Annotated in this window: 51 protein-coding genes and 4 pseudogenes (1 of these 55 running past the window's edge); 19 read left to right on the top strand and 36 right to left on the bottom strand. The window is 30.9% G+C overall.

Annotation, left to right across the window (positions count from 1 at the left end; translation table 11 throughout):
- From lipB to N456_RS25525, 4 genes are all read right to left on the bottom strand, one after another.
- On the bottom strand, nt 1-706 hold the 5' portion of the coding sequence (gene lipB / locus N456_RS07575) for a lipoyl(octanoyl) transferase LipB (RefSeq protein ID WP_062055542.1). The gene continues 8 nt to the left of window position 1, outside the view; the window shows 706 of its 714 coding nt (coding positions 1-706); the start codon lies at nt 704-706; its stop codon lies off the left edge, out of view.
- A gap of 39 nt (nt 707-745) precedes the next feature.
- Nucleotides 746-1,519, bottom strand: coding sequence for a hypothetical protein (locus N456_RS07570; RefSeq protein ID WP_148639233.1), 774 nt, complete (start codon nt 1,517-1,519; stop codon nt 746-748).
- A 141-nt stretch (nt 1,520-1,660) separates the two neighbouring features.
- Nucleotides 1,661-3,250: a S41 family peptidase gene (locus N456_RS07565; protein ID WP_062055538.1), complete on the bottom strand. Its 1,590-nt coding sequence runs from the start codon at nt 3,248-3,250 to the stop codon at nt 1,661-1,663.
- 90 nt (nt 3,251-3,340) lie between these two features.
- Nucleotides 3,341-3,496 carry a YqaE/Pmp3 family membrane protein gene (locus tag N456_RS25525; RefSeq protein WP_082422475.1) on the bottom strand — a complete coding sequence of 52 codons (156 nt, stop codon included), beginning with the start codon at nt 3,494-3,496 and terminating at the stop codon, nt 3,341-3,343.
- 113 nt (nt 3,497-3,609) lie between these two features.
- Between N456_RS25525 and N456_RS07560 the strand changes: the two genes are divergently transcribed.
- The 5 genes from N456_RS07560 (at nt 3,610) to N456_RS07540 (ending at nt 9,703) form a co-directional block, all read left to right on the top strand.
- Nucleotides 3,610-4,677 (top strand): response regulator transcription factor, encoded by a 1,068-nt coding sequence (locus tag N456_RS07560; protein WP_062055536.1) that lies wholly within the window; start codon nt 3,610-3,612, stop codon nt 4,675-4,677.
- 103 nt (nt 4,678-4,780) lie between these two features.
- Complete coding sequence (locus N456_RS07555) at nt 4,781-5,260, top strand: DUF1573 domain-containing protein (protein WP_062055534.1); 480 nt, start codon at nt 4,781-4,783, stop codon at nt 5,258-5,260.
- A gap of 80 nt (nt 5,261-5,340) precedes the next feature.
- Complete coding sequence (locus tag N456_RS07550; protein WP_148639232.1) at nt 5,341-6,237, top strand: hypothetical protein; 897 nt, start codon at nt 5,341-5,343, stop codon at nt 6,235-6,237.
- Between the two features lie 71 nt (nt 6,238-6,308).
- On the top strand, nt 6,309-8,000 hold the full coding sequence (gene lysS, locus N456_RS07545) for a lysine--tRNA ligase (RefSeq protein WP_062055530.1): 1,692 nt from the start codon (nt 6,309-6,311) through the stop codon (nt 7,998-8,000).
- Nucleotides 8,001-8,116: 116 nt separating this feature from the next.
- Nucleotides 8,117-9,703 carry a hypothetical protein gene (locus N456_RS07540; protein WP_148639231.1) on the top strand — a complete coding sequence of 529 codons (1,587 nt, stop codon included), beginning with the start codon at nt 8,117-8,119 and terminating at the stop codon, nt 9,701-9,703.
- Between the two features lie 88 nt (nt 9,704-9,791).
- Here N456_RS07540 and N456_RS07535 read toward each other — a convergent pair whose 3' ends face one another.
- Complete coding sequence (locus N456_RS07535; protein WP_062055526.1) at nt 9,792-11,534, bottom strand: alkaline phosphatase D family protein; 1,743 nt, start codon at nt 11,532-11,534, stop codon at nt 9,792-9,794.
- 196 nt (nt 11,535-11,730) lie between these two features.
- Between N456_RS07535 and N456_RS07530 the strand changes: the two genes are divergently transcribed.
- Both N456_RS07530 and N456_RS25380 read left to right on the top strand, forming a co-directional pair.
- Nucleotides 11,731-12,333: an SPOR domain-containing protein gene (locus N456_RS07530; RefSeq protein WP_062055524.1), complete on the top strand. Its 603-nt coding sequence runs from the start codon at nt 11,731-11,733 to the stop codon at nt 12,331-12,333.
- Nucleotides 12,334-12,522: 189 nt separating this feature from the next.
- Nucleotides 12,523-12,636: pseudogene (locus tag N456_RS25380) on the top strand (AraC family transcriptional regulator); the annotation flags it as partial.
- Here N456_RS25380 and N456_RS25520 read toward each other — a convergent pair.
- The 6 genes and pseudogenes from N456_RS25520 to N456_RS07505 all read right to left on the bottom strand — a co-directional run.
- Nucleotides 12,626-12,767 (bottom strand): annotated as a pseudogene (locus N456_RS25520) (transposase); the annotation flags it as partial. The pseudogenes N456_RS25380 and N456_RS25520 sit on opposite strands and share 11 nt — an antisense overlap.
- 15 nt (nt 12,768-12,782) lie before the next feature.
- On the bottom strand, nt 12,783-13,526 hold the full coding sequence (locus tag N456_RS07525; RefSeq protein WP_062055522.1) for a LytR/AlgR family response regulator transcription factor: 744 nt from the start codon (nt 13,524-13,526) through the stop codon (nt 12,783-12,785).
- Nucleotides 13,523-14,551, bottom strand: coding sequence for a sensor histidine kinase (locus N456_RS07520; RefSeq protein ID WP_062055520.1), 1,029 nt, complete (start codon nt 14,549-14,551; stop codon nt 13,523-13,525). The genes N456_RS07525 and N456_RS07520 overlap by 4 nt, the downstream gene beginning before the upstream one ends.
- Nucleotides 14,552-14,645: 94 nt before the next feature.
- Entirely contained in the window at nt 14,646-17,012 is a 2,367-nt protein-coding gene (locus N456_RS07515) for an outer membrane beta-barrel family protein (RefSeq protein ID WP_062055518.1), read from the bottom strand.
- An 870-nt stretch (nt 17,013-17,882) separates the two neighbouring features.
- A complete protein-coding gene (locus tag N456_RS07510; RefSeq protein WP_062055516.1) occupies nt 17,883-18,473 on the bottom strand; it encodes a hypothetical protein in 591 nt (196 codons plus the stop codon).
- Nucleotides 18,466-18,876: a hypothetical protein gene (locus tag N456_RS07505; protein WP_062055514.1), complete on the bottom strand. Its 411-nt coding sequence runs from the start codon at nt 18,874-18,876 to the stop codon at nt 18,466-18,468. The genes N456_RS07510 and N456_RS07505 overlap by 8 nt, the downstream gene beginning before the upstream one ends.
- 145 nt (nt 18,877-19,021) lie before the next feature.
- On the opposite strand from N456_RS07505, the gene N456_RS07500 reads away from it, so the two are divergent.
- The 3 genes from N456_RS07500 to N456_RS07490 all read left to right on the top strand — a co-directional run bounded on the left by N456_RS07500 (nt 19,022) and on the right by N456_RS07490 (nt 22,257).
- The gene (locus N456_RS07500) at nt 19,022-19,891 is read left to right on the top strand and encodes an AraC family transcriptional regulator (RefSeq protein WP_062055512.1); all 870 of its coding nucleotides are present in this window, start codon (nt 19,022-19,024) and stop codon (nt 19,889-19,891) included.
- A gap of 186 nt (nt 19,892-20,077) precedes the next feature.
- On the top strand, nt 20,078-21,154 hold the full coding sequence (locus N456_RS07495; protein WP_062055510.1) for a DUF418 domain-containing protein: 1,077 nt from the start codon (nt 20,078-20,080) through the stop codon (nt 21,152-21,154).
- A gap of 203 nt (nt 21,155-21,357) precedes the next feature.
- A complete protein-coding gene (locus tag N456_RS07490; protein ID WP_062055508.1) occupies nt 21,358-22,257 on the top strand; it encodes a LytTR family DNA-binding domain-containing protein in 900 nt (299 codons plus the stop codon).
- A 46-nt stretch (nt 22,258-22,303) separates the two neighbouring features.
- Here the strand turns inward: N456_RS07490 and N456_RS07485 are convergent, their stop codons facing one another.
- The 5 genes from N456_RS07485 to N456_RS25125 all read right to left on the bottom strand — a co-directional run bounded on the left by N456_RS07485 (nt 22,304) and on the right by N456_RS25125 (nt 26,160).
- Nucleotides 22,304-22,924: a hypothetical protein gene (locus N456_RS07485; protein ID WP_062055507.1), complete on the bottom strand. Its 621-nt coding sequence runs from the start codon at nt 22,922-22,924 to the stop codon at nt 22,304-22,306.
- Between the two features lie 4 nt (nt 22,925-22,928).
- A complete protein-coding gene (locus tag N456_RS07480; RefSeq protein WP_062055505.1) occupies nt 22,929-23,744 on the bottom strand; it encodes an alpha/beta hydrolase in 816 nt (271 codons plus the stop codon).
- A 408-nt stretch (nt 23,745-24,152) separates the two neighbouring features.
- Complete coding sequence (locus N456_RS07475) at nt 24,153-24,995, bottom strand: NgoPII family restriction endonuclease (RefSeq protein ID WP_082422474.1); 843 nt, start codon at nt 24,993-24,995, stop codon at nt 24,153-24,155.
- Entirely contained in the window at nt 24,992-26,038 is a 1,047-nt protein-coding gene (locus N456_RS07470; protein ID WP_062055503.1) for a DNA cytosine methyltransferase, read from the bottom strand. The genes N456_RS07475 and N456_RS07470 overlap by 4 nt, the downstream gene beginning before the upstream one ends.
- Complete coding sequence (locus tag N456_RS25125; RefSeq protein WP_262482814.1) at nt 26,035-26,160, bottom strand: hypothetical protein; 126 nt, start codon at nt 26,158-26,160, stop codon at nt 26,035-26,037. Before N456_RS25125 ends, N456_RS07470 begins: the two co-directional genes overlap by 4 nt.
- 414 nt (nt 26,161-26,574) lie before the next feature.
- On the opposite strand from N456_RS25125, the gene N456_RS07465 reads away from it, so the two are divergent.
- On the top strand, nt 26,575-26,880 hold the full coding sequence (locus tag N456_RS07465) for a transposase (RefSeq protein WP_033566529.1): 306 nt from the start codon (nt 26,575-26,577) through the stop codon (nt 26,878-26,880).
- Nucleotides 26,808-27,743, top strand: coding sequence for an IS3 family transposase (locus tag N456_RS07460; protein WP_148639230.1), 936 nt, complete (start codon nt 26,808-26,810; stop codon nt 27,741-27,743). The genes N456_RS07465 and N456_RS07460 overlap by 73 nt, the downstream gene beginning before the upstream one ends.
- 98 nt (nt 27,744-27,841) lie before the next feature.
- Here the strand turns inward: N456_RS07460 and N456_RS07455 are convergent, their stop codons facing one another.
- From N456_RS07455 to N456_RS07445, 3 genes are all read right to left on the bottom strand, one after another.
- The gene (locus N456_RS07455) at nt 27,842-28,501 is read right to left on the bottom strand and encodes a hypothetical protein (protein ID WP_062055501.1); all 660 of its coding nucleotides are present in this window, start codon (nt 28,499-28,501) and stop codon (nt 27,842-27,844) included.
- A gap of 204 nt (nt 28,502-28,705) precedes the next feature.
- Nucleotides 28,706-31,204 carry a zinc-dependent metalloprotease gene (locus N456_RS07450; protein ID WP_062055499.1) on the bottom strand — a complete coding sequence of 833 codons (2,499 nt, stop codon included), beginning with the start codon at nt 31,202-31,204 and terminating at the stop codon, nt 28,706-28,708.
- Between the two features lie 718 nt (nt 31,205-31,922).
- Complete coding sequence (locus tag N456_RS07445) at nt 31,923-33,410, bottom strand: hypothetical protein (RefSeq protein ID WP_062055497.1); 1,488 nt, start codon at nt 33,408-33,410, stop codon at nt 31,923-31,925.
- Between the two features lie 179 nt (nt 33,411-33,589).
- On the opposite strand from N456_RS07445, the gene yiaA reads away from it, so the two are divergent.
- The 4 genes from yiaA (at nt 33,590) to N456_RS07425 (ending at nt 37,737) form a co-directional block, all read left to right on the top strand.
- Complete coding sequence (gene yiaA, locus N456_RS07440; protein ID WP_062055496.1) at nt 33,590-34,057, top strand: inner membrane protein YiaA; 468 nt, start codon at nt 33,590-33,592, stop codon at nt 34,055-34,057.
- A 162-nt stretch (nt 34,058-34,219) separates the two neighbouring features.
- Nucleotides 34,220-34,960 (top strand): sterol desaturase family protein, encoded by a 741-nt coding sequence (locus N456_RS07435; RefSeq protein ID WP_082422473.1) that lies wholly within the window; start codon nt 34,220-34,222, stop codon nt 34,958-34,960.
- A 4-nt stretch (nt 34,961-34,964) separates the two neighbouring features.
- Nucleotides 34,965-36,815, top strand: coding sequence for a beta-ketoacyl-ACP synthase III (locus tag N456_RS07430; protein WP_062055493.1), 1,851 nt, complete (start codon nt 34,965-34,967; stop codon nt 36,813-36,815).
- A gap of 16 nt (nt 36,816-36,831) precedes the next feature.
- On the top strand, nt 36,832-37,737 hold the full coding sequence (locus N456_RS07425; RefSeq protein ID WP_062055492.1) for a DUF6999 family protein: 906 nt from the start codon (nt 36,832-36,834) through the stop codon (nt 37,735-37,737).
- Between the two features lie 133 nt (nt 37,738-37,870).
- On the opposite strand, the gene N456_RS07420 is transcribed toward N456_RS07425, so the two are convergent.
- From N456_RS07420 to N456_RS07385, 8 genes are all read right to left on the bottom strand, one after another.
- Nucleotides 37,871-38,626, bottom strand: a complete 756-nt coding sequence (locus N456_RS07420) for a DJ-1/PfpI family protein (RefSeq protein ID WP_062055558.1) — start codon at nt 38,624-38,626, stop codon at nt 37,871-37,873.
- Nucleotides 38,623-38,991 (bottom strand): NAD(P)/FAD-dependent oxidoreductase, encoded by a 369-nt coding sequence (locus N456_RS07415; protein WP_062055490.1) that lies wholly within the window; start codon nt 38,989-38,991, stop codon nt 38,623-38,625. The genes N456_RS07420 and N456_RS07415 overlap by 4 nt, the downstream gene beginning before the upstream one ends.
- Nucleotides 38,992-39,070: 79 nt before the next feature.
- The gene (locus N456_RS07410; RefSeq protein WP_062055488.1) at nt 39,071-39,640 is read right to left on the bottom strand and encodes a Crp/Fnr family transcriptional regulator; all 570 of its coding nucleotides are present in this window, start codon (nt 39,638-39,640) and stop codon (nt 39,071-39,073) included.
- A gap of 96 nt (nt 39,641-39,736) precedes the next feature.
- Entirely contained in the window at nt 39,737-40,936 is a 1,200-nt protein-coding gene (locus N456_RS07405) for a serine hydrolase domain-containing protein (RefSeq protein ID WP_062055486.1), read from the bottom strand.
- A 519-nt stretch (nt 40,937-41,455) separates the two neighbouring features.
- Nucleotides 41,456-41,869 carry a hypothetical protein gene (locus N456_RS07400; RefSeq protein ID WP_062055484.1) on the bottom strand — a complete coding sequence of 138 codons (414 nt, stop codon included), beginning with the start codon at nt 41,867-41,869 and terminating at the stop codon, nt 41,456-41,458.
- Nucleotides 41,870-41,919: 50 nt separating this feature from the next.
- Nucleotides 41,920-42,471, bottom strand: coding sequence for a TetR/AcrR family transcriptional regulator (locus N456_RS07395; RefSeq protein WP_205410256.1), 552 nt, complete (start codon nt 42,469-42,471; stop codon nt 41,920-41,922).
- A 300-nt stretch (nt 42,472-42,771) separates the two neighbouring features.
- Nucleotides 42,772-44,127, bottom strand: a complete 1,356-nt coding sequence (locus N456_RS07390; protein ID WP_033566524.1) for an IS110 family RNA-guided transposase — start codon at nt 44,125-44,127, stop codon at nt 42,772-42,774.
- A gap of 546 nt (nt 44,128-44,673) precedes the next feature.
- Nucleotides 44,674-45,450 carry a hypothetical protein gene (locus N456_RS07385; protein WP_062055553.1) on the bottom strand — a complete coding sequence of 259 codons (777 nt, stop codon included), beginning with the start codon at nt 45,448-45,450 and terminating at the stop codon, nt 44,674-44,676.
- A gap of 401 nt (nt 45,451-45,851) precedes the next feature.
- On the opposite strand from N456_RS07385, the pseudogene N456_RS25375 reads away from it, so the two are divergent.
- Nucleotides 45,852-46,080, top strand: a pseudogene (locus N456_RS25375) (IS1182 family transposase); the annotation flags it as partial.
- 88 nt (nt 46,081-46,168) lie between these two features.
- On the opposite strand, the gene N456_RS07375 reads toward N456_RS25375, so the two are convergent.
- Nucleotides 46,169-46,660, bottom strand: a complete 492-nt coding sequence (locus N456_RS07375; RefSeq protein ID WP_062055481.1) for a GNAT family N-acetyltransferase — start codon at nt 46,658-46,660, stop codon at nt 46,169-46,171.
- Nucleotides 46,661-46,816: 156 nt separating this feature from the next.
- The gene (locus N456_RS07370) at nt 46,817-47,845 is read right to left on the bottom strand and encodes an alpha/beta hydrolase (protein WP_062055479.1); all 1,029 of its coding nucleotides are present in this window, start codon (nt 47,843-47,845) and stop codon (nt 46,817-46,819) included.
- Nucleotides 47,846-48,236: 391 nt separating this feature from the next.
- Here N456_RS07370 and N456_RS25370 point away from each other — a divergent pair.
- A pseudogene (locus N456_RS25370) lies at nt 48,237-48,465 on the top strand (IS1182 family transposase); the annotation flags it as partial.
- Nucleotides 48,466-48,553: 88 nt separating this feature from the next.
- Here the strand turns inward: N456_RS25370 and N456_RS07365 are convergent.
- The 6 genes from N456_RS07365 to N456_RS07335 form a co-directional block, all read right to left on the bottom strand.
- Nucleotides 48,554-49,045, bottom strand: a complete 492-nt coding sequence (locus N456_RS07365) for a GNAT family N-acetyltransferase (protein ID WP_062055478.1) — start codon at nt 49,043-49,045, stop codon at nt 48,554-48,556.
- A gap of 125 nt (nt 49,046-49,170) precedes the next feature.
- A complete protein-coding gene (locus tag N456_RS07360) occupies nt 49,171-50,589 on the bottom strand; it encodes a pyridoxal phosphate-dependent decarboxylase family protein (RefSeq protein WP_062055476.1) in 1,419 nt (472 codons plus the stop codon).
- Between the two features lie 12 nt (nt 50,590-50,601).
- Nucleotides 50,602-50,907 (bottom strand): hypothetical protein, encoded by a 306-nt coding sequence (locus N456_RS07355; protein WP_062055474.1) that lies wholly within the window; start codon nt 50,905-50,907, stop codon nt 50,602-50,604.
- Nucleotides 50,908-51,253: 346 nt separating this feature from the next.
- The gene (locus N456_RS07345; RefSeq protein ID WP_148639229.1) at nt 51,254-51,859 is read right to left on the bottom strand and encodes a phage tail tube protein; all 606 of its coding nucleotides are present in this window, start codon (nt 51,857-51,859) and stop codon (nt 51,254-51,256) included.
- A gap of 62 nt (nt 51,860-51,921) precedes the next feature.
- Nucleotides 51,922-53,277 carry an IS110 family RNA-guided transposase gene (locus N456_RS07340; RefSeq protein ID WP_033566524.1) on the bottom strand — a complete coding sequence of 452 codons (1,356 nt, stop codon included), beginning with the start codon at nt 53,275-53,277 and terminating at the stop codon, nt 51,922-51,924.
- 424 nt (nt 53,278-53,701) lie between these two features.
- Nucleotides 53,702-54,115: a hypothetical protein gene (locus N456_RS07335; protein ID WP_062055468.1), complete on the bottom strand. Its 414-nt coding sequence runs from the start codon at nt 54,113-54,115 to the stop codon at nt 53,702-53,704.
- A gap of 965 nt (nt 54,116-55,080) precedes the next feature.
- On the opposite strand from N456_RS07335, the gene N456_RS07325 reads away from it, so the two are divergent.
- Entirely contained in the window at nt 55,081-56,655 is a 1,575-nt protein-coding gene (locus N456_RS07325) for an IS1182 family transposase (protein ID WP_062055463.1), read from the top strand.
- Between the two features lie 89 nt (nt 56,656-56,744).
- Here the strand turns inward: N456_RS07325 and N456_RS07320 are convergent, their stop codons facing one another.
- Complete coding sequence (locus N456_RS07320; protein ID WP_062055461.1) at nt 56,745-57,656, bottom strand: PLP-dependent cysteine synthase family protein; 912 nt, start codon at nt 57,654-57,656, stop codon at nt 56,745-56,747.
- Between the last annotated feature and the right edge of the window lie 15 nt (nt 57,657-57,671).

Raw genomic sequence — 57,671 nt, 5'->3', positions numbered from 1 at the left:
CTATATGTGATATAAACTCTGCTTTAAAAAGAGTAGTGAAGTGTTTTAATAACTTCTCTTTTATCTCTTCTTCATCTACTTTGTCAACTCCTAATTCTACATGTAATGAGGTAACTGTTTTGTCTTTGATTCCACAGGGGACAATATGATCAAAGTATCCTAAATTAGCATTTATATTTAATGCAAAACCATGCATTGTTACCCAACGACTAGCACGAACCCCCATAGCGCATATCTTACGTGCAAATGGAGTTCCTACATCTAACCATACTCCTGTTTCTCCTTCGCTTCTGGTAGCATGAATATTATATTCTGCCAGAGTAAGGATCACCATTTCTTCTAAAAAACGTAGATATTTATGTATGTCAGTAAAAAAATTATCTAAATCTAGAATTGGATAGCCTACAATCTGCCCTGGCCCATGATAGGTAATATCTCCTCCTCTGTTAATCTTATAGAATGTAGCTTCTTTTTCTTTAAGTTGTTCTTCGGATAATAAAAGATTACTAATATCACCACTTTTACCTAATGTATATACGTGTGGATGCTCTACAAAGAGAAAATAATTAGGTGTTTCTAAACCTGCTGCTTCTCTTCGGTTTTTGATTTTTATATCTAATATCCCTTTAAAAAGCTCTTCCTGATACTTCCAAGTTTCATTAAAATCCTTACAACCAATATCCTGAAATTGAATTTTTTTATTCATAGTTTACAAAGATACACTATTAAAAAAATAATTTCTTTTTTACTCCTCTAGCTCTAATTCTATATCTAATATTTTAGGGTTTTGCATATATTCTATTAGCCCTACTTCTAATATAAAACTTTTCATATCTAAACTAAACGTAGCTTTATCAGATGACATTTTTATTATTTTTCTTGGAAAAGTATACTTTAGCTTATACTTAGAACTTGCTAAAAACATTCTGGCTTTTTCTATACTATCTATACTTTTCTTCATTTTCTCCTCATCAACAATCTCTGCAAACCTATTAAATGTATTGTTTCTAAAACTATAATGTACTTTTACCCCATCATCTTCTGATGTTAAGGCTTTATCTATAGGATTTATAGTATTGCTTTTTTCTTCTGTTTTATTACTTACATTACCTCCCATAACCATAGAGGTTTTAAAATCACTAAATAGGTTACCTAATTCTGACACATCTTTAAACTCTTTATACAGATCCATATCTGCCTTACTAGAGTTTTTATTTACTACTACATGCATTTTAAAGTCTCTTAGTCTCTCTAATTTTTCTTGCATCTGTGTAGACAATTTAGAAATACTATCTTTATTTTTTTCTAAAAATTCTCTAAATACTACTGTTGTGTCTATATCTTTTTTTCCTTCTTCAGAGACTTTTTCTCCTCCCATTTTCATCAATTCTGATCCATCAAAACTCATTGTGATTTTACCTGTTCCATCTTCATTAAGGTTTAGGGTTTCTGAAAACTGACATCCTACCAATACTAAAATTGATACTATTGCTAAAAGAGAGAAACAAAATCTTTTCATAGGGGTTCGGTATATATTAAATTTCTTTATTCTTATTTTAATTTTATAAGTTATCATAACATAATCTCAAAGGTACAAGGATAAAAAAAGTAAACAGTTAACTTCTTTCTATTTTTGAATATCTACACTATAATAGTTGTTCTAAAGGTTTTTATTGTGTAACTTATTTACATCTTGTAGTATCCACTCTAACGCTGTATCTTTCTCTGTATTGTTTTTTACATACACATCTGGCATAATCCCATAACCATCTGGCTGTTTTGTGTATGGTGTATTAATCTTCATTAACCCTACTCTCATTTTTACTTTAGAATTAGGGAGTTCTAATTTTGTGAAAATTCCTGCAATAGTACCATTATATGCTCCTCCTGTTTCTTCTCCTACAAAAATAGCTCGTTTGTTTGCTTTTAGATGTGTTGATAAAATACTACTTGCAGAAAAACTCATTCCATTAATCAGCACATAAATTTTGCCTTTATAAAAATTTTCCTTGTTCTTTCGTAGTTTACTATATTTAAACTTATAGTGTGGAGCTCCATTTTCTTTTTTGACTTTAAACATCTGATATGTCATTACTATCGGAGAAAAGAGTGTTGCTACTGTTTTTTCTAACCAAGAATCACTATGAAAAAACGGGTATAAGAAACTTAAACGCTTTGTCATTTTTGCATTTTCTATAAAAACATATTCTTTATCCGTCAAATAAGAATAGAGTTCGTCGATTTCTGATATTCTACCCCCTAGGTTATCTCTTAAATCTATAATAAGATTTTCACAATTTGCAGCGTCTATTTTTGAAAAGCTTTCTTTATAGAATTTTTTAAAATTTCCTTTTGTAAAACTTCGTATATGCATATACGCTACTGTAGAGGCACTATCGGATCGTATAAATCTAAAATTCCTATTATACTCTTTTTTATAAGCATTAAATCCTCGTTTTTTATGTTCCTTACGTGTTATTTTTTCTTGTTGCTTTCTATTCTTTATTTCTAATTTATTTGGTTTTTCTTTTGTAATCCTTACTGTATCTTTTTCTTTTTTACTTTTCTTTTTTTGTTTACTATAGCTAGCACAGAGATAGTGAGTATATATCTTATCTCTTGTTTTTACTGTAATAGATAGACTATCTTTTCTAGGATGTGTTTTTGTATAAAAATAACCAAAACCACGGCTTACATATTCTGGAACAAAAGTGGTATTATATCCATCTCCAGTAGGTAATTCTTTAAAATAATTTAATAAATCACTGACTTTTTCACCTTCTATAGTTAGTAGTTCTGTTCCTGCAATGAGAGTACTATCCTTTCCATAATTTTTTTTAATAAAAAGCCTATCTCCGCTTCTTTGAAAACTTAGTGGTTTAAAAGAAAAACTTCTCTTTCCTTTTTCTCTTTTTTCTTTTTTTGTTTGCTTTTTATAGGGTGGATAAATAGCGGTATGTCCTTGTCGTATACTTGCTATTACAGGAGATAATTGTTTGTAGAATTCTATACTTGATATTGGTTTTTGTATAATTGCCTTTAATGCGTTTATTTTTTTGTCTAATGAGTCTTTACTGATATACCAATATAAATCTGGATGTAATCTCTGTAATTTATGATATGCATAATCAATATCTTCGTGTATTTCATCTGCATTGTGTAGTTTTTCTATCTGTTGATTATGTTTTTTTATAGAAGAACAACTTATTAACAAGGTTAATACTGAGCATATTATTACCTTTTTAATCATAAAAAATGAGTTTATTTTTTTTGAGGCTAAATTTATGCCATAATAATCATATTCTTATTAAAATAATCTTCCTTATCTGAAGTATATATCTTATTTTGGATTATTCAATATAATTAATGCTGCTATCACTCCAGGAATCCAACCGCAAATCGTTAATAAAAAAACTATTAAAACAGATCCACAACCCTTATCTAATATTGCTAATGGTGGAAAAAAAATAGCTAATAAAACTCTCCAAATACTCATATATGTTCTTTAATAAAATTAAAAATTATACTTATATGTAGGTAATAATTTTATTATGTTACACTATTCTCTTAAAATTATTTTCTATATTTCTAGCCAGTTTTTATAAATTTATGAAACCATCATCTTTTATCATCTACTTCATTTTGTTGATACTTCCCAAAATATTACTTGCACAATATGAGTTTTCGGGATATGCTGATAACAAAAATTGGTCTGGAGATATCTACTTATCTTTAATTGAAGATTACAGACAACTATCGGGTATATATCCAGAGCAAATTATTCAAAAAACGGTCAGTGATTCTACTGGATATTTTAGCTTTTCTGGTGATAACCTCCCTCTACAGAATCATATGTATAGAATTCATACAGAAGGCTGTTCTGGGCAGACAGAAAAGCAGATTCATTTTAATGGGGTTTGCCCTGATAGTAAAGAAATCTTATTTATTGCTACTAACACTGATACAATTACATTACCTTTTTCTTTTGATAATGAGATGTTTTGTACCATCATTTCTACTAATGAAAAAAGTAATGCTTTTATCAAAGTGGATTCTATTATTGATGAAATGCGTTTTGCTTTTGCCTCTTATAGAAGCACAACTAATCGTAAGATCAATACAAAAAAATGGGTTACTACTTTACAACAATTTGCAATACATCAAAACGAACCACTCATAGAGCTGTATGTACATACATTCTTATCCGATAAAGCGAATAATTTATACCCCTACTACCTAGAGGATTTGCAAAAAAACACTTATTATAATCAACTCTTAAAACGATTACAAGAAAGATATCCCAATAGTACATATACCAATCAATATGAAGCAGAATTAGCTTCTGATAAATTCCTAATCAATTCTAAAGTTACTTCGTCAAAAACAATCTGGTTATGGATTGTTATATTGCTATTGATTTGCTCTATTGTTTTAAACATTTTTCAATATCAAAAACGCCTTAAAAACAAAAATCTACTTCGTAAAACTATAGAAAAAAGTCTTACTCAACAAGAACAAAAAGTATTAGATCTTATTCTAGAAGATAAAACTAATAAAGAGATTGCTTCCATCATGTTTGTAAGTATTAGCACTATAAAAACGCACATTAATAATTTGTACAAAAAACTAAATGTACGCTCACGAGTCGAAGTTAAATCATTATATATCAAACAGTAACTAAAAATCCACCTAGGGTCTAGTCCTCTTTTCAAACCCTATAACATTGATTTTATTCACTTATATTTTGATTTTTGGAAGAGATAATCAAAATTATAAAAACATGAAAAAATCAATTTTATTTTTAGCTAGTGTATGTATGATAACTATGGTTTCTTGTGCTGATAACACTCCTAAAAAAGCAAGTGCAGAAAATCTAAAAAGCACTACTGAACACAATATTAATATTTCTAACTATGCAGTGATGAAGTTTACAGAAACTAATCATGATTTTGGAACTATTAACGAAGGGGATATCGTAAACCATAAGTTTACTTTTACCAATACTGGAGAAGTACCTTTAGTTATTCTTAATGCTAAAGGTAGCTGTGGATGTACTGTTTCTAAATGGTCTAAAGAGCCTATTGCTCCAGGAGCTACTGGTGAACTTTTAGTTTCATTTAATTCTAATGGTAAACCTAACCTACAGAACAAGCAAGTAACCATCACTGCTAATACTGAAAAAGGTAAGGAAATACTTAAAATTAAAGCTATGGTTACTCCCAAAACTAAAACAACAAGTGGTATACCTGTAAGTAAATAAATCTTCATTATTTAAAAAAACGATCTTCTCTAATCATGGAGAAGATCGTATCTACATTTCTTTTTAAAAAAAACTTAATTATGAAAACAATCATCTGTTTTATCATAACAATAATTTTATCTATATATACTCTCTTTTCACAATCCTTTAATCATGAAAACAACACAAAAGAAGCCTCTCCTATTCTTCTTGGAAAAATCAATAAAGAAGGTTTAACACAAGGCTCATATAATAATTGGTTTACAAGTAACTATGAACAATATACTCCTAAACAGGGTAGTATCGATTCTTTAAAAGCTCATTTATCAGAATACACCATTACACTCTTTATGGGTACTTGGTGTGGAGATAGTAAACGCGAGGTTCCTAGACTATATAAAATATTAGATAGTAGCAATTTCTCTCTAGATCGTCTAACTACTATTGCTGTAGATCGAAGTAAGGAAGCTTACAAGCAAAGTCCTGGAGGTGAGCATGAAGGTTTAAATATACATAGGGTACCTAGTATACTCTTTTATAAGAATGGAAAAGAAGTAAATCGTATTGTAGAGTCTCCAAAAAAGACCTTAGAAGAAGACATACTTGCTATTTTTTCTAAAAACTATACTCCTAATTATACATCCGTAATTTTTATGGATAATATTCTTTCTACAAAAGGAGCTTCATATGTATCCAAAAATGCTAAGAAAATAGTACGACAATTACACAATCAAACAGAAAACAAGTATGAACTAAATACATATGCTAATGTGCTTTTTTATGCTCATAAAATAGAAGAAGCTATAACCGTATTAAGTATAAACACATTATTATTCTCTAAAGATGCGACTACTTATATAAATCTTGCAGATAAATACCTATATAATAAGGATACTATAAATGCAATTAAATATTATAAAAAATCATTAGAGTATGCTGATACCGCAGAAATACAAAATAAGATTAATGAATTAAGTATGCTACCCGATCTAGAATAAAAGTTTTTTATGCAGACCTTTCTTTAAATTCTTCAAATAGGCTACTTTTGTGCCTTTAAAATGACGAATCCATGCAATTATCAGAACAAGAACTTGTAAGAAGAGAGAAATTAAGCGCTTTGCGTAATCTAGGTATTGATCCTTATCCGGCTGCCTTATACCCAGTAAGCCATACTTCTAAACATATAAAGAATGATTTTGAAGAAAACAAGAAGGTTGTTATTGCTGGTAGGTTAATGTCTAGAAGAATACAAGGTAAAGCCTCTTTTGCAGAATTACAAGATGCCGATGGTCGTATACAAGTTTATTTTAATAGAGATGAAATCTGTACAGGAGAGGATAAGACAGCATATAATGAGGTATATAAAAAATTACTAGATATTGGTGATTTTATAGGTGTCAAAGGAGAGCTTTTTACAACTCAGGTTGGTGAAAAAACTGTATTAGTAAAAGAGTTTACAGTATTGAGTAAATCTTTAAAACCATTACCATTACCAAAAGAAAAGGATGGCGTAGTCTATGATGAGTTTAATGATCCAGAATTACGATACCGCCAACGTTATGCCGATCTAGTAGTAAATCCACATGTAAAAGATGTATTCGTTAAACGTACTAAACTATTTAGTGCTATGCGTCAGTTTTTTAATGATTCAGGATATTTTGAGGTAGAGACACCAATCCTACAATCAATTCCTGGAGGTGCTGCTGCAAGACCGTTTATGACACACCATAATGCATTAGATATTCCTTTATATATGCGTATTGCTAATGAGTTATATCTAAAACGACTAATTGTTGGTGGTTTTGATGGGGTATATGAGTTTTCAAAAAATTTCCGTAATGAAGGGATGGATCGTACTCATAATCCTGAGTTTACAGCTATGGAGATTTATGTAGCCTATAAAGACTACAATTGGATGATGGAGTTTACAGAGAAATTATTAGAACATTGTGCTCTAGCAGTAAATGGAACTACAAAAGCTACTTTTGGAGAACATAATGTAGATTTCAAGGCACCATATGCTCGTATCACGATGGCTGATTCTATACAACACTTTACAGGTTTTGATATTAATGAAAAAACTGAAGATCAGATAAGAGAAGCTGCTAAAGGAATGGGGATCGAAGTAGATGATACTATGGGAAAAGGAAAATTAATTGATGAGATTTTTGGTGAAAAATGCGAAGGCAATTATATCCAACCTACTTTTATTACTGATTACCCAAAAGAAATGTCTCCTTTATGCAAACAACACAGAGATAATCCTGAGTTAACAGAACGTTTTGAGCTTATGGTGTGCGGTAAAGAAATTGCTAATGCATATTCTGAGTTAAACGATCCTATTGATCAAAGAGAACGTTTTGAAGCGCAATTAAAATTAGCAGAACGAGGAGATGATGAGGCTGGAGAATTTATTGATTATGATTTTTTACGTGCTCTAGAGTATGGTATGCCTCCTACTTCTGGATTAGGAATAGGTATGGATAGACTTATTATGTTCTTAACCAATAATCAATCAATCCAAGAGGTATTATTCTTTCCACAGATGAGACCAGAAAAAAAGCAAGTAGAACTTAATGATAATGAAAAAGCAATTTTTGAGATTCTTAAAAAAGAAAAAAGTATGGCACTTGCAGATCTAAAAAGTGCTACTGGATTAAGTAACAAAGCCTGGGATAAAGGAATGAAAGGGCTTTCTAAATTAGGGTTAACAAAAGTTACTAAGACTGAAGACAGCCTTCTTGTAGAGGTTACAGAATAATTCTTACATCCACATAATATCTATAAAAACGCAGCTAATATAGCTGCGTTTTTGCATGAGTGATGCTTAACATTTATTTAACTATATTTGCGCCAAATCAAAAACCCCTATTTTTTATGAAAAAACTGCTACTATTACAATTAGCATTATTATTTTGTACACTATCATCTGCACAAAGTACTGATTTAGACAAAGAGACTTTTACTGTTTCTTATGTAAAACTTCCATCAAAACCGATCTTAGATAATACAAAAAGAACCTATTCTACTAATAGTAGTAGTATTAGAATTTCGGGTTTTTCTAAAGTAAAATCTCCAGGAACATTAGATATTACTTATAAATATAATGGATCTAGATCTAGTGAAGTTAATATAGAAAAGATTACTCACGAGAAGAAAGATGACGATGGAAAAGTGATATCAACATGGTATACTTATAAAGCAAAATCTTCTATATCATCATCTGCATCTATACATATTATCAATGCTGATAATGGACAAAGTTTTGATAAAAGTTTTAAAAGCTCTAGTGCCTATCAGAGTAAAGAATTTAATAGTTATTACAAAGCAGAGAGCCATTATAAAAACAATAAATATGATATCAAAAATAACTATAGTTCTCAGCACAAAAGCGATATTAGAAACAATATAAAATCATATTTAAATAAAAGATACGGATATGTACCTTTTACAACTTCTTATGAGTACTTATGGATTCTTGGTTCTAAAAAACATCCTGAATATCAGAAACATCATGAAGCTTACAATAAACTAAAAGTAGCTTTTGAAAAAATGAAGTATGATCAACCAATAGATGAAATCAAAAAAGAAGTAATGCCTATTATAGAATACTTTAATAGTATAATACCTAACTATGAAGGTACTAAGCGCAAAATGAGAAAAGTAAAATATGCTAGTTACTATAATATCGCTAATATCTATTTTTATTTAGACATGCCTGAAAAAGTAAAAGAGTATGCTCTAAAATTAATTGAAAATAATTATGATAAGTCTGATGGTAAAAACTTTATTCGTTATGCAGATAGATTAAGTAAATCTTTAGCAATTAATAAAACCAAAACTAGGCATATGCAAGTTCTTACTGAGGATATTAGTAATATCCCTGATGAAGAAGAAGAAAAAGAAGAAAAAAAACCATCTGAAGATATTGAAGTAAATAAAGCATACCTAATAACTAAAGCAAATGATACAATCCTAGTAGATATCAAAACAAGTGATATTGCTAATATAGCATATAGTCTAAAAACTGTAGAGTATGATACTAATGGTACGCTTGTTGGAACCCGATCCAGAAGTGCCAAAAAATGTAAAGAACTTCTTTTTGTAGATGGATTACATTATAAAAATATTAGATTCAAAGAATCTTCTATTAAATCCGGAGCTCTAGATGTTGCACAAGCATTAGAAGGGGCTACTGACAAACTTTGTAAAGTACTATATGAGTCTGATAAAATTAATCTATACTTATTTAATAAAAGTGAGTTAGTTATGCTGCCTAAAGGAAGTGATAAAGGTAAATCTACACAGTCAACAGGTTTTGTTTTTGGTTTCAAAAAGAATCTTACCAAATTTGCAGAAGGTTGCCCTTCGGTACTAGAAAAGGTGAGTAACAAAGAGTATAAAAATAATCAAGATAGTTTACTCTCTTTCTGTAAGGAGTTAGCAAAATGTGCTGCTGAATAATAATCTATTATATAGCATTCATATAGCTTATATACATATAAAAAAACGCGACCAATTATAATGGTCGCGTTTTTACCCTTAAACAATTCTAACTATACGAGACTGTATTTCTTACAGTTTCGGTATAACCTTCTTGGGCAATGGTATCAATTACATTCCATTGCGCCTCGGCAGCACCTGCCGTAAATATTACTTTTAGATATCCTCTATTAGAAGCATCTGTATATGTTAAATCATCTATCAATAGTTGTAACGATTGTTCAAAACCTGCTACTGCCTGTGGTTCTAAACCTACATATTGTTCTAATCCAGGAGAGCTTACTGAAGAGGTAGCAAACTCTACTCCTACTTCTTCTCCTTTTAGATTTTTTAAAGTACTATGCCAAGCATTATGAGTATCGCCTGCAAGACATACAATCTTCTTACCTTTTAATGCTCCAAAAAGTTGTTCTCGCTCTACAAAATACCCATCCCAAGCATCGAGATTATAAGGCACCACTGTTTTTACTCTAGTCATTTCTGTTGCTGTTAGTGTAGTATCTCCTGCAAGTAGTCTTCCTTTTATTGTGGTCAGCTCTGTTAATGTTGTTTTAAAAGCAGTAGCCGTTTTTTCAGAAAGTGTTCCTTTAGCACTAATTTCTGCAACAATGGTTCCTAAAAGAATTAATAGCTCTGCTGGCATAAACATTTTACCCATCAATACTTGTTGACCGAGTACTTGCCAAGAAGCTCCACTTCCAGAAACTGCTCCTGACAACCAATTTAATTGATCTGATCCAAGTAAACTCCTATTAGGATCTTGTAAAGATGCCTGAAAAGCAACAGCATCTAATTGCCCTGTACTAGGATTTAAAAAATCATTATATGACAATTGCTTATCTCTACCTATAATTCTAGTATCTAACATATGGAGGCTAAGTATTGACCCAAAATCAAAAGACCTGTATATCTTAGCAGGATCTGCTGATTTGATAGGTAAAAACTCACTATATACTTGTATTGCTATCTGCTTTCTTGTCTCATAAGACCCCTCGCTAGATTGATGATTGTCTGCACCGTCTTTATAAGCATCATTAGATATCTCATGATCATCCCATACACATATAAACGGTTTTTTCTGATGTGCTAATTGTAATTGCTCATCTCTTCTATATTGTTTATATCTATTTCGGTAATCTTCTAATGTTACGATTTCGTGCTTAGGACTATGTACTCTATCTAAGGCTACTGTATTTTCATTTGTTCCATACTCCCCTTCTCCATATTCATAGATATAATCTCCGAGATGTATGATCACATCCGCATCAGACTTAGCCATAGCCCCATATACATTAAATAATCCTGCTGCATAATTAGCGCATGAGCATACCGCTAGCTTTACATCAGTGACAGTATCCCCTATTTTTGGCAAAGTAATGGTCTCCCCTATGACTGATACTTTTTTTGTTTCTAAATCAAAAAATCTGTAATAAAATTTGCTATTAGATTCTAAATCCTGAACATTAATAGCAACTGTATAATCTCTACTAGAAGATGTTAAAAATTTACCACTTCGGACTACATTCTTAAAACTTTTATCACTAGCTATTTGCCAACTCACACTACTATTATCTTGTTTATTAAGATCACTACTAGGTGTATACCTTGTCCAAATAATAACACTAGAACTTGTAGGATCAAAACTTGCTACACCTTCTAAAAAATTACCTTTGGTCAAACTAGGTATCTCATCTATTAGCTTATCATCATCATTACAACTTATGTATATTGGCGCCAACATTAATCCTCCTGTTGCTAAAAGTGACTTTTCAAAAAATTTTCTTCTATTCATTACATGATTTTTAAGATGTAACAAAAGTATTTTTTGTTTTAAAAGTAAATGTTATGCATGCATTAAAAAAACCTTACTATTCGTATGCTAAAACCACCATAAAAATCAGTAATACTGAAGCTAATACTGCTAAAACTCACAAAACATTGAATTTTTATAAGAATCTAGTATATTTGAATATCTAAAATATAAACCTATGCCTTTCATAACCGACGAAGAATTACAAAACTATAAAGACCAAATAGAAAATGCTGAAGAAGCTAAACGTACAGCAGATTATACTCGTAGCAAAGCTGTAAAAGATGAGCAAGAAAAATCTCAGAAATTTAAAATCGCTACCATTATATTAGGTATTATAGCATTATTAGGAGTTGCAGGAACTGTGTATTTTATGAGTTTTAATACTCCCGAAAACATGGTTACTCGGAAAAAACACAAATCTGAGATTACCAAACGAGATACTAAAATTGCTACGTTAGAAGAAACAGTTCAGAATCTTTCTATGAATCAAGAAGTAGATGGTACTCATACTGGATCATCTGGTTCTATTGCTGGTCAGGTAATATATGCGGTACAAATTGGAGCTTTTGAAAGTAAAGACCTCTCATTATATTCTAAAAATTTTGTCAATTTTAAAGAAATTAAAAGTGAAGGATATAATAAATATGCTTTAGGAAATTTTAAAAAACTAGATGAAGCAAAGGTTTTTCGTAGAGAATTAGTACGGTTAGGTTTTAAAAGTGCTTTTATAGCCTCTTATAAAAATGGAAGTCGTCTAAAAATTGAAGAAGCATGGTAATGGAGTCTCGCTTCCTTCACTATATACCCTTTAGGTAAATCAGCTTGCGACTTACTAATTTCTGTACATAAGGAACTTGTACCCTATAGATTAATTATTTAACTTCAGTAAATAAAAGATGCCCATGCTGGGCATACACACTATGTAAACACAATGCTTTTTTAGAGAAATTGGAGAAGAGAATAAAAATTAAACCTCTCTTCTAATTATCTAAGTAGCATATTAAAAATAATTAGCGGACAAAGCTCTCAACAACACATTCAGAATAAGTTAATTGAAAAAGCCAAAGAGAAAATTTCAAGTATTTTTTCGAGTTATAGGCAATAGCAGATAAAATGCATCACCTTATTGGCTTGTTGTATGCCTAGAGTATTAATTTTTCTAAGCCTTATAAACTGAGTAAGCGTACCAAAAAGAGGTTCGACTGTACTTTGGGGTTGCTAGCTTTTTTACTCAATCCATTTTCTAAATTCGCTTGTTGCAGATGCGCTTGTAATTAAATGTTGTTTGTAGTTTTTGATTGAAATTGCTAATCTGTCTCCAAAGTAAGGCTCAATTTTTTCGATGAAATTAATATTTACAATTTCACCACGATTAATTTGAAAAAACTCTTTTGGGTTTAACTCTTTTATTAAATCGGATAACTTGTAGCGAAACTCATTTTCTTTTCCGCTTTCATCAATCGCAATACATTTTCCTGAATTAGATAAAATTGCTCCTGTATTTTTGGTGCTTACAATTTTTATTTCTGTTTTGGTTTTTACAATGATCCGTTCTTTGTAATTGTTGTTTAATCCATGAATGGTTTCTGATATTTTCTTCCAATTTATCTCTTTGTTCTGTAGGCTTTCAAACTTTTCCATTGCTTTACTAAACTTGGTATAGCTGATGGGTTTTAGTAAATAAGCTATTCCGTTTACATCAAAAGCATCTTGGTAAAAGGTGTTATAGGCGGTTGTAAAAATAATTGGAGATTTTATAATATTCGTTTTCAATAGAGAAAACACATTTCCGTCTAACAACTCAATATCAGAAAATACCAAATCTACTTGTTCATTGTTTTGATACCATTTTTCTACTTCTTCTTTGCTTTGTAATGAAGTTACAATTTCGATGTTGTCGTTATATCGAAGGATATGATCCGTAATGATTTCGATGTTTATGGCTTCGTCTTCTATAATTAGTACTTTCATATTTCTGAAATTAAAGGGATTTCAACAATAAATTCAGTATTCGTTTCTGTAAAAATAACATCTTTGTTAAAATTGAGTTGATATTGACGTTTGAGATAATCGTTTCCCGTTCCTGTTCCGAGCGTAAAATCTACTTTATTAAGCTTATTTTTTATCACAATGGTATTCTCTTTCAATGAAAGCGAAATCAATAACGGATTTTCTTCACTCCCTTTATTATGCTTTATCGCATTTTCTACACACAACTGTAACGAACACGGAATGATAAAACCATCTGTATTTTCGATACTATTTTTAATCTGATACGTATTTCCAAAGCGTTTTTCCATTAAATTCATATAGCTAATTAAAAATGACAGTTCATCTTTTAACTCCACCATTTGTTTTTTTCCGTGCTTTAAATAGTAGCGGTATACATCCGAAAAGTCATCGATAAAACCTTCTATCTGTTCTGGTTTTTTTCTTGCTAATCCTGATAAAACACTCAAATTATTGAATAAAAAATGAGGTTCTAAATTCTTTTGTAGCATTTGCGATTGTAACGTTGCTTTTTCTTTTTCGGTTTGCTCTAATTCTAATGTGGTTTTTTGGGATTGTCTGAAATATAAAAATGCAGAAGTAAGCGCAAAAATATCAACAAGTATAAAAGCAACTGACATCGTGTTCATAAATCTAATCATAAAATCATATTCATTATTGTTCATTATAATACCTAAAAGAACATAATCAATAATAACACCAGCGATAACAAATAATAAAAAAGACAAAATATAAACCTTTACAAATTTTAGAATTGTATTTGTCGTGTCTATTCTATTAATGACTTTCCAAGAAGCTAATACTGATATTACCGAAACTGCAGAGAATAGAAAAACAGAAACGTGGTCGAAATAGTCATAAAAATCAATATCACTTTTAGTTCGTACGTTATGTAAAAGATAAATTTTACCAGCATTCCCTAGTAACAATAGTGCAGTTACTATTAAAACTTGTTTTAGATTTATTTTTTTATTGAAGACCTTCACTTCTTTATAATTTTAGATGTACAAAATACATTTTTAGTTTAAAACAAGGCTGTTTAAAATCTCTAATTCTTTAAACAGCCATATTGTAGGTTGGTTATTTTTTTGCTCTGTTTTGTTCTTCTTCGTTTCCAGAATTACGTTTCTTAACTTTTATTTTTTTGTTACCAAAGCTATAGTTTAGACCAATCTTCACACTTCGGGTATCGAAATAATTATAGTATGTTTGGTCTATTCCGTTAGTTTTGGTGTTTACACTCGTTGCCTTACGTTTTAAAATATCGTTTACGGCTACTGTACAATTTAGTTTTTTGTCTAGTAACGAAAATTTTAATCCTAGGTCTAGACTCACCATTTCAGATATTGAAAAATACATCAATTTTTGTGGCGAAGCGTAAATAAGCGTGGTTTCTGCTTGTATTGTTTTTGCTTTGTTTAAATGGAATGTATTGCGGTTATACAATTGAAAATTCCATCCGCTTACTAATTCTGCGTCTAAATTAAATCCATCTTTGTATTGTGTGTCCATTTTTGATACCGTTGCTTGAGTTATTGTATTCCACCATTTTGTTGGATTGTATATAAAAGTTTCGGTTAACCCATAATTATAAGCTGTATAAAAATTGTCAAATGTTACTACTATTCTTTGTTGCGCTCCATCTTCTGCTTTAATAATATTGAAATATCCATTATCTACATAACTTACAAATGCTTTACTAATGAGTTTTCCTTTGTAAATGTGCTTTAATTCTAAATTCTCAGAAATTTGTGGTTTTAAAAACGGGTTTCCTTCTTGATACGAAATAGGGTTAATATAAAAACGAAACGGATTTAAACGCTCAAAACTAGGACGTTGAATTCTTCTACTATAACTTAAATTAAACATGTTTTTTCTACTAGGATTGTACCCTAAAAATACTGATGGAAATAGTTTGTTATATGAATTGGTATCGGTTTGATTGTTTGTTTCTGAAACTCCTTTTGTTCGAGTGTTTTCAAAACGAAGTCCGATTTTTGTTTGCCATTTTTTACCTAATGGTTTAGACAGATCTGCATATATTGCATTAATATTCTCAGAATACATAAACTCATTACTTTGGGTTGGGTCAAAAATTGGTGTACTTGTAGTAGTATTGTAAAATGCTACATCGCTATCTGTTTTTGTAATTGTGGTTTTAACTCCGTAAGAAAAATTACCCCACTTGCTTGGGTGTTCCATATCTATTCTTCCACTATAATTTTTAATGTTTTGATTGGTGCTATTTTCTGCTTCAAAATAACTTTGGTCTGTAATAAATTGTTCACTGCTAAAACCTCTATTAGAAGAATTATTGAAATTAAAGTAATCAACGTCAATAGATAATTTTCTACCAAGCGTATCTAATTGTTGAATGTAATGAGCATTTATTGAATGATTTTTGTTTTTCGTGTCTGCATTACCTTCATTAATTGTGTACGTTCCATTACCATCATTTATCAGTGTTCTTCCTCCATCTTTTATTCCTTTATTTTCAAACGAACCTGTGTATAAAACTCCTACAGTAGCATTATTTGTTAAATTGTAATCGAATCCTAACCTACCTGAAATCATGTTTTCTTTATTTTTCATATCAAGATTTGATACGGTTGAAGCTGATGGATAAACAATATCAAATTGATTAAACTGAGCTGTATGTCCTTTGGTTCCATTTAACGAAGCAATTAAACTTACTTTGTTTTTATTATAGTTAAATGTGTTTCCAAAGTTAAATAATGGATATGTTGCTTGCGTGTAAGACGTTCTTATTTGATTATTCCAGCTATTTTCTTTTGATTTTTTTAGAACAATATTAATAAGTCCACTATTGCCTTCAGCATCGTATTTTGAGGGTGGTGTGGTAATAACTTCAATATTTTTAATATCATCGGATGCGATAGTATTCAAATAAGCATTTAATTCATTGCCTGATAATTGTATAATTCTATCATTAACTAGTACTCGTACAGTTCCTTTTCCTACAATGGCTAACTTGTCAGTATCTACATTTATACTTGGTGTAGCTTTTAGTGCATCAAGCGCGGTTCCACCAGTACCAGCAACTGTATTTTCTACGTTAAAAACTAATCTATCTACTTTTTGTTGAATGAGTTTTTTACGAGCAGTAATTACTACTTCTTGTAGTTGTTTTCCTTCTTCCTCTAAAATGATTGTTCCGATGATAGGTTCAATGGGATATATTTTTTTGGTGGTAAATCCAACAAAACTAATTTCTAAATATATGTCTTCTTTAATTGGATTGATAGAAAACGCACCATTTTCATCAGAAATTGTACCTGTAATTAGTGAATTATCCGTTTTGTCTTTTGCTACAATGTTAGCAAATGAAATAGGTAGGTTTTGTTTATCAATTATTTTTCCTGTAAAATTTTGTCCAAAACTAATTGAACAAATAAAAGTGAATAAAAGTGTTGCTATGGTTCTCATAATAATAGTGATTCAAAATTAATAACACTTCAAAAGTATTTTGAGAATGTAGTTTTTGAAATAACTATGCAATGAATTGAGGAAAAAATGAAATGAATTAGGGGAAATAAAAAAGACCTTCGACAATATTGCTAAAAATAAACTGTTAGCAGCTTACTTTTTTAACTCCTAGAATTATATTGATTGGACTATAGAAGGGCTTATTTGTATAGCAATGGCTTTGCCTATTTTGGTTCTATCTGTTTGCTTGGGTTCGTATCTCAGTTACAAATCGAATAATGGGAAATGGACCTTTTTAACTAAATAAACTATTGGACAATCAAACGGAAATGGGAGGAACAACTTAGTATGAACTTGATATTTTGTCACAACAATACTGGAAATCATCGTCTGATTTTGTCATTCACAGAATTCATAAATGAGTGCTTAATCATATCAAAAAGAGCACTAAAAACAAAGAATAATGCACCACAACAAGAGTAACTGTTGCACAAATCCATAATTTATTTAAAAAAATATTTTCAAGTCTCTTTATGGGGCTTTCTTTATTCTATATCATATGCTATTTCAAAGACCTTTATATCGAATCTAAAGAGTTTATAAAAAGGTTTTTTTTGGATTTAGCTAAATTGGAGGTTGCTACACCACTTTTTACTTTTTTATTGATATGGCTACTTAATAATTTTTGAACAAAATTTTTAAGCCACTTGTTTCACTTTTAAAAATTTGGTAAGCTTATTTAATAAGCTATAGGTAGTTTATGCTAAAAGAATAAAGTTAGACTAGTTATTCATAATTCCGCGGTTGCTTTTTTAAAATTAGAAGTTAGCAGCGAACTATTACCCTGCTGTTGACTATGGTTGTTATCTGTTAAAAATTTACTCCCACTTCAATAGACCATCCGATTTCTGATGAATACACCTTTGATGTTTGGAGTTTTTGGAAGAATTCTACTCCGATCACAATTCCGAATTCATGCCATGGAATAAACCTAAGTCCTTGTTTAAAATCGGCACCAATAAAAAAGTATCTATTTTTATCATTATTTATTCTAGTTGTCGATTCCATTCCTGGAGAAAGCCCAACTCCAACACCCAGATAAATACCTGGATACATCTTTAGATATCCATTCATACCAAAGCCTAATGCAAAGGTTTCGACTGATTTATAACCTAGTTTACCTAAGAGCTCTTTTCTAATTTTATTATGTCCATATGATAGTGTAAACGGTATGATTAGATCATCATCAATGTCTTCGAACCCTGTATATGTGACAGACCAATTTTCTCGATACTTACTAAACGATTTTTTGTAGGTAAGTAAGTTGACCCAATTGTCTTTAGAATCAGTTTCCAAAACAGGAATTTCATTATTCTTTTCCCAAAGCACCTTTTCTTGAGCAATCCCATTAAAGCTAAAGAAAAATAAGCCTAGGAGTAGTAGCAGTATCGTTTTAATCATTTTTTTTAGCGGTATAATGAAAGTCTATTTTTCTAAGCATAAAAATATCTAAACGAATGATAAGACTATTAGAAGTCAGTTTCTGTATATATAGTTTCAATGGATTCTTATCATCTTTATTTTCATGTAAATAGATGATTCCTTTTTTAGGGTTTAAGTTCCATTCTCCAAACTCTTTTACTCCTTCAAAAACTGTTGTAAAAGACATATCATTAGTAAATAAAAGATAATCTCCGGCATCTTTTTTTGGTGGAGAATAGTTCTTGGAGTTGATACTATATTTATTAAGTTTCCAGTGATTAACGACGTCTTTTTTATTGATTATTTGAGCATTAATACTTTGAAAAAAACCTAATAAAAGAAAGACGATGTATAAAATCGATTTTGATAGTATTGTTGTCATACCAATTATTTTTTTTACAAAAGTAGTATTGATATAAGCCTAGTTGTTTATCCTTTTTGGACAAAATGGTTTAAGGTAAAGTTGTCCAAAAAGGACAAGTAACTATCCTATAGATATATTAAATTGCACTAAGGAATCACTAGTTATGGAAAACCAAACTCATTTAAACAGATATAAAAAATTATTACGTTTATTAGATGATAAATTCAAAGAAGAGATAACTGTTAAGGACATTGAAAATACGGTTTTTTATTCCTACAGAAATAGCAACAGAATATTTTTAGCACTACATCAAGAGACTATAGGGTACTATCAAAAAAGATTGCGTTTAGAAAAAGCAGCCGAGTATTTAAAATTTTCTAATTATTCTATAGCTGATATTGCATATGATATAGGGTATCGTGAGGTTTCATCATTTAGTAAAGCATTTAAAAAGCATTTTAAATGTTCTCCTTCTGTTTTTAGGAACTCACATGAGTTTAAACAAAATAGTATTAAAAAAATAACAAAAGATTTTAACCGAAACAAATCAAAAAAACCTGATTTTACAATAGAAGAATTGCCTAGTTTTAAAGTACTTTACTTAACCTATTATGGAAACTATGATAACATTAAAGCAATTAAAGAAACTTGGGAACAATTGACTATGTATGCAATTAAAAAGAATGTATTAAATGAAAAAACAACTGTACTAGGCGAAATATTAGATGATGAAGAAATAACAGATAGCTTAAGGTGCAGGTATAATGCAGCTATTATATTAGAAGATAATAAAGAGATTAAGACAGAAGGACTTTTTAATAGTAAAATTATAGAACAAGGGAAATATGCAAAATTTATTCATAAGGGGAGTCATGAATCTAGTGAAGATACGTATCATAAAATATATGCGTATTGGCTTACTGATATACAATTGGAACTAGCAGATAAACCAACTTTAGAGTTTTACTTAAACGACGAAACGAATACTCCACCAGATGAATTGATTACTGAAATTTATATCCCAATATTATGAGTATACCATTTCTCAAATGAAATTACCGAAAATTGAATCAAAAATAATTTGATTCAGACAAAAAAGAAAATTTAGAGATCGTAGCGCTATTGATATATTTTATAGTATAAAAAGAAATGATTTTAGTAGGTAATTCCATCTAAGAATTAGTACTAACAGCATTACTTAAAAATAAGAATTGCTTTTATGAAAAAAAGAATAATTGGAATTGATGTTGCCAGAGCATTTGCTGTAATCGGTATGGTTATCGTTAATTTCAAAGTAGTTTTTGGAGAAGATGGAAGAAGTTGGGTACAATCTTTTGCAAATATATTTGAAGGAAAATCAGCAGCTACTTTTGTGGTATTAGCAGGTGTTGGACTTGCTCTTATGACAAATTCAGCTATTAAGAATGATGATCATGAGAAATTGAAAATTATTCGCAATATAATAGCCAAAAGAGCATTGTTTTTATTCATTATTGGAATCTCTTATATCGCCATTTGGCCAGCAGATATTTTACACTTTTATAGTGTTTATATGGTAATTGTAATTTTACTTTTAAGGCGCAAAGAAAACATTTTTTTGACTTCTGGAATTGTATTAATTCTAATCTATCCAATATTAATGATGTTTTGGGATTACGAAATTGGTTGGGATTTTAGTACCCTAGATTATCAAGATTTTTGGACTATTAAAGGGTTTATAAAAAACCTATTCTTTAATGGTTTTCACCCTGTGATACCTTGGGCAGCATTTATGCTATTTGGCTATTGGTTGGGAAAACAAGATTTACATAATGAAAAAGTTGTGAAGAAAATATTTTGGATTTCTTTCTTTATTTTTGTGCTTATTCAATACTCATCTTATTTAGCTATTTCATTTCTATCAGAAGGAGATCAAGAAACAACTAAAGAATTAGTTGAGGTAGTAGGAACCGATCCCATGCCACCATTACCAATATATATGTTTACTGGAATAACAATTGCTTTTACTATAATTTCGGCCTGTATATGGATTGCTAGACGATATGAAAATACTATTATAATTAATGGATTGAATAAAACTGGGCAACTAGCATTAACTTTTTATGTCGCTCACGTTATTATCGGAATGGGTATTGTCGAAATACTAAATCCTTCTAAGATGGGAAAATACTCTATTGAGTTTTCAGTAGTTTATGCATTAGTATTTAGTCTGTTCTGTATACTATTTGCAATAATCTGGAGAAAATATAAAAAATCTGGTCCACTAGAATGGGTTATGCGAAAACTAACAGCATAAAAATTAAAACAAGCTACTTCATTTAACTATTTAGATAAACTCCATAATTTTTTCATAAAAAAATCTGGTATATGGGTAGTGTTAAAAATTAAAATATCCGCTTTATTGAAACTTACGCCTCACTTTAACCAAAATTAATAATTTAGGAAGTTGTCACGACCTTCTAAAAATAGTACATTTGAGTACTAAAAATATAATTCTTAATGTCTCGATATTATATTTCCCAAATTATAAATAAGCCGTATCCGTACTTATTTCATCTCCAAAGAAACTTAATAGTTGCTACTGTATTAGGAGTTATGGTTTATGGTGTTAATTTACTAACAGTAAATGAAAATGGTATGAACACAGATTATGAATTTTCAAAATCCCTTCTCTGTGCATTTGCTGGACTAACAACTTTTTTTAGCATTCTTTTAGTCATAGAAATTATACCACGGTTATTTTTTAAACCTGATTTAAAAGAAAACTGGACAATAGGAAAAGAGTGTCTTTTAATCGTTTCACTCTTTTTTGCAATCGCTATATTTAATAATACGATGTCTGTTATATTAATCAAAGAACCATCAGGCAACATTTTGCTTCGTTTTTTAAACGCATCGTTATATGTTGTTATTCTCGGTATTGTTCCTGCGTTTCTTCTTATTTGGATTAATTATACAATTCTTTTAAAAGAAAACTTAAAAAAAGTATCCCTGTATAACGAACATCTTAAATCTAGGATTATACCTAAGGAGAATGAAATATCAGATACTATAAATATACAGACCAATAATAAAAATGAAGTACTAGAACTAGATGTGAATACTTTTTTATTTGCTAAATCAGAAGGGAATTATATAGATGTTTTTACAAAAGAATCAAGTAACGCAAAATTTAAACCATACCGACTTACGATTCAAAAACTTGAAGAAGCACTTAGCGATTATCCATTTATCATTAGTACCCATCGGTCTTACGTTATTAATATCAGAAATATTAGTAATACTTCGGGAAATGCTAGAAATTATCGGATTAGTTTCGAAGGGGTTCCTCATAAGGTTCCTGTATCAAGAAATAAATTTCAAGAATTTAAAGAAGCTTTTAGTGTCAAAAAAGTGTAACCCAGTATGATTACACTTTTTTTGATTAATGTTTTTTTATATTTTTTTAGAAAGTATAACCGACTCCCATACCAATAAAAAACCTAGAGTCAAAATCAGCAGGTCTATTTCTTCCATTATCTAAGAATCCTTTTAAAGAAAGCCATGCAAATCCACTGATGTTAATCGTATTGATTTTATAACCAAGAGACTGAGTAAGACCATAATTAAAATATGCATAATTGTTTTTATACTTTTCAGATATTGAATGTTTAGGGATTTTTAATGTTCCTTTGGATTTTAGATGTGTTACCCCTATAAAAGGTTCTAGAGATAGATATAGTTTTTTCTTATTCAAAGGATAGTAGATGATATCAACAATAGCATACAATCCGATGTCTCTGGTATACCCATCTACATAGTCAGTAAACAGGTTATCCGTTTCTGAGATATAACTATTTTGAAAAGCAGCACCATATAATAACGTAATGTGTTTACGATATAAATATGCTAATTTTCCTTTAAATATAAACCCATAATTTTTTCCATAACTAGTATTAAGGAGATCATGAGTATATAACAATTCTATTTTCCATTGTTTTTGTTCTGATAACGTATTTTCTTTTTTTTCTTGAGCTAAAACAGGCAAAGCAAGAACGAATGAGAGTACTATTAAATAGTTTTTCATAATATTATATTGATAATAGTACTGATACCCCTTTCTTAAAAGAGATGATAGGACTGTTTCGGTGAGAAATGTTTTTTAACCGCTCATAATTGACTATTAAACCAGAGTAAGATCTCTCATTTATTCGATGCTTAAAAGCATTAAAAAAAAGATTGATAGAAGCCCCCTCTAAATCCCCCACTGTAATATATAGACTCTTATTTAGGGTGTTCTGTGTGTCGAAGTATTGCTGTTCTAAATCAAATAAATATGCATTATACCACATAAAATTAGAGCTTGCAGCAATAATATTATCAAAAGGGTTTAATTGACCTTGTTGAAATGTTATGTATAAAGCAAGATACCCGCCTAAAGAATGACCAAATAATGTTCTATCACTACTTTCAATCCCAATTTTATTCTCAATATGAGGGATCAGTTCTTGGTTTATGAAATTGATAAATTCTTTTGCTCCACCCGAGGCACTGGGAAAATCAATATCTTTAGGATAAGAGTAATCTGTTCCTCTCCTGTTTTTATCAGCATATCCTATTCCTATAAGAATAATATTTTCTTTATTTGATGCTACAATAACATCCGCAGCTTCTTTAAAATAATCATCCCCATCTAGCATATAAATTGTGCGATAGCTATTCGAAGAATTATAGGAAGGAGGATACAAGACATTAATACTATATTTTGTATTAGTAAAGTCTGATGTAATATAAAAAGGTCGATTATTTTCTATAGCAGAAAGATTTTCTTTTTCGCAACTGTTCAGGCTTACTAAGCCAATAATTAAAAACAGAAATCGGATAGAATTCTGGATACTTTTTTCCATAATAATTTTTTGTATTTGATATGTTAATATGCCACAAAACTATTTTTACAATCGTTATTGATCACATATAGAAGGAGTCGTGGTATGAAATGTCACTCTTTTGTGATAAAATGGCTTTAAAAAATATTGAGATACCTCAAAGAAGATATACGTAACTGTATCTAAATTCAAAAATAAAAGGATATATCCCTATGATAGAGTATTTAAATAAAAAGCAAACTTCGATTTGGTGAACCGCCGTATCCGAGACCTGTACGTAAGGTGTTGAGGGGCGCACTCTCCTCAATCATGGGGAGAGCCGTCTACTCGATTACCTTGCTGGCTTTTTTTCATTCTGTTAGCATTGGGCGTGAAAACTCTTTGCAGCCACAGGAACGAAGACTGCAATGTGCTTGAACAATGCGCTGGCTATTTCAAATACTTTATTAACTTACAATCAATTAGTTTCGCAGGATTATTCGGGTCTTTTACTTCAACATTTTCGATTGTAAACTTCTTGTCCGTAATTGACTCTATTTTCTGCTTGCTTTCAGTTGGGAATGAATCATATTTTGAAGCAGGTATGATACAAACAATCTCAAATTCATTTTTTCCTGCTTTGTGTAAATAATTAAACACTTTTCGAGGATTTTCAATTTGCCACATTCCTCTAATTCTTAGATTTGTAATTCCTAAAGGGTCAACTTTGTTTACTCTTCCAAGTTCTTTTGTTTCTGAAAACACAACATCTGGAATCGTTTTAATTCCGTCTGAAATTGTGTTTTTAATTCTTTGATATGTTTCGTGTTTTGCAGCATAAATGTTACCATAAATTAGCCAAAGTGATTTCAATTCAGAGTCCGTTGTGTGTCCAACACAATAAATCAAATCTTTGGTAGTCCAATTTTCACATTCTTTACACTCTTTTGTTATCATTGGGCTATCAGAATGAATGTCAGCTTTCGGATAAGAACTGTTTAATGCTAAACTGCTTCTAGCACTTTGTGCTTTCTTAACCTCAATTGCGTCACCATCTTTAATCATTATGTCAGGTGGATTGTTTTGTGAACCCAACCAAGAAAACTTTTGATTGAAGATTTTCATTCTGACTTTTTCGTCTTTGGTTTGAAAAGTATTGGCAAAAGAATCTTTAATATAATTTTCTAATGCATCACCCATACTATTTGCTCTATTTCTACCCGAATAGATAGATTTCAATTTGTTTTCTGGAAATGATACGATATTATAAATTGCTTCTAATATATTGGTCATACTGTTTGTAATTCTCTTTTACTTTGTTTTCCCTTAATTTTCTTCACTAATTCATTATTTTTTATTTGATTTTTAATGCTTTCTGCTAAAAACTTAGCCATATTAACAGGAACAGCATTTCCAATCATTTTATAGCCTGCTGCAATTTTTTTGTAATGAAATATGAAATTGTCCGGAAAAGTTTGGATTCTTGCACATTCTCTAACGCTTAAACGTCTGTATAAATATTCTTTTTCTGGAACAAAAATTCGTTTATTTTGCTCAATAAACTTCATTTTTGGTGCTTGTGGGTGAATTGGTGCGTGTCGTCCTCCTGCTTGAATAGTAAAAGATTGTTCGTCCCAAGCTCTAACTCTATTTCTTGACATAAAAATCGAAGAAAAACTACCAATCATATATTCGTGATTTGGTATTGAGCATTTGTCTCCATTTGTATTGTTATATTCTTGAGCAGGTAGAACACCTTCTTGTAAATCTCCAATTGCTGTTCTTAGGTCAATTTTTGAAAAAGTTTCTGTCGGAAACTCGTACTTAAATCCCAAATCTTTTCTTATACCGATAAAGAAAACACGCTTTCTGTCTTGTGGCACGTTGTAATGACAAGAATTAATCATTTTAAATGAAAGCTCGTAACCAACTCCTGCGTTTCTAAAGAGTTCCTTTATTCCCTCTAATGCTTCTGTGTGTTTGGAAATAAGCATTCCACTTACATTTTCAGCTAAAAAGAATTTTGGTTGCTTTTCTTCTAAAATTCGTATGAAATCGTAAAAAAGTTGTCCTCTTTTGTCTTTAATTCCTCTTGCAGCACCTGCTTCACTCCAACTTTGACAAGGTGGACCTCCAATAATTCCATCACAATCAGGAACTTCATTTGCAGGTATATTTACAATACTTCTTTTATCTAAAATGGTGTTTTTGTGATTCTTTTCGTAGGTTTCCCAAATCTCTTTATCGTATTCGTTCGCCCAAATCACGTCAAATCCTGCTTTTTCAAAGCCTAAATCTAATCCACCTGCTCCTGCAAAAAATGATACTACTTTCATAATGCTTTTTCCTTTATCGTTCTTCTATATTCTGCTTTTTCTTCGGCAACTTTAAGTAGTTGTTTTGAGCAGTTGTATTCGTATATTGATTTTCCAATTTGGTCAGAAACATACTCGTTCATTATTTCATCTGAACTGATTTCAAATATCTCCGATAAAAGAGGAATTCGTTTTTTGTCAAAATCTCTTTTATCATTTTAAATTTTGCTCAAATTTGCCGAGTCCAAATTTAGTTTAGCTGCCAATTGAGTCAATGTAAGATTATTTTCTAATCTTAATTCCCTTATGTATTCTCCAAATGTGGTTTTCATAAGACTTGTCATTTTTTGACAAACTTAGAAAATCATTTTAAATTTCCTGTAAATAATTCAATTTATTTTCGGATGGTGGTAGGGAAGTGAAAGCTTTTTTTATTTTGTGAGGTACGAGCAAAATGAAATGTGCTTGAATGTGTAGTGGCTTTTTGGTTTGGAGTTGCTACCTTTATTCGGACAGATATTTAAGACAGTTTATGTTTAAATAAATATCTTAGAAAAATGAAGAAACGATTTTACAGTAAAGAATTTAAATCAGAAGCTGTTCGGTTAAGCTATCAGCGAGAAAACATAAAAGAATTAGCCGATGAATTAGGAGTTAAAGTTGATAGGATTTATCGTTGGCGTAAGCTAGATAGTGAAGATGGAGTTTCTAAAAAAGCTTCTAAACCACCTTCTTCTCAAATAGATAACCAAGAAGTGAAGGAGTTACGTAAAGCTCTTAAAGATGCTCAATTAGAACTAGAGATCTTAAAAAAGGCCGTTCACATTTTCTCCAAGAGCGATGGAAAATCTATCAATTCATAGTTTCATATAAACATATGTATTCCATTGAGAGAATGTGTAAAGTGCTAAAAGTTAGTAGAAGTAGTTATTATAGATGGTATAGTAATGGCCCTTGTAATAGGGTTTTAGAAGACCAGAAATTAACTTTGGAAATAAAAAATATCTTCTATGATAGTAGACAAACTTATGGGAGTCCTAGAATTAAACAAGAACTTCTTAGAAGAGGGTATAAGGTATCCAGAAGTAGGATCTCCCGATTAATGAAATCTAACGGGTTAAGAAGTAAATTAAAAAAGAAATATAAGATTACTACAGATTCAAATCATTGTTTTCCCATATTCAAAAATCATTTGGATAGGGAGTTTAACCCCAAGAGATTAAATCAGGTTTGGGTCTCTGATATTACTTACATTAAAACCAATAAAGGATGGTTATATTTAACAACATTAATTGATCTTTATGACCGTCAGGTGATAGGTTGGTCATTGAGTACTTCTTTGTTTACTGATCAAACCATAGTACCCGCTTGGAAAATGGCAGTTTCTAAAAGAAAAATAGAGGCGCCTTTACTTTTTCACTCTGATAGAGGGGTTCAATACGCAAGTAAAGAGTTTAGAAAAGTTGTTACTACTAATAAGTTGATTACCCAATCCATGAGTAGAAAAGCTAATTGTTGGGATAATGCAGTAGCAGAATCTTTCTTTAAAACATTAAAAGCAGAACTTGTTTACCATCATAGTTTCAAAACAATACAAGAAGCTAAAACAGCTGTATTTGATTACATAGAGGTCTGGTATAATAGGAAAAGATTACATTCTTCTTTGGGATACAAAACTCCAATAGAAGTTGAAATAGAATTTTATAAACTTAAAAATGTAGCATAGGTCTTAGAAAAATTGTCCGAATTTATCTTGCAAGTCCACTATGGACTTGTGCAACGGTTACTAGTGTGGTCTCTAGTTTTCTTTTTTAAGAATCACTGTTAATTCCGATTTTTAATTACCTTTTTATAACCATTTTCCAATAGTTTAGATAATTTTATATCATATTTCTTTATTTTTAATAATATCTTATTGTATAAAGAAACGTTCTTTTTGTTATGTTTTGGATATGACTCATCAAAAATGAAGTAAAAGATGCTTTCTATTTCCTTATCATTTAGCTTTTTCATTTCTCGACAAGCGACTTCTGTATCGATTAAAAACCTTTTATAAATTTCAAAACCAGACCTGAGATAATCGCCTCCATATCTACCTCCAATACAGATATTAAAGTATTTTTTATAATATTCTTTTTTATCATAATAGTCCATAGTACTAAGATATGTTACCCATGGATTTATAATGCTATTTTTAGGAATATAATCCTTATTGTTTTTATTCTTTTCGTATTCAATGATTTTTTTAGATGAATTTATATACATAGCGTCACTCATCTCCGAATAATTATTAGGTAGAGATAAAAAGAAAAGTTTTTCGTTTTTTTTCTTTTCTAGTCCTTTACTTTCAATCACTTTATTATAATAGAAGTTTATGGTGTCAACTTTTGATTCAGAAATACTTAAGTGAGAGAAATCGAATTTATATTGTGCTGAAGCGATACTATAACATGTTATAAAGATAATAATCAGATTTTTCTTCATTTTTTTCGATTGTTGTGTGAGTAACTAAGTTAGTAATTCTTTTACAGTTTTATTTTTTTATGCTCACATGAGTATCGTAAGTTTCTTGTAGCACAAATCATTTATAATAAAGTATAAAACTACTGCCACTCTAAAGTGATTGATATGGTATGCAAAAAAAATCCCCTATTTGGTGATTTAAATAGGGGATTTTTTTTTTGGATACTATTTTTTTAATTCCAGAATCAATGATATACGTTCTATAATATCTTGTAGGTGATATTGCGTCATTTTATCAGATGTCTTATTAATAGCATTTCTAACTATTCTACGTAAGGTATTTAACTCAGCCCTTACTACTGCTCTGATATCACTTTGTGATGTATTAATAGTAGTTCGTACTACAAATTGCCTCATATTCTCTGGGATTTTAGGCTGATCTTTGGTCATTAAAAATTCCATTCTATCAATATAGGCTCTTTGTAGGTTACGACGATATACATCAATCGTTTTACCGTTTCGTAATTCGATCCATAATCCAGATCGTAGTTCGGTCATCATATCAAGTAGGGTGTACGCTTCTTTAGGGTTTAATGCCTCATTCTCAATTAATCGAGCCATACGACCATGATCTAATAAATTGTTCAATGTTCTTGTCTGAAAATCACGAATACGTTCTACATTTCCTGCGGATTCTATTTTATCAAAAATTGTCTTATCTAATAACCAATCTGGCGTATTAAATAATTGCTTATGTAAAAATGTCATGGCACGTTTTTGGTTCTCTTTGGTTACATGAGAATAGACGGCACCTTTTTGATCATATGTTTTATAATATTCATATACCCCTCCAATATTAGAAGATACGTGCCCCATATACCGATTAAACTGAACTAATACTTGTTGGTACATATTTCTTAGATCATCATAGTTTTTTCCATCTTCTGCAGTCCATGTGATAAGATTAGGGACGATTCTTTTTAAGTTTTTGATTCCATAAGTACTAGCATTTACAGCGTCATCACCAAGATCTTCGGTTTGAGAACTTGGGTCAATTATTCCAAATTGTTGTTTCCCGAATCGATACATAGGATCATCTTGATGTTTGATAATCCAACTGTCTAATGTCTTTTTCTCTTCTTCTGCTGTCTGGGTAAGTATCGGTCTATATCCCCATCTTATAGCATGTTTATCATAGATCCCTATATTAGGCATTAAAGCGACATCTCCATCTTCTGGTTGAGCAACGTAGTTAAATCTAGCATAATCCATTATCGAAGGAGCAGTACCATATTTTTTGGTAAATTCAGGATCTCTGAGAGATTCTACAGGATAGGCAACACTACTTCCCATGTTATGAGGTAACCCTAGGGTGTGTCCTACTTCGTGAGCAGAAACAAATCGAATTAATCTTCCCATCACTTCATCTTTAAAAGCTGTGGTCTGTGCTTGCGGATTGATCGCTGCAGTTTGTATAAAAAACCAATTGTGCAATAAAGACATTACATTATGATACCAATTGATATCACTTTCTAGAATTTCTCCAGATCTGGGATCACTTACATGTGGTCCATTGGCGTTAGGGATAGGAGAGGCTAAATAACGGACTACAGAATACCTAATATCTTCTGGACTCCAGTCGGGGTCTTCTGCTACTGTTGGAGGATCTTTGGCAATAATAGCTTTTTTAAACCCAGCTTGCTCGAATGCAATCTGCCAATCTTCGATTCCTTGTTTGATATATTTTCTCCACTTTTTTGGAGTTGCACGATCTATATAGTATACAATTTGTTTTTTGGGAACAACTAGCTCACCTCTTTTAAATTTTTCAAGATCTTCATCTTTGACTTCTAATCTCCATCGATCCAGATATCGTACTGTTTTACTCTTTTGCGCCTCTAGTCCATAATCAATCTGTCCTCTAGCGAACCATCCTACACGTTGATCAAAATATCTACGCCTCATAGGGGTTTTAGGTAATAAAATCATAGAATTACTCATCTCTAATGAGATAGATCCTGTACTAGTATTAGAAGGAGGTTCGGCAGCAGTATAGGTTTTTACATGACGAACTTCTATATTCAGAGGATAACTCCTAATGGTATCGATATAAGATCGAGTATCATCTAGTTTAGAAATCTTATACTGCTTTCGTTTATTACTAGGAAACCCTAAAGCTTTTACATCTTTTTTATACAGATCCGTTACCTCAATTACTGTTGCATTCTTTATTGTATGGGTGGAGTCTTTATAAAAAGCCTTGATCGGAAATGCATACAATACAGGTTCAAAATTAGAGTTTGCTACAGCTTCATGAATTGGTAAAGAATCTGATGCATATACCTGATGAGACACTACACGAAGTAATAGCTGCTTATTTTTTCTTTCCCATCGCAATACTTGTGTATTTTGTTTTCCTCCGCCAAAACCAATACCAGAAGCAGTTTTGGAAATACGGGTGACCATTAACATTTCTCGACTGAGAAGCGAATCAGGAATCTCATAATAATATTTATTATCGATATTATGAACTGTAAATAAACCTTTATCAGTCTTAGCCTTTTTGGTGATTACCTCATCATAAGACTTAATGACATCACTGTTTTTGTCAGATTTATTAGCGTCGGCTGTAGCATTTTTTCCTTTTTTTGGTTGAAGAATAGAACAACCAGTAGTTGTAATGATTACTAGAAATAGAAGTAATCTGAATGTATTTTTAAGCATATTATAGAATATTAATCTGCGGAAGGTAATGAAATAACAAAAACGCTTATGTGAAAGTAAGGTTAAACCCGCATTATATAATAGAAAATCTGTTCCACCGAGAAACTGCTGTAAGCACTTTCGCTTTGCTGAGTTTTCTAATATTACCATAGCGATGTTACGCTACAATCAAGAAAACGCTGATAGGGATTGTTTTTCCTAGCATCATAATCTAGTTTTCTTTTCTACTAAATTAAAACAGCAAATGATGTTAGAAAGGAAAAAGGGGGTACTACGGTAATTTCAATTTGTAAATGGTACTGGATATGCTTATAGATTCGTATCGTCTAATATTATCTAAGAGTTGATAGTATACTTAACAAGAACTAACGTGTTATAAATATAATGATTAAGCATAGTTTAGAATGAAATAGATTAAGTTTAGTATGATTTACATACAATTTAGTATGATTTAGGTTCAGTTTAGTATGATTAATATACAGTTTAGTATGATTTATATTTTATTCTTTATAAATTACTATAAATAATAAAGTTTAATTACATAATACAGATTGACCTAAGCATTATTGTTCAATTTGTATGCAAATCTGGGAGACTTTTCGTGGTGGTGATTTATTACCTGATAATCGAGATTTAAATGTTCTGAAGCTTGCCTCGAAATCAAAGTTATTTTACAACTGATGCCTCGAGGTAGTTTGCTATCTAAATCTAATAATTCTTATGTTTGCTTTATGAGTTGTAATGTCGTTTCATAAAGAGAAGTACCTTCTATTTTAGATTTTATCCAAGCATAAAAGCTCATTTCAAAAATATCTTCTTCTTCGGGATTTAGTGTAATTAATGTGTTTTTGATTTTGTTTTTAAATTCAGTAGTTAGTGCGATTTCTGGTTTATGATAATATGCGATAGCTAGTTTTAGGAATTCTAATACTCGTGTTTCATTATTTTTTTTTAGATATCCACCGTGTTTCTTTTTAAAACTATGCATTCTAGACGCTACTAAGTCGATATGATCAAGCTCTATACGTAGTAAAATTTCTATTAAGTTTTTCTTGATCACCCAAGCGATTCCTGCTTTTTCGGTATACCAATGATCACTATGATAAAAATCATTAAGAATACCAAGAGCTTTTTTAAATAGAAGTTGTTGAAAATAATAGACAATAAGACTTAGTTGTAAATCTAGAACATACGAGATTTGATCTTTATGCTTATCGTAGTCAAAATTTTCTAATTTCAAAATGGCGGAAGTTGCATGATTGGTATAATTAAGGTTAAGAGATGCTAACAAGGTATACTGAGGGTAAAAACGTTTAAAATATTTATAGTTATGCTTTTTCATCTGCTGTAGCATTATCCCAAGATACTGTTGTGAGATTTTAAAGTTCTTATTTCTAAAATAAGAATTCGCTACATAGTATAAAATTTGAATATGATAAAACAGGTGTTTATCGATTACATTTTCTTTAATATCAATCTGCAAATAGGTTTCTTCTACAAACGGGAGTATGGTATGATACTCTCGGGTTACCTGAGCTGTTTTGTTAGTGATTTCAAGGATTTTAAATAATGATCTAAAGGTAAGATCCTGTGTGATCGATATCCCAAACTTTGATAAACTATTTTTTATAACAGGTACAACATCTCTTTTTTGTTGCATAAGTTCATGTTGTACAGTGGCATAAAATAGGTTTAGATTTTCTTCTTGTTGCAGGGATTCTTTATTGTTTTTAAAATTGATAAGTAATACATCTAGTGCTAAGGCAGGGTTAAGATGTGCGTATTGAATCAGGGTGTAGTAAATTTCATTGAGAATACTAAAAAGGGCATATGTTTTTGCCTTTTGTTCTGCTTTGGTAATGGTTTTAAAAGCAATCTTATATTGTTTTTGCTCAAAAAAAATTCTGCTAACTCTTAGCAATCTAATCGTTTCCATTTCTTCAGAAGTTTCTTCTTCAAAGCTTTTAGAAGCAATAAAATCAATTAAAGTATCATGTAGTCTTTTGCTCAATGCATGGTATGCTCCTTTAGACTTTTTTCCGTAAATCTGGATATCTAAATCTTTACCGACTGCTGTCGTATCAAGAAGTTTAAAAAGCTGAATGTTTTTGGTATCATTTCTTTTGTTCTTTTGACGAAGCAAGGCAACAAAGCTTCGTTTTTCTTCATCAGATAATGTCTGTATTATAGCAGAAATAGTACTCATTATATAGTAAGTATATTTTAAGTAAAAATACTATAATTGTTACTATAATTCATTTTTTAACTAAAATATATCGTAAGTTTTTTTAATAAATTGAATTTTGTATCAGAGTAGATCACTGCATATTTGTACTGTTCAAAACAAACAATTGAATTTTTATTTAATCATCAAAATCAATTATCATGAATTACAATTCTAATAGCGATGTATCTGAGAATACAACAATCGAAAATGTAGAAAAAAAAGTATATGACCAAAAGCCAACTCCGGCTTTTATATCAGCATCATGGGCTGCACTGTTTATAGGGATGGTGTCTTATTGTATCGGATTATGGAATGCGGGTATGTTACTTAATGAAAAAGGGTATTATTTTACAATCCTACTATTTGGATTGTTCTCCGCAGTATCTGTACAAAAAAGTGTGAGGGATAGATTAGAAGATATTCCTGTAACGGATATGTATTATGGGATCAGTTGGTTTACAACACTTATTTCTATTTTATTACTCATTATTGGTTTATGGAACGCCAATCTAGAGCTTAGTGAAAAAGGATTCTATGGAATGTCTTTTACCTTAAGTCTATTCGCTGCCATTGCAGTACAAAAAAATACAAGGGATAAGAGGTTTATAGAAAATAGTGATGAGTAAATCAAAAGGAGAGGTCTTAGGTGGGGGGCTTAAGATCTCTTGTTTTGATGATTAGAAAAGGCAGTCGTAGTATTGCGACTGCCTTTTTGTATTCATTATTATGTCTAAAAAAGTTAGGCTATCATAAACTAGAGTTAAATAGTTCATACAAAAGAAAAGGAAATGATTACAAAACTGGTTCATATCATTATTTATGAGTATTCCTATATACAGCTTTATGGGCTTACAGTCCTATATTTTTTTCTTCTGTATTATGGTATTGCTCCTATATTTAATAAGGTATGTATATGGTTAGAACATAAGGGGGTATTGCATAAAATTAGTATAAAGGAAGTTACAAAAAGACAAAAGAAAATGGAACAAATACATTCCTTAAAGTCAATTTTTATTTTTGGTTTTTCGATACTTCCGATATTGTATTTAGTGAGAATAAATCGTATCATATTTCTTCCGGATACGTTTATCAATAGTGTAGTAGGTATAGTATTGCTAACCATATGGAATGAAGTTCATTTTTTTGTAATTCATCGGATTATGCACATTCCATTTTTTATGAAATATGTACATAGAATACACCATAAGTCTGTGACTCCAACAGTGTATTCTGTATATAGTTTTCATTGGTTTGAAGCCTTATTATTAAGTACAGTTCCTATTACAATACTTCCTTTTTTGTCATTTTCTCCAATGGCTGTTTTTCTATATCCTTTAGTGAGTATACTATTAAATTACTCAGGGCATTGTAATTACAGATTCGGAAAAGGAAATGGAGCTGATTGGAAATTATTTGGTACTCGACATAATGCACATCATAGTAGCTTCAAAAAAAGTTATGGATTTGCTTCTGATGTCTTAGATAAATTAAGTGATAACATAAGCCAACGATGGCGATCTAAAAAATAAATAAATGAAAAATGTATATATAACAAGTTCTGGTATTTATTTACCAAACGAACCGGTTTCTAATGATCAAATAGAACAGTATTTAGGAAAGATTAACGGGCAAAAGAGTACGGTAAAAGATCGTATTTTAAAGCAAAATGGGATCAAGCAACGCTATTTTGCGATGAATACTAAGCAAGAAAGTACACACTCTAATGCGCAATTGGCAGTAAAAGCTATTGAGCAAGCGATCTCCAAAAGTACTCTTAATCATAAAGAAATAGAACTACTATCCACAGGAACAACTCAGGGAGATTTACCGGTACCTGGGTTTGCAAGTATGGTACATGGAGGGTTAGATTGGGGAACTTGCGAGGTAGCGAGTTTTCAGAGCGTGTGTGCCAGTAGTATGATGGCTTTAAAAAATGCGTATGTGCAAATAAAAGGAGAGGAAAAACAAAATGCAGTCTGTGTAGGGAGTGAATTTGCCAGTAGACTTTTTAAAGCTTCTAGATTTGAGGCTCAAAAGATAAAATCTGTTCCTTTTGATACCGAATTTTTGCGATGGATGCTATCTGATGGAGCTGGAGCATTAGTATTAGAAAATAAGAAGAGTACAAAAGGAATTTCTTTAAAAATAGAATGGGTTGATATTAAATCACATGCTAATACATTTCCTGTTTGTATGTATACGGGTAAAAATGATAATAAAAATGAATCAGACCTTACTTGGTTAGATTATCCTACTTATGAATCTGCATCAAAAGCTGGCGCTATTAATCTTAAACAGGATGTTCGATTGCTTACTAAGGTGGTACAAACTGGAGTAGGGCATTATTTTGAGCTGATTGATAAAGGAATGATTATCCCAGATGATATTGATTGGTTATGTTGTCATTACTCTTCAGAATATTTTAAGAAACCTATAAAAGAGCTGATGGAAAAAGGGGGAGGAAAAATTGCAGAAGAAAAATGGTTTAGTAATCTTACAAGTAAGGGAAATACTGGTGCAGCATCACTATTTATAATGTTAGAAGAGCTAATGTATTCTGGGGCATTAAAAGAAGGGCAATCCATATTATGTATGGTTCCCGAAAGTGGTCGATTTATCACCTCGTTTATGAAGTTAACTGTCGTGGGGCAGCATGATACCGAAAAAGAAGGGTATCCGATTAGAGAAATTAAAGCTCCAGAACTTAATATCAATTCTGATAACGTATCACAGTGGTTGGTTAGAAACCTTTCTCGAGTTTGGATAGATTTTGAAAGTAGCTTGTTAAAAGTGCCTATCGTAGAGAAGATACATAACAAAACATTGAGCATAGAAGATTATAAATTGCTTTTAATAGATTTAAGACAGCAGGTTATTGATGGGTCTCAGTGGATATCTAGAGCTGCTTCTACTATTGATATCGAGTTATTTGACCTTCGCTCTGCTTTTATAAAACATACTGCGGCAGAGCATAAGGATTATCAAATGCTGGAAGAAAACTTTAAAAACCTTGGAGAAGATATCTCAAAGATGCATTCTGGAGAAAAAAACATAGGCAGTTTAGGGCTTTCTTCTTTTATGTTTCAACAAGCTAGTAAGCCTAATCCGATAGATCTTTTGGGGGCGATGTTTATTATAGAAGGGATTGGTAAACGACTTGCAGCGTATTGGGGGGCTATGATCAAAGATCAGCTAAACTTAGATGATAATCAGGTTTCTTTCTTTACATATCATGGTATTGCAGACGAAAAACATTTCGAAAATTTAGAAAAAGCATTAAACCACCCTTTAATGCATATGGACTTGGCTAAGAGCATTGTAAAAACAGCAAAAACAACAGCGCTTTTATACGAGATACAATTAAAAGAACTAGGTAATTATTAATTAATACAGTAAACCGATGAAAAAAGATATATTCGAAATCGCCCAGCACGACAGTAGAGATCCTAATCCATGGTTAGCCTTGTACTTAGATAACAGTATCCCTATTAATGATACTACAAAAAGAGCTTTGATGTCTGATAATGACTCTAGATCTGCTAAATATTTACGCCCTTTACTTGTTTTTTGGTCAAAAATCACCATGTTTTTTATTCATGTATTAAAATTTTTCTTCCCCAAACTGTTTAACTCATCTAAGTTTTTACATACTATTTTGGCATGGGGTCTTAAGCATTTTGTTAGCCCAAATGCAAACTTGCTTATATTTAGACATTTTCATGTAGGAAGCGAAATTTTACAATTCATCGCAGGAAATATTAAAGGAGTTGATGTAAAAACAAGCCCTTTAACGCCAAAAAATTTTGATGATGTAAAGGATGATTTATTTCTTAATCACGACCTTAATTTATTCAACTTTGTCATTAATCTAAACAGTGAGTTAAAGGAAAAAGGAGCGATTATTAGTTATGTTGAAACGTTAAATACAACGATGATTTCTGAAGATCAGTTTGATCATATTGAGTTTCCTAATAAGTGGACTAATATTTTAGATTTGAGATCAGCGATAGAGCTTTTTACTCCTTTTTATCAACTTTTTTTAACTGCTAATGATTTTGTTAGAGCTTCTAACTCCTTACAACTAGATGAAACTATTGCGGTTTATGTTTCTCAAATACTAGGAACCCCAGGACATTTAGGATTAGTAAACAACAAGCATCCTATGGTGCCCAGAAGCACTTATTCTGCGGCATATCATCTGGTATTACATGGTTTGGCAGCAGAAACATTACATGAGGTCTTAGTTACTATTAAAAAAAAGGATGCTAGTGATGGGATTATGGTTCCAAAAAAAGAACCTGTATAAGAATTATTATAAACTACCCCGTCTGTTTGCAACGGGGTAGTTCATTTAATTAAAGAGGGGCAAATACTGCGTTTTTTATCCTTTATTTATAGGTTTTTTTGATATAAGAACAGTTCCCATTGTTGGTAAGTATTTATTTTTTCCAATTTTGAAGTCGATCTATGTATAAATATTTTTCGATAAATTTCCTATGTTCAGTACTAGTCATTTTTTCTACTAAATTCAGGGCAGAAATGTAGCTTGTTAAGTTTCCATTTGATGAACTAAATTTTCCGTCTTCAACAAAGGTTACCAAACTATCATTTTGAACTTTTAAATTAGGGTACTGTTTCTGTAACTGTTTTCCACCGCCAATATAGGTAACGATTTTATGCCCGTCTGCAATTCCTGACTTTCCAATAAGTTGTGCACCTGCACAATTACTTACTATATATTTGGTTTCTTTGTTTTTCTTTTTAATAAAATCTATCATTTGCTTATTATGGACTTGTGCGTACATATCATAACCGCTAGGAACAAATAAAGCGGTTAATTTTGGGCAATTCTTAAAAGTGTAGTCAGGAATAAATCTCATGCCTTCTTCGGTTGTGATTGGGTTTTCTGTTTCTGCTACGGTTATTACATTAAAAAGTTGGTTTCCGTTTTCATTTGGTTTCCCAAAAACGTCTGATGTTGCTATGACTTCTCCTTGCAAAACACCATTAAACATAAGAAGACCTATTGTTGGTAATTCTGATTTAAACGGTTTTAAATGTTTTGTTAGTGTGTCAGATTGCACTTCTACGTGACTGTTATGATTAATCTTAAGGTTGGTTTTTGATTTTTTGGTAGTACAGCTAATAAAAATAGTAACCAATAATAGTGTTGTAATATTCTTTAAATTTTTCATATCCATGTTTTATTTATTATTTCTTTCGGTTGAATTATCATTCTAAAATAGGAGGCTTTATATATGTAATAATCTAGCCAGTTGTTTAGCGTTCTTATTTTGTTTTCTTCAGGAATAATTTTTTCAATAGAATCAAGCCAAAAATGAATGGTTTTTAATTTTTGTTGGATTTTCTGAAACGGATAACTTATTGCTGATCGTTTGATAAAACTTGTGGATCTCTGATAGATTAAAGGTGGAAAGAAATTATAGTTGTTACTGTTAACCAAAACAATCTGGTAATCTGTAGGATTACCTAATCTTTTTATAAGTTCCAAACCTGCAAAACTTCCTCTGATTACAACAAGCTTTTTAATGCTTTTCATAATTAAGTTTACCCTTTGTTTAATATAAAACAAAGGTGAGTAAATCAATTGTAGTAAAAATTAAACTGGTTTAAGAAAGTTATTTTCTTTTAATTTCGCTCAAATATTCTGGAGTCAAACCAAGAAAACTTGCTAAAAGATATTGTGGCACACGTTGTACAAATTCTGGAAAATTATCTCGAAACCTAAAAAATAGTTCTTCTTTAGAAAAGCTGTTTATATATTTAAAACGCATTAATGCAGCACCATAAGCCGTTTCGTAAATAGTCCTAAAATATTTTTCCATTTTAGGGAATGTATCTAATAGCTCTTGATATTTAGAAAAAGAGATTGATACGATTTTTGAATTCTCGACTGTTTCAATGTAAAAATTAGATTGATTTTGGTTTTGAAATGCTAAAAAATCGGTTAACCACCAATGCTCTATAGCAAATTGTGAGGTTTTTTGGTTTCCTAAATTATCAATGAAATATAATTGCAAGCACCCTTTTAGAACAAAAAACAACTTGTTACATTGTTTTCCAGCAAGAAGCAATGTCTCTTTTTTATGATAAGAATGGTAATCAAAAAAGAGTACGATTTCAGATAATTCTTCTTCTGAAAAGGTTACATAAGTTTTTATATGATTTATTAATATACTATTAGTCATTTGTATAAATTATCTCCAATGTCTCAGGTATTAATACACTAAGCTTGGGTTTAAGCATCAAAACCAGTATTAATTATAGTCCTTGTTACCAGCTGGCTATAGTTTGTTCTCATATTCCTCCAGCTTTTTCCATATTTCAATAAATTCTTTTATCCCGTCTTTTTCAAGGTCAGTGTTTACGATAAGAATTTTACCTATTTTCGTTTTGGTATTAAAAAACATATAAGCTGCTACTCCTGGGTCTCCTCCTGTATGGCCTATTTGTCCTTGTGCTGAAATCCCCATAAAAAGCCCCATATTATATTCATCATTATAAACTCCATTATTTCTTTCTTTATAATTTTTATCTGTCAAATAGGCTTTAAATAATTTTTTATAGCTCTCGCTAGTTAGGATTTTTCCATTTCCATTATAACCAGAAATTAATTCAGTAAGGTATTTTCCTAAATCATTCGATGAAGTAATCAAACCTCCGTCGGGATAATTAACTAATTGGTAAGGGGCTAATTCGGTTTTTTTATTCGAATAAAGTTTTGAGTAGTTTAATAAGTTTATTTCGTTTAAAAACCAACCAGAATTAGACATTTCTAATGGTTTAAAAATATACTTTTTTGTAAATTTATTAAAAGATTCTCCAGTTGCATTTTCTATCACAAAAGCAGCTAATCCAGCAGCAATATTTGAGTACTCAAAAGTTGTTCCTGGTTCTTTTTTTAGAAAAGCATTCTTTTTGTACCACTTCCCTCCTCTATATAAAATGTTTTTTAAAAATACATCATAAGTCATCATCTCATCAGGATTACGGAAGTTGCTATTTACTTTAGTTATTCCATTATTTTTTTTTCTTAAAACGTATCCATTCTTTTCGTATCTCGATGGGTCTTTTATACTTGAGGTATGTGTTGCTAATTGTCGGATGGTTATTGGTGTGTTTGAAAAATTTGGGTTGATTACTTTAAAAGGTAAATATTTGTTTATGGGTTCATCTAAATTTAGCTTACCTAATTCTTGAGCTTTTAACAATGCAATACCAATAAAGGTTTTAGAAATAGAAGCAATATTCTGAATAGTATTTTCTGTATATTTTTTGCTACTCTTTCGATTAGAATATCCTAGACCTTTTTTGAATAATATTCCACCCTGATTGACAATAGCAACAGAGAAACCATTAATATGGTCTTGTGAATAAATCTGTTCTAATTCTTTAGTTAGTTTTTTAGTAATCGAATCATTTGTTTGGCTATAGCCTTGATATAATAAAATATTCAATAGTATTAAGGTACTTAGTTTTCTCATTTGATTTATAAACTTTATATTGAGTGTACTGTTCGTTAAGGGACATGGTTTACACAAGTTAAAGATTAGAGTTTACACTAAATTAGTTTCTATTCTTGTTGATTCTTTATCAGATTTCTTTAATCAAAGAAACCTAAAAATACATTTCTATAAAATACTTTCCAAATACTATTTCCAATATGTTCAATAGCAATATATTTCCCTTTCAAACCCGCCAATATACACATCCAATAACATGATTATTTTCAGACACTTAGATCAGTAATTCACTAATCAGAGAAGATGTCTATTGATTCTGTTATGGATGAATTTTTAATTTGTTGAGAATCAAATTCTTTTAAATGCATTCTCTTGGATTGTGGTTTGGTTTAATGCCCTACAACAGTCTCGTATAGGAATAGTAATGGATTACAAGGAACTACTTTTTGGATAACAATATACTTCAATTAAATGAAAAAACGATTTGGGATAGTACCCAAACCGCTATTGCTTATACAGCGTGTTGACGGTAGTTTTTACTTATTCCGCTTTTTTCCACAATGGTCCAACTAAAATTAGAATTAGAGCAATGTTTGTTATTGAATTGCTTATATTTCCTGAAAGTATGCAACTCAAACTATCGATTACGAACCAAGTTATTAAACTAATCACGACGGCTTTCCTAATCGGTTCAGGTTCTCGTTCGTAAATGTCTGATAAAAACCAAATCAGGACTGCCCATCCAAACATTACTCCACCTAAAATTGCTGAAAGGAAGATTGTAGTTGAGGCATCATAATTCTGAAGTCTGTCGAGTGGCCATTCTGAAAGGTCTAAAACTACTTCAATAGGTTTTCTAAATAATTTTACTGAGCCAATTGAGAAAAGTAGCGCGTAAACTGAAATGGCTATGGCAGAGGTTTTAAGCCATGTTTTATGAATTTGTTTTGTCATACTATTGATATTTTGTTTTAAACAAAGTTATCAATGAGAACATTAAAATTTTAGTCGGTAGCGTGCAATTGTCCTACAATTTGTTTTGTCACTTGTCCTAAATCATTGAAGTAATTGATAAGGTATTCACGATTAAGATTTTCCTCATTAATTCGCATATAAAAATCATCAGTAGCAATTTTAAACACCCCTTCTAACTGGGTTTGCGATAGATTATGATTTATATCTTTCGCCCAAAGCATTACGGCGTAATTTCCAAGTATGTAGTTAGATTTTTCAAGAGCTTCTTTAATTCGGATATTTTTGCGATTAATTCTTAGTTGACGGTGAAACAATAAATCGGTTTTGTGCTCAATCAAGATATTAATCAAATCTGGGTGTAGTTGTATACATTCTTTTTCTTTTTTAGCGAGCACTCTACATCTTTCAAAATGATAATCTAAAAGGTCAGCAATAAAGCATTCAAGATCTGCAAAATAGTGATAAAATGAGGATTTGTTAATTCCAACCGTTCTTGCAAGTTGTTCTACTTTTAGTCCACTAAAACCATAGACAGAGCATATTTTGTAACCTGTCGTTATCCATAAACTCTGTTTTTTCATTATGCCGTTTGTTTTGTTCAAATTCTGACTAAAGTCAATTTTGTTTATTGGTTATTAGATTGTTAGTAAAACCTAAATCGTCAGGTTTTAAGTTAAATTTATCGATTTGTTTTTTAATTCTTTTGATAAGTCTAAGTTTTCTTTTACAATGGTACTCGCCAACTAAACCATTACTATTGTATGAAAATTGTTGCTATAATTCTTTTCATTTCTTTGTTTGTATTTGAAGTTAAAATAATATTTAAATTTTATTAGTTTTTTCATGTTGTTCTGACTAACGTCAATTTTACTTATTGAAAATCAGGGAGTTTTAAATTCAAGATCTTCTGGTTTGATGTCAAATTTATCAATTTGTTTTTTAATTCTTTTGACGAGTCCAAGTTTTCTTTTTTGGTCAAGGTATAAGTATCCTTCTGGATTTTGATATGGTTTAGCCTTGACAATCATATTCCAGATAATTATAGCAAGTTTTCTAGCAGTTGCTGTAATAGCTGAGACTCTTCCTTTTCTAAAATTTATTCTGTGGAAAAAATCTCTAAGCGGAGTACTATCTTTTAAATTTCCAATCGCATTTGCAGCATTTCTTAGAGCTATTTTGAGTCTACTACTTCCTTTACCTATTTTACTGGATAATACTTTTCCTCCACTTACTTTGTTATTAGGGGCTAATCTGAGCCAAGATGTAAAATGTTTAGCTGTTTTAAACTTATGAATACCTTCATATCCAATTTCACTCATTATGGTGAGTGCTGTATTGTAACTCGTTCCTTCTATTGCTAATAAATCTATTCCTTTGAAGATTTGATAAGATTTAAGATTGATATCAATATTTTTTGGAGTGTTTTTATTGATTCTTTTATGCTTTTTCTTATCTATATGATGCTCTTTTTTTTCAGGATCTTTACCAATGATGTCATCAATTTTCAAAGCTATTTGATCATCACATTTTCTAATTTTTTCTTGTAAATAGTTATATGTATCCAATTCATCATTTAATGCGTACAAATAATCATTTCTTCGGTTTGTGTGTAAAGCTTTAGCTATTTCTTCTTCACTTTTTCTACAGTTATAATGTCTTAAACTAGCTAGTTTTTTAGGATCTGTTTCTCCCAAACAAATAGCTGTAATAATTTTCAATCCTGTAAGTCCTACAATATCTTTCACTACAACATCTAATCTTATATTCATAAGCCTTAGATATTTTTGCATTTTTTTTGATGAAGCAGCAGCTTGCTGGATTAGGTTTAAACGATGTCTGGTAAAAGTTCTTAATATTTCTGTGTCTTCATCGGGTAAGAAGCTTGAAGAAAGTAATCCCAAAGCATGCAATTTTTGTATCCATTGGCAATCAATTACATCTGTCTTTTTTCCTTTTATATTTTTGGTAAACTTTCCATTACAAAGAGTAACTTCAAATCCATTGGCAATTAAAACAGCGTGTAAGTTTTGCCAATAATTACCTGTACTTTCCATAGCTACTGAGGTAATCTTATGTTCTCTAAGCCAATCTGCTAGAGCGTATAAATCTTCATTATATACTCCAAATTCTTTAATATCAGACTTTTTTTGACCCACGGCTACCCAATGACTACGACTACCAATATCAATACCAGCAGCATTTTTGTTTACGATTTCTAATGTCATTTGTTGTTCCATAACTTACGATTTTAAAAGCTCTAAGGAAATGTGCTTTAGGCAAAAAGAAATATTCTGAACGGGGTCCTAAGATTTAGGCCGCCAATGTACTAAATGGCAAACATTTCAACCAGGATTGCGCACGTGCTTACACAAAGTAGCAACACTTTAAAAAACGGCCTTACAAAGAGCTTAAATTATTTAGAGTGTAAAAATAAGACTTCGTTAGCATAGTACTAAAGGGTTTTCGGAGCTATGAGGGATTGCATACAACGCTTGAGCTATGGTTTGTTGTGGAAAAACCCGCAGGATTCTTTCCGCTGAAGCCTAAAGATACTAAATAAGTGTTGAGTTTTTTAATCGGAATTTAATAGCAATGAATTATAGCCATTGTGTCTGTTACACAACTCATAAAAATGTTAAAAGAACTACAATTTATGTTTTTAAAAGCTCGTATTCAATTGATTTAAAACACTAGTTGTTTTATAATCATTTAAAAAAAACATTGGTTTATTCAGCAATATGGGTTGTGTAACAATTACCATTGTTGGCATTTCTTTTTTTATTTTAATTTGGGTGTCCTATTAAATAAATTTTCTCAGAATCTCCTTTTATAATTCCTTTTTTCCAAGTGTAATTTTCGTTTCCTAAATCTTTTAGTAAAATATCTAAATCTTCCATTCGATAAATTCTACCGCTGGTAATGACAGCATCCCATGCGAAGCATATTGGAATAATTGGAATTAAATATGTAAATATAACTTGTTTTAAGGTTAACGGTTTTACAAGAGGTGTAATGAATAAGCATAGTATCATACTTAAGGGTATGAAAAACCACCACAAAACAATAGGGAATTTCTTGTTTATTTCCATAATGCAAATTGGTTGTTTTCTTTTTTGAACTTCAACCAAAATTCTTTTTGCTAATTCTGGTTTCATATGGTGAAAACTCCCAATCATAGTCAATATCCCTTCAATATTGTCGTCAAGATTTGTTGCATCTAAAGGAGTGGTTCTGTAACTTACAGAATTGTTGGTTTGGTTTATTTTTTTTGCAGCATCTAGATTTGGGTATAAATCAGATAAAATTAATTCTACATTTTTGATTTTATGAACATATTTTAATTGAGAAACAACGTCTAACATAGCTCCTCCACTCCCAGAACATAAGTCAACAATTTTAGTAATCTTTGTTTGCTCAATTAAATCACTAAGCAACTTAGCCATATCTTGGCTTGTCTTAAATTTTTTATGCATAACCATAATCAATCGGGTCATGCAAATCCTAATCCAATTAGGAAACCACTTTAAATCTTCAAATTCAAATAAATGTATTCTTTTCATTTTTTTTGGATGCAATTGTTTTGTCATCAAATAGGTTGACCATTTTTGATGTTTTAAATGGTTAAAAATTCTAGTTGTTTTTTGTTTTTCCGATACGATTTTGTATTAATGCTAACGTCTCATCTCATATAAGAAAGGTAGCAAATTAAGATTGAATTTCTGATAGGAAATTCAGTTGCAATGGTCTATACACGGTGTGCTTGTTGCACAAGTTAACAAAAATACAAGATAAGATTAACTGATTGTCTGTCCATTAGTTTTATCTTGAGTTATGCAAGGTAAGAAAATATATCAAGAGAAGCTTTTTAATGATTTTAAACTTAGTGCTCGTATTCCTGAAGAGAATTTTTATTATCGTTTAAAAGGAGTTCTGAACTTAGGTTTTTATATCGTAGCACTATACAGTAGAACCTGTCTTTGGCACACTAACTCAATTTATGGGGCTAAGAAAGATCAATACTATAGGAATATAACAAGCAAACAAAGTCATGCACTTGTCACTTGTCTGCTATTGCTTATATCCTGAAAAAGTACTTGAAATTCATCCATAAAAAAGTAAAAAGTGAGGCCGCTACATCTGTTTTTCTTGAATCGATACTAATTGCCTTTTTGAATCTATTTAACCGCTAAATAAAGAACATGAAAATCTCATTCTAATACCGGGAAAAAGAAATAAAGCCTCTTTAGAGAGGCTTATCTGAAGTCGTTATATTCTAAATTATAGGCTTGTGTAACGGTTACCGGTGTTGGCATTAGTTTTATCTATTCCGTTATATACATTCGGGTTATGTTTCTCCATATAAATTTTAGGATTAGGTATTTCTGTAAAACCAAATTTTTTATAAAGCCATTCAGCTGTATCAGTTAATAAAATCCAGCGTCTTAATCCCTGAAGATTAGGGTGTTCCATTATTTCATTTATCAGCCACTTACTTAACCCCTTTCCTCTATACTCCTTTAGAACATAAACATCTCCTAAATATGCAATAGTTGAATAGTCTGAAATTATTCTAGCAAAGCCAATTTGCTTGTTTTTGTAATAAAGCCCAAAATTCAAAGAGTTTTCAATCGATGTTTTCAAAGTATTGATTGGAATTCCGTTAGCCCAATCAGTTTCGTTTGCAAGGAATTTGTGAATGCTCAAAATATCTAATTTATCCTTGTCAGTTGAAATGGTATAATCATTTCTATTAGCCTCTCTAATTTTCATTTCAGTTTTCTTAATTAATGTCAACGGTTTTGTGTATGAGTAGTAGCGTGGGTTATCACTTAACTCTGCAATTACACACCAAACTGAAAATCCTCGGGGATTTTCAGAAGTAGACGAGAACTAGCAATTACTTATAGTCATTGTTGTATAACCTTTTTATTTATTACGCTTTTCAATTTTTTTAGCCATTATAATTATTTCTCTATTAATTTTTTCGGCATTTTCTTTTTTTGTAATTATAGAGCCGTGACTTGCATCAATAACAAATTGCTGTCCATTAGTAGATAATTCTTTTAGTTCTTTTTGCATATCGAACCATAATTGAACTTGTTCATCTGGATCAATCCCACTATTTCTATATCTTTCTTTTTGACGTTCCTCATACTGTTCAGTTGCAGTAAAAACTAAAACAGGTAATGAATCTAAACTACTTGACCTTCCTGCTCTTAAAAAAATATCATCATTAATACTATTTTCTTTAAGATTCCTACGATAAACTTTACCTGAAGAACTAGCTAGATTAAAATTACGGATATGACATTCTTGAGGTAAGCCATCATTTTTAGGTTTTGGACTTACAATTTTATTATATACTCCTCTTAACCCTAAATCTGAAAGAACTGCAATAATTTTAAAAAAGTTAATTTGACTATTAGGAATCAATTCTTTTTGTTCTAATCGTTTCCATTGTTCAGGATGACTCGAATCTAGGAACACCATTCCTATTACTTCATTTGGATATAAATCTCTGAATATTCGAGTGTAGACTCCGCCCATAGAGTGACCCACCAAAATATAAGGTGGTTTTTCTCCGCTTTTTTCAAGTAATTCGTGCAATTGGTAGGCATAAAATTCTGATGTAATACTGTCTTTACTTGATTCACTAAACCATTTTCCTTCTCTATCATAACGTACAACTCTCATATTTTTCTTTAATCCTTCAGCAATCCAATGAAGCATATCTGTATGACTATTTGCACCAGCTTCAAGAATAACGGTTGGGAAATTATTTTTTTTACCTTCTGCTCTTATATGAAGTTCAGTGCCATTGACATCAACTAATTTACCGGGTGGAACAGGTTTTGAACTAAACAATCGATAGCCTAATCCCGATACTATAACTAGTAATAAAATGCTGCCAATAAATTTTCCAATCCATTTAATAATTTTTAGGATTATTTTCATATCATTTTTTAAATGTTATACAACGTTTAATATTATGTGTCGTAGCTGGGCAAAATGTCACCTTATTTTTTGGTTTTTCTGGGCATTGGTTGCTAACTTTTAATTTATGTAAGCATTGTGCCTTAACAAAGATACAATAACCATTCGATTCATCACTTAGCTTCTATTATCACATATATACGTTGTATCTGTTGCACAAGTTCACAAAAATACAATATAAGATTAACGGATTATGTCTCTATTCGTTTTTATTTTTAGTTATGCAAGGCAAGAAAATATATCAAGAGAAGCTTTTTAATGATTTTAAACTTAGTGCTCGTATTCCTGAAGAGAATTTTTATTATCGTTTAAAAGGAGTTTTGAACTTAGGTTTTTTATATCGTAGCACTATACAGTAGAACCTGTCTTTGGCACACTAACTCAATTTATGGGGCTAAGAAAGATCAATACTATAGGAATATAACAAGCAAACAAAGTCATGCACTTGTCACTTGTCTGCTATTGCTTATATCCTGAAAAAGTACTTGAAATTCATCCATAAAAAAGTAAAAAGTGAGGCCGCTACATCTGTTTTTCTTGAATCGATACTAATTGCCTTTTTGAATCTATTTAACCGCTAAATAAAGAACATGAAAATCTCATTCTAATACCGGGAAAAAGAAATAAAGCCTCTTTAGAGAGGCTTATCTGAAGTCGTTATATTCTAAATTATAGGCTTGTGTAACAGTTACCGGTGTTGGCATTAGTTTTATCTATTCCGTTATATACATTCGGGTTATGTTTCTCCATATAAATTTTAGGATTAGGTATTTCTGTAAAACCAAACTTTTTATAAAGCCATTCAGCTGTATCAGTTAATAAAATCCAGCGTCTTAACCCCTGAAGATTAGGGTGTTCCATTATTTCATTTATCAGCCACTTACTTAACCCCTTTCCTCTATACTCCTTTAGAACATAAACATCTCCTAAATATGCAATAGTTGAATAGTCTGAAATTATTCTAGCAAAGCCAATTTGCTTGTTTTTGTAATAAAGCCCAAAATTCAAAGAGTTTTCAATTGATGTTTTCAAAGTATTGATTGGAATTCCGTTAGCCCAATCAGTTTCGTTTGCAAGGAATTTGTGAATGCTCAAAATATCTAATTTATCCTTGTCAGTTGAAATGGTATAATCATTTCTATTAGCCTCTCTAATTTTCATTTCAGTTTTCTTAATTAATGTCAATGGTTTTGTGTATGAGTAGTAGCGGATTTTTACTCACAAAACTTTCAGTTTTTCATTAACCTTTGTTTTATGTTTATACTTTCGTTTTAGCGATTAAACCGCTATTGCTTATACACCGTGTTGGCATTAGTTATTTCCATTTTTAACGCCTTTTCAAATGATTTCACAGATTTAGTTATATCATTTTTTGTAGTAGCCCAAGAGCATATACTAACTCGCATTACTTTTTTGCCAAACCACACCGATCCTCCTAACCAACACTCTCTCAACATTTGAATATTACTTAACACTTGTTCCGTAATTTTATCAGAGTCACATCTAACAATAACTTGATTAAACACAATGTTATTTTCAACGTAGAAGCCTTTTATTTTTTCGATTTCTTCAGCAAACTGTTTGGCTCTTTGATGCATTGTTAAAATCATTTCATCAATTCCGCTCTTCCCTAGGTACTTCATTATAGACCATAATTCGATTATTCTAGCTCTTCGAGACATTTCAGGTGTATAAAACATACCATCTCTTTTGGTACTTTCTATAATATAACTACCAGACATATGTAGTGCAGATGTCATTGCTTCTTGGTCTGCACACAGTACGATTCCACAATCGTAAGGTGTATTTAATGTTTTGTGTCCATCTACAGCCCAAGAGGTAGCATTCTCTATTCCTTTAGTTAAATAGTTCAATTTATCTACAGCCTCAGCCCACAAACCGAATGCACCATCAATATGAATCCAAGTATTGTTTTTTTTTGCTTTTTCACATATACTTTCAAAATCATCAAATGCTCCGCTGTTTACATTACCTGCCTGAAGAATTAAAATAGTATTTTCATCTAATTCAGGAATTAATTCAGGTATGATTCTACCTTGATTATCTACATCTATCCATTCTATATTTTCTGTTCCTAAACCTAATATTCCAATTGCCTTTAAAACCGTGGAATGTGCTTGTTTACTAGTTACAATTCTTATTTTAGGTGAATTTCTAAGTCCCTTTTCGTTTATATTCCAATTGTTCCTTTGTAGGATACGATATCTCGCAGCAGCCAAGCCACATAAATTAGCTGTAGATGTTCCACTTACAAACCCAGCAGAAGTATGTTTAGGCAAATTAAATAAATCTATAAGCCATTTCTCTACAACAGATTCTAATTTACTACCGATAGGTGAGAGGATGTTCATTGCTGGTGCTTGATCCCAATAAGTCCCTAGGCTTTTAGCTGCTAAACCTACTGGAACTGCACTCCCACACACAAATCCAAAATATCTGCCACCTAATGTTGCGGTTGTTGCAGGGTTACCATAGGTGTTTAGCTGCTCTATTACGTTTTTAGCACTTGTAGAGCTAGTAGGTAGTTCTTCATCAAATATCGATAAATTTTCGATGGCTTTTTCTGTTGGATAAACATTTCGGTCAAAAATATTTTCTAAATACTCAAGGACATATTTTTGTGATTGGTTAAATAGTTCTTTATCTCTAATTTCTAAGAACATTTTATTCTGAACATCATTCATAATATGCTTTGTTTAATTGATTTTAACTCCTTGAATCAAAATTGTAGATTGAATAGATTGTTTCTTCAGATGAAGAAAGCTCTTTCGTTCCTCATCTTTTTTGAAATTATCAAAATCTTTTTGATTCGTAAATTCAACAAGATGAATTTCGTAAGGTATTTTAATGTTGTGCTCTATTACCGTATTTTCTTTTGGTCGGATTCGTAAGGTTAGCCGTCCGTTGTATTTTGAAATAATAGGAATGGCTAATTCTTCAAATTCATGAAATATTTCTTCCTTTCCTTCATTTACATATATCAGTTGTGTTAAGTATATCATTTGAGTGTTTTTCTAGAATTAATTTTTTTTGAAAAAATAATAAAAATAAGCATTCTTTTTTTTCGCTATTAAAGAGCGGGAAACACTTTCGTATTTGGTATTCTCATTCCAATCAATCATTGAAACAATTAACGAGTTTTCAAGTGTTAACTCTATAAATATTGACGAAGGTCTTTTTTTCTCCAATAGATTGCTACCAAAACATCCTTTAATGCTAAAATTGCTGAAGCCGATATTTTTTTGTTTAAGCTCAAATGTTTGTTTTAATGAATGTAACGGCTCTTGTATGGTGCGTTTGCATCTCGAAGGGAGCATATGCATTATACAAGAGCCGTTATTAAGCTTTTTATTTTTTAGATTCTAGAAGTTTTTCAACAAGAGATTTTAATTCTTCAATTTCTTTTTGTTGTTGAATTGTATAAAGCGTTAATTCCTCTATCTTTTGTAGTAATTTAGAATCCATTTCTCCTAAAAAAATTCCATTTTCTACAACTTCTTTTGCACTCGGAATATCTTTTAAATGCCCCTTTTCTTTTATATGATTTTCAACTTCTAAAAGAGTAGGTAATTTATAATTGTCATAGAAAACGAAATCAGACCACTCTGTTTCTACTTTTATTTCTTTTGCTCTTATATTTCCATTGACAGCTAATTTCCAAGAACCGGGGTTATAAGTTCCAATGCCTACATTTCCTCCATTTATAGTAAATCTATCTGCCCCATTTTCTAAATTTAATCTGAAATTTGTAAGGTCAGGATTGAAACCTATATAAGCTTTTCTTTGATTTGAACTATTTAACCATTGTGTATAAAGCCAATTATTATCTAATGTCTTAAAAGAAGCTATTGCGTCGCCTGAACTTTGAACTAATAGAGGTTCATTGATTATATGATTTTGGCCTAAAGTAACTAAACTAATTCCTAGCATAAATGTGAAAATTGTTTCTTTCATTTTGTTTTTAGTTTTTTTGATTATTTTGAATTCTGACTAACGTCAATTTTACTTATTGAAAATCAGGGAGTTTTAAATTCAAGATCTTCTGGTTTGATGTCAAATTTATCAATTTGTTTTTTAATTCTTTTGACGAGTCCAAGTTTTCTTTTTTGGTCAAGGTATAAGTATCCTTCTGGATTTTGATATGGTTTAGCCTTGACAATCATATTCCAGATAATTATAGCAAGTTTTCTAGCAGTTGCTGTAATAGCTGAGACTCTTCCTTTTCTAAAATTTATTCTGTGGAAAAAATCTCTAAGCGGAGTACTATCTTTTAAATTTCCAATCGCATTTGCAGCATTTCTTAGAGCTATTTTGAGTCTACTACTTCCTTTACCTATTTTACTGGATAATACTTTTCCTCCACTTACTTTGTTATTAGGGGCTAATCTGAGCCAAGATGTAAAATGTTTAGCTGTTTTAAACTTATGAATACCTTCATATCCAATTTCACTCATTATGGTGAGTGCTGTATTGTAACTCGTTCCTTCTATTGCTAATAAATCTATTCCTTTGAAGATTTGATAAGATTTAAGATTGATATCAATATTTTTTGGAGTGTTTTTATTGATTCTTTTATGCTTTTTCTTATCTATATGATGCTCTTTTTTTTCAGGATCTTTACCAATGATGTCATCAATTTTCAAAGCTATTTGATCATCACATTTTCTAATTTTTTCTTGTAAATAGTTATATGTATCCAATTCATCATTTAATGCGTACAAATAATCATTTCTTCGGTTTGTGTGTAAAGCTTTAGCTATTTCTTCTTCACTTTTTCTACAGTTATAATGTCTTAAACTAGCTAGTTTTTTAGGATCTGTTTCTCCCAAACAAATAGCTGTAATAATTTTCAATCCTGTAAGTCCTACAATATCTTTCACTACAACATCTAATCTTATATTCATAAGCCTTAGATATTTTTGCATTTTTTTTGATGAAGCAGCAGCTTGCTGGATTAGGTTTAAACGATGTCTGGTAAAAGTTCTTAATATTTCTGTGTCTTCATCGGGTAAGAAGCTTGAAGAAAGTAATCCCAAAGCATGCAATTTTTGTATCCATTGGCAATCAATTACATCTGTCTTTTTTCCTTTTATATTTTTGGTAAACTTTCCATTACAAAGAGTAACTTCAAATCCATTGGCAATTAAAACAGCGTGTAAGTTTTGCCAATAATTACCTGTACTTTCCATAGCTACTGAGGTAATCTTATGTTCTCTAAGCCAATCTGCTAGAGCGTATAAATCTTCATTATATACTCCAAATTCTTTAATATCAGACTTTTTTTGACCGACGGCTACCCAATGACTACGACTACCAATATCAATACCAGCAGCATTTTTGTTTACGATTTCTAATGTCATTTGTTGTTCCATAACTTACGATTTTAAAAGCTCTAAGGAAATGTGCTTTAGGCAAAAAGAAATATTCTGAACGGGGTCCTAAGATTTAGGCCGCCAATGTACTAAATGGCAAACATTTCAACCAGGATTGCGCACGTGCTTACACAAAGTAGCAACACTTTAAAAAACGGCCTTACAAAGAGCTTAAATTATTTAGAGTGTAAAAATAAGACTTCGTTAGCATAGTACTAAAGGGTTTTCGGAGCTATGAGGGATTGCTTATAACGTTTAATATATGTGTCGTAGCTGGGCAAAATGTTACCCTAATTTTCGATTTTTCTGCGCATTGATTGCTAATTTTAACTTTTTGCAAGTATTGTGCCTTACCAAAAATACAATAACCTTTTGATTTATCCCTTAGCTACTATGACATCATACTTGGTGTTGTAAACGGTTTTTAATACGGCTCATAAATTATTTTGGTAATTCCATCTGGGTTTTCTTCTACTAGATTCGCACCATTTTTATAGAAAGTAAATATTTGTCCTCGTTCTTCTAAATAACGAATTTGGTATTTATTATCTCCCAAATTTTTCCAATTCCACCCTAATTCAAATAGGATGTTTTGACATTCTTCAGGGAAATTGTCAGATATTATCCTACCTCCTTCTATCCAGTTATCAGCTTTGTACTCAACATAGATAAATGATTTACAAATTTCCAAATCAATTATTTGATTAGATTCATATTTTTCAATTGCTTTCCATTTTCCAATTATTATATCATTGTTATTGTCCGAATCGTCATTGGAACAAGAAATTAGAATGAAAATCCCAGTTAGAAAAGCTATGGGGAGTTTTAATTTATGCATTTATTTATTTCGTTAAAATTGTTTACAACGTTTCTTGTATGTGTTGTAGCAGAGCAAAATGTTACCCTATTTTCCGGTTTTTCTTGCGCATTGGTTGCTAACTTTTACTTTTTGCAAGTATTGCGCCTTACCAAAAATACAACAACCTTTCGATTCATCACTTTGCTGCTATGATACATATATCGCATTGTAGCCAGTTAATTATTCTTTAAACTGTCTATAATTCGTTTATCTTTTTTTATTTCTTTTTCGAAATATTTTTTTTGCAATTTCAAACTATCCTGTTTTGCGTCCAAATTCGAATTCAGTTTTTTAAACTTTTCTTGAACTCCAATTGACATATAATAAGAATGAATAATAGCCTTAATTTCAAATTTTAGATTGAAAATTGTTCTGTCTTCATTTAAATATAGATTTACAATTTTTTCCTTTTCTTGTCCATCGTTAATTGAATTAAGGAATTCAATCAATATTTTTTTCTCTCATTATATGACAACTTTGGAATTTCAATTATTTCATTATCATCATTTTCTATCCTTTGTATACGACTTACAAGACTGTTCTGATTTTGTTGCGAATAAGTTGTGGTAGTATTTTTTGCTACTTCAAAATTATCATCAAACATAAAATAATCAGCAGCTAAAACAGAAAAGAATTCATCATTTTTTTTGTCTAGATAGAATATTTCATTTAGACTAAAAGGTGATTGAGATATTCCAATTCTTAGCCAATTTAAGATTTAATTTTCTGATGTCATTATAATTACTGGTAACGGTCTCGGCTATGAGTATGTGCGTGGGTTAGCACCAACTTTTGCAAGTACGTACCAAATTGGAAATTCCGCAGAAATTTCCAAAGTTGGCGAGAACAAGCAATTACTTATAGCCGTTGTGTCTGTTGCACAAGTTAACAAAAAAATAAGATTAGAATAGAGTTGAGATTTAATAGGTTTCTTATTTTTATTGATGCAAGGCATTAAAATATACCAAGAGAAGTTATTTAATAGTTTTCGCTTAAGCGATCATGTACCCGAAGCTAATTTTTACAGACGATTAAAAGACATACTCCAATTAGAATTTTTATATAAAGAAACGGCATGTTACTATGGTAAAAGCGGACAAAAAAGTATAGACCCTATCGTGTTTTTTAAGCTCAGTTTAATCGGTTACTTAGAAAATATTATCAGCGATCGTAAACTGATTTCTCATTGTAGTATGCGTTTAGATTTGTTATATTTTTTAGATTACGATATCGATGAAAAACTCCCTTGGCATTCTACCTTTAGTCGTACTCGTCAACTATTTCCAGAGTCCGTTTTTGAAACTGTTTTTACCAAAGTATTAGAAATGTGCGTAGAAAATGGTATGGTAAGTGGACATACTCAAGCAATTGATTCAGCACCAATAAAAGCCAATGCTAGTATGGATAGTTTGGAGTTAAAAGTTCCCAAAGAAGATTTAGCATCTCATTTAGCTTCCATTGGTCATATAAGCAACCGAGATAAAGAAGTTTTTAGAAAGGCAAAGCAAGATGAAACTACCAAAGAACAAAGGACACTAAGTGCCAATAAACAGGGATTAGATAGTATTGTATCACGAAATAAAAAATGGAAAAAAGACCAAAATCATCGTCCGGGTGCCAATAATAAAGGAAGTCGTTACACCAGTAATAAAACACATTACAGTCCTACGGATCCAGATGCACGAATTAGTGTAAAACCAGGTAAGGCACGAAAATTAAATTATAGTAGTCAACTTAGTGTAGATACAGCAAATCATGTGATTACTGATATACAAGCTTATCATGCCGATAAAAAAGACAGTCTATGTTTAGAAGATATTATAAACCGTTTGTATAAACGATTATGGCGCTCTGGTTTTTTATTAGAAAACTGCATAGCCGATACAGGGTATAGTAGTGGTGAGGTATATGCTTATTTAGAAAAAAAAGGCATCACCAGTTTTATACCACCTCATGGAACTTACAAAGGCGGACCAGAAGGTTTTATTTATCATAAAAAAGAAGATTATTATCAATGTCCAAAAGGGAAAATCATTCCATTTAAAAAAGTATTTTTAGATTATAGAACACAAACAAAGAAGAAAGAATATCGAGGATCAAGTAAACTATGTAAAACCTGTCCTATAAAGAACCAATGCTTAGGGAAAACAGCAAAAGAGAAAAAGTTTAGTGTTACCTATTACCAAGAAGAATATGAACGTAATAACAAACGAGTAAATAGTAAACAAGGTGGTTATATGAAAGGTAAACGGCAAAGTACTGTAGAGCCTGTTTTTGGGACATTAACCCAGTTTATGGGACTTCGAAAAATAAATACATTAGGAATCAAGCAAGCAAATAAGGTGATGCATGTATCCGCAATGGCTTATAATTTGAAAAAGTATTTAAAATTTATAAAAAAGACTATGAAAAGTAAAGCTAAAACCATAAATACATTGTTTTTAATAAAATTGATGTTCATAGGCTTTATATATTACTTTTTAAGCCACTCTAAATTAAAAACAGTTTACAATTACTAAAAAAACAAGCCTCTTAAAAAGGCTTATTTAAAGTCATTTTTCGTGAAATTATAGGGTTGTGCAACGGTTACCACTGTTGTAAAACGTTTTTATTTATACAAATCTCCGTTTAAGTACTTTAATCCTGAATCGCAAATAACAGTTACAATTGTTTTTCCTTTCCCAATTATTTTCGCTCTTTGTAAAGCAGCCCAAACGTTGGAGCCAGATGTAGTTCCACCAAAAACACCTTCAATTCTTGCTAATTTTCTAGCTGTTTCATATGCATCTTCATCTTTTACAGAAATTATTTCATCTGCTAAATCCAAGCGACAAATTTCTGGAATAAATCCAGCTCCCATTCCATCAAGTCTATGTGTTCCTGACGTATCTCCACCAGATAATGTTCTTACATTAAAAGGTTCTATTGGAATACATCTAATTCCTGAAATTTCTTTTTTGAATATCTCTGCGTTTCCAGAAAAGCATCCTCCAGTACCTACACCAGTTATAAATTCGTCAATATTTTTTCCTAAAACATCCATTATTTCGTAAGCCATTTTATGGTAAGCATTACGATTGTCTATGTTTTTAAATTGGTCAGTATAAAAGGTATTTGGTTGTTTTGCAATTTCTCTAATTCTTTCGAGTGCTTTATCAATAATCCTAGCTGTTATTTTTCCATTTTCGCTTGGAATCAGTTCAAGTTCTGCTCCAAATGCTCTCATAGTTTGCAATTTTTCCTCAGCAAAAGCGTCTGAAGAAACAAAGTGTGCTTTATAACCTTTTGCAGAACATATCATTGCCAAAGAACTACCAGTACTTCCACCTGTATAGTCAACTACAGTTCCGCCAGGTTTTAATTCGTCTCTTCTTTCAGCACCTTCAATCATAGCTAGTGCCATTCGATCTTTCATGCTTCCAGTAGGATTTGCTCCTTCAACCTTCACATAAATATCCGCAGAATTAGAATCTGTAAGGTGTTTTAGTTTGACAAGTGGTGTGTTTCCTATTCCTTCCATTTAAGTTTTCTCAAA

The sequence above is a fragment of the Aquimarina longa SW024 genome (genome assembly GCF_001401755.1).
Classification (GTDB): domain Bacteria; phylum Bacteroidota; class Bacteroidia; order Flavobacteriales; family Flavobacteriaceae; genus Aquimarina; species Aquimarina longa.
This window is presented reverse-complemented; position numbering and strand designations above follow the sequence as displayed.

Excerpts from the sequence above, each read along its gene's own strand:
- N456_RS07570 (WP_148639233.1), bottom strand. The coding sequence starts at position 1,519 with ATGAAAAGATTTTGTTTCTCTCTTTTAGCAATAGTATCAATTTTAGTA.
- N456_RS07565 (WP_062055538.1), bottom strand. The coding sequence starts at position 3,250 with ATGATTAAAAAGGTAATAATATGCTCAGTATTAACCTTGTTAATAAGT.
- N456_RS25525 (WP_082422475.1), bottom strand. The coding sequence starts at position 3,496 with ATGAGTATTTGGAGAGTTTTATTAGCTATTTTTTTTCCACCATTAGCA.
- N456_RS07560 (WP_062055536.1), top strand. The coding sequence starts at position 3,610 with ATGAAACCATCATCTTTTATCATCTACTTCATTTTGTTGATACTTCCC.
- N456_RS07555 (WP_062055534.1), top strand. The coding sequence starts at position 4,781 with ATGAAAAAATCAATTTTATTTTTAGCTAGTGTATGTATGATAACTATG.
- N456_RS07550 (WP_148639232.1), top strand. The coding sequence starts at position 5,341 with ATGAAAACAATCATCTGTTTTATCATAACAATAATTTTATCTATATAT.
- lysS (WP_062055530.1), top strand. The coding sequence starts at position 6,309 with ATGCAATTATCAGAACAAGAACTTGTAAGAAGAGAGAAATTAAGCGCT.
- N456_RS07540 (WP_148639231.1), top strand. The coding sequence starts at position 8,117 with ATGAAAAAACTGCTACTATTACAATTAGCATTATTATTTTGTACACTA.
- N456_RS07535 (WP_062055526.1), bottom strand. The coding sequence starts at position 11,534 with ATGAATAGAAGAAAATTTTTTGAAAAGTCACTTTTAGCAACAGGAGGA.
- N456_RS07530 (WP_062055524.1), top strand. The coding sequence starts at position 11,731 with ATGCCTTTCATAACCGACGAAGAATTACAAAACTATAAAGACCAAATA.
- N456_RS07525 (WP_062055522.1), bottom strand. The coding sequence starts at position 13,526 with ATGAAAGTACTAATTATAGAAGACGAAGCCATAAACATCGAAATCATT.
- N456_RS07515 (WP_062055518.1), bottom strand. The coding sequence starts at position 17,012 with ATGAGAACCATAGCAACACTTTTATTCACTTTTATTTGTTCAATTAGT.
- N456_RS07510 (WP_062055516.1), bottom strand. The coding sequence starts at position 18,473 with ATGATTAAAACGATACTGCTACTACTCCTAGGCTTATTTTTCTTTAGC.
- N456_RS07505 (WP_062055514.1), bottom strand. The coding sequence starts at position 18,876 with ATGACAACAATACTATCAAAATCGATTTTATACATCGTCTTTCTTTTA.
- N456_RS07500 (WP_062055512.1), top strand. The coding sequence starts at position 19,022 with ATGGAAAACCAAACTCATTTAAACAGATATAAAAAATTATTACGTTTA.
- N456_RS07495 (WP_062055510.1), top strand. The coding sequence starts at position 20,078 with ATGAAAAAAAGAATAATTGGAATTGATGTTGCCAGAGCATTTGCTGTA.
- N456_RS07490 (WP_062055508.1), top strand. The coding sequence starts at position 21,358 with ATGTCTCGATATTATATTTCCCAAATTATAAATAAGCCGTATCCGTAC.
- N456_RS07485 (WP_062055507.1), bottom strand. The coding sequence starts at position 22,924 with ATGAAAAACTATTTAATAGTACTCTCATTCGTTCTTGCTTTGCCTGTT.
- N456_RS07480 (WP_062055505.1), bottom strand. The coding sequence starts at position 23,744 with ATGGAAAAAAGTATCCAGAATTCTATCCGATTTCTGTTTTTAATTATT.
- N456_RS07475 (WP_082422474.1), bottom strand. The coding sequence starts at position 24,995 with ATGACCAATATATTAGAAGCAATTTATAATATCGTATCATTTCCAGAA.
- N456_RS07470 (WP_062055503.1), bottom strand. The coding sequence starts at position 26,038 with ATGAAAGTAGTATCATTTTTTGCAGGAGCAGGTGGATTAGATTTAGGC.
- N456_RS25125 (WP_262482814.1), bottom strand. The coding sequence starts at position 26,160 with ATGAACGAGTATGTTTCTGACCAAATTGGAAAATCAATATACGAATAC.
- N456_RS07465 (WP_033566529.1), top strand. The coding sequence starts at position 26,575 with ATGAAGAAACGATTTTACAGTAAAGAATTTAAATCAGAAGCTGTTCGG.
- N456_RS07455 (WP_062055501.1), bottom strand. The coding sequence starts at position 28,501 with ATGAAGAAAAATCTGATTATTATCTTTATAACATGTTATAGTATCGCT.
- N456_RS07450 (WP_062055499.1), bottom strand. The coding sequence starts at position 31,204 with ATGCTTAAAAATACATTCAGATTACTTCTATTTCTAGTAATCATTACA.
- N456_RS07445 (WP_062055497.1), bottom strand. The coding sequence starts at position 33,410 with ATGAGTACTATTTCTGCTATAATACAGACATTATCTGATGAAGAAAAA.
- yiaA (WP_062055496.1), top strand. The coding sequence starts at position 33,590 with ATGAATTACAATTCTAATAGCGATGTATCTGAGAATACAACAATCGAA.
- N456_RS07435 (WP_082422473.1), top strand. The coding sequence starts at position 34,220 with ATGATTACAAAACTGGTTCATATCATTATTTATGAGTATTCCTATATA.
- N456_RS07430 (WP_062055493.1), top strand. The coding sequence starts at position 34,965 with ATGAAAAATGTATATATAACAAGTTCTGGTATTTATTTACCAAACGAA.
- N456_RS07425 (WP_062055492.1), top strand. The coding sequence starts at position 36,832 with ATGAAAAAAGATATATTCGAAATCGCCCAGCACGACAGTAGAGATCCT.
- N456_RS07420 (WP_062055558.1), bottom strand. The coding sequence starts at position 38,626 with ATGAAAAATTTAAAGAATATTACAACACTATTATTGGTTACTATTTTT.
- N456_RS07415 (WP_062055490.1), bottom strand. The coding sequence starts at position 38,991 with ATGAAAAGCATTAAAAAGCTTGTTGTAATCAGAGGAAGTTTTGCAGGT.
- N456_RS07410 (WP_062055488.1), bottom strand. The coding sequence starts at position 39,640 with ATGACTAATAGTATATTAATAAATCATATAAAAACTTATGTAACCTTT.
- N456_RS07405 (WP_062055486.1), bottom strand. The coding sequence starts at position 40,936 with ATGAGAAAACTAAGTACCTTAATACTATTGAATATTTTATTATATCAA.
- N456_RS07400 (WP_062055484.1), bottom strand. The coding sequence starts at position 41,869 with ATGACAAAACAAATTCATAAAACATGGCTTAAAACCTCTGCCATAGCC.
- N456_RS07395 (WP_205410256.1), bottom strand. The coding sequence starts at position 42,471 with ATGAAAAAACAGAGTTTATGGATAACGACAGGTTACAAAATATGCTCT.
- N456_RS07390 (WP_033566524.1), bottom strand. The coding sequence starts at position 44,127 with ATGGAACAACAAATGACATTAGAAATCGTAAACAAAAATGCTGCTGGT.
- N456_RS07385 (WP_062055553.1), bottom strand. The coding sequence starts at position 45,450 with ATGAAAAGAATACATTTATTTGAATTTGAAGATTTAAAGTGGTTTCCT.
- N456_RS07375 (WP_062055481.1), bottom strand. The coding sequence starts at position 46,660 with ATGAAAATTAGAGAGGCTAATAGAAATGATTATACCATTTCAACTGAC.
- N456_RS07370 (WP_062055479.1), bottom strand. The coding sequence starts at position 47,845 with ATGAAAATAATCCTAAAAATTATTAAATGGATTGGAAAATTTATTGGC.
- N456_RS07365 (WP_062055478.1), bottom strand. The coding sequence starts at position 49,045 with ATGAAAATTAGAGAGGCTAATAGAAATGATTATACCATTTCAACTGAC.
- N456_RS07360 (WP_062055476.1), bottom strand. The coding sequence starts at position 50,589 with ATGAATGATGTTCAGAATAAAATGTTCTTAGAAATTAGAGATAAAGAA.
- N456_RS07355 (WP_062055474.1), bottom strand. The coding sequence starts at position 50,907 with ATGATATACTTAACACAACTGATATATGTAAATGAAGGAAAGGAAGAA.
- N456_RS07345 (WP_148639229.1), bottom strand. The coding sequence starts at position 51,859 with ATGAAAGAAACAATTTTCACATTTATGCTAGGAATTAGTTTAGTTACT.
- N456_RS07340 (WP_033566524.1), bottom strand. The coding sequence starts at position 53,277 with ATGGAACAACAAATGACATTAGAAATCGTAAACAAAAATGCTGCTGGT.
- N456_RS07335 (WP_062055468.1), bottom strand. The coding sequence starts at position 54,115 with ATGCATAAATTAAAACTCCCCATAGCTTTTCTAACTGGGATTTTCATT.
- N456_RS07325 (WP_062055463.1), top strand. The coding sequence starts at position 55,081 with ATGCAAGGCATTAAAATATACCAAGAGAAGTTATTTAATAGTTTTCGC.
- N456_RS07320 (WP_062055461.1), bottom strand. The coding sequence starts at position 57,656 with ATGGAAGGAATAGGAAACACACCACTTGTCAAACTAAAACACCTTACA.